This window comes from Blautia sp. XA-2221 (genome assembly GCF_028767025.1).
In the GTDB taxonomy this organism is placed as follows: domain Bacteria; phylum Bacillota; class Clostridia; order Lachnospirales; family Lachnospiraceae; genus Blautia_A.
The window spans coordinates 56,905-100,751 of record NZ_JAJQXX010000011.1; the positions used below are offsets into that span (position 1 = coordinate 56,905).

Annotated in this window: 36 protein-coding genes (1 of these 36 running past the window's edge); 6 read left to right on the forward strand and 30 right to left on the reverse strand. The window is 43.3% G+C overall.

Going from position 1 to position 43,847, the window contains the following annotated elements:
* The 3 genes in view from rapZ to LU279_RS10075 are tightly spaced (at most 20 nt apart) and all read right to left on the reverse strand, a layout consistent with a single transcriptional unit that may run on beyond the window.
* Positions 1–740, reverse strand: the 5' portion of a protein-coding gene (rapZ, locus tag LU279_RS10065; protein ID WP_274422379.1) for an RNase adapter RapZ. 142 nt of this gene lie to the left of the window's left edge; 740 of the gene's 882 nt are visible here — the first part of the coding sequence; the start codon lies at positions 738–740; its stop codon lies off the left edge, out of view.
* A gap of 3 nt (positions 741–743) precedes the next feature.
* Positions 744–1,664 carry a UDP-N-acetylmuramate dehydrogenase gene (gene murB / locus LU279_RS10070; RefSeq protein WP_330684642.1) on the reverse strand — a complete coding sequence of 307 codons (921 nt, stop codon included), beginning with the start codon at positions 1,662–1,664 and terminating at the stop codon, positions 744–746.
* A gap of 20 nt (positions 1,665–1,684) precedes the next feature.
* Positions 1,685–2,413: a tRNA threonylcarbamoyladenosine dehydratase gene (locus tag LU279_RS10075; RefSeq protein ID WP_274422380.1), complete on the reverse strand. Its 729-nt coding sequence runs from the start codon at positions 2,411–2,413 to the stop codon at positions 1,685–1,687.
* 150 nt (positions 2,414–2,563) lie between these two features.
* On the opposite strand from LU279_RS10075, the gene LU279_RS10080 reads away from it, so the two are divergent.
* Genes LU279_RS10080 through LU279_RS10100 form a run of 5 tightly spaced genes read left to right on the forward strand, consistent with a single transcriptional unit; the run spans position 2,564 to position 5,600 of the window.
* The gene (locus LU279_RS10080) at positions 2,564–2,980 is read left to right on the forward strand and encodes a stage V sporulation protein AB (RefSeq protein WP_274422381.1); all 417 of its coding nucleotides are present in this window, start codon (positions 2,564–2,566) and stop codon (positions 2,978–2,980) included.
* Between the two features lie 55 nt (positions 2,981–3,035).
* Positions 3,036–3,506 carry a SpoVA/SpoVAEb family sporulation membrane protein gene (locus LU279_RS10085; RefSeq protein WP_274422382.1) on the forward strand — a complete coding sequence of 157 codons (471 nt, stop codon included), beginning with the start codon at positions 3,036–3,038 and terminating at the stop codon, positions 3,504–3,506.
* On the forward strand, positions 3,503–4,573 hold the full coding sequence (locus tag LU279_RS10090; RefSeq protein ID WP_274422383.1) for a stage V sporulation protein AD: 1,071 nt from the start codon (positions 3,503–3,505) through the stop codon (positions 4,571–4,573). Before LU279_RS10085 ends, LU279_RS10090 begins: the two co-directional genes overlap by 4 nt.
* 15 nt (positions 4,574–4,588) lie before the next feature.
* Positions 4,589–4,945 (forward strand): stage V sporulation protein AE, encoded by a 357-nt coding sequence (spoVAE, locus tag LU279_RS10095; protein WP_274422384.1) that lies wholly within the window; start codon positions 4,589–4,591, stop codon positions 4,943–4,945.
* Positions 4,946–4,967: 22 nt separating this feature from the next.
* Complete coding sequence (locus tag LU279_RS10100) at positions 4,968–5,600, forward strand: stage V sporulation protein AA (RefSeq protein ID WP_274422385.1); 633 nt, start codon at positions 4,968–4,970, stop codon at positions 5,598–5,600.
* On the opposite strand, the gene LU279_RS10105 is transcribed toward LU279_RS10100, so the two are convergent.
* The 25 genes from LU279_RS10105 to chvE form a co-directional block, all read right to left on the reverse strand.
* Complete coding sequence (locus tag LU279_RS10105) at positions 5,585–6,307, reverse strand: SigB/SigF/SigG family RNA polymerase sigma factor (RefSeq protein WP_274422386.1); 723 nt, start codon at positions 6,305–6,307, stop codon at positions 5,585–5,587. The two genes, LU279_RS10100 and LU279_RS10105, sit on opposite strands and share 16 nt — an antisense overlap.
* A 9-nt stretch (positions 6,308–6,316) precedes the next feature.
* Entirely contained in the window at positions 6,317–6,742 is a 426-nt protein-coding gene (gene spoIIAB / locus LU279_RS10110; RefSeq protein WP_274422387.1) for an anti-sigma F factor, read from the reverse strand.
* A gap of 2 nt (positions 6,743–6,744) precedes the next feature.
* Entirely contained in the window at positions 6,745–7,071 is a 327-nt protein-coding gene (locus LU279_RS10115; RefSeq protein ID WP_274422388.1) for an anti-sigma factor antagonist, read from the reverse strand.
* 209 nt (positions 7,072–7,280) lie between these two features.
* Complete coding sequence (locus LU279_RS10120) at positions 7,281–8,642, reverse strand: tetratricopeptide repeat protein (RefSeq protein ID WP_274422389.1); 1,362 nt, start codon at positions 8,640–8,642, stop codon at positions 7,281–7,283.
* A 17-nt stretch (positions 8,643–8,659) separates the two neighbouring features.
* Positions 8,660–8,812, reverse strand: coding sequence for a hypothetical protein (locus LU279_RS10125; protein WP_274422390.1), 153 nt, complete (start codon positions 8,810–8,812; stop codon positions 8,660–8,662).
* Between the two features lie 116 nt (positions 8,813–8,928).
* Entirely contained in the window at positions 8,929–10,230 is a 1,302-nt protein-coding gene (locus tag LU279_RS10130) for a bifunctional folylpolyglutamate synthase/dihydrofolate synthase (RefSeq protein ID WP_274422391.1), read from the reverse strand.
* Positions 10,231–10,362: 132 nt separating this feature from the next.
* The gene (locus LU279_RS10135) at positions 10,363–12,384 is read right to left on the reverse strand and encodes a sulfatase-like hydrolase/transferase (RefSeq protein WP_274422392.1); all 2,022 of its coding nucleotides are present in this window, start codon (positions 12,382–12,384) and stop codon (positions 10,363–10,365) included.
* Between the two features lie 15 nt (positions 12,385–12,399).
* Positions 12,400–15,054, reverse strand: a complete 2,655-nt coding sequence (locus tag LU279_RS10140; protein ID WP_274422393.1) for a valine--tRNA ligase — start codon at positions 15,052–15,054, stop codon at positions 12,400–12,402.
* A gap of 155 nt (positions 15,055–15,209) precedes the next feature.
* Positions 15,210–15,449: a hypothetical protein gene (locus LU279_RS13630; RefSeq protein WP_442870153.1), complete on the reverse strand. Its 240-nt coding sequence runs from the start codon at positions 15,447–15,449 to the stop codon at positions 15,210–15,212.
* Between the two features lie 163 nt (positions 15,450–15,612).
* Positions 15,613–19,524, reverse strand: coding sequence for an FtsX-like permease family protein (locus tag LU279_RS10145; RefSeq protein ID WP_274422394.1), 3,912 nt, complete (start codon positions 19,522–19,524; stop codon positions 15,613–15,615).
* Between the two features lie 9 nt (positions 19,525–19,533).
* Positions 19,534–20,250 (reverse strand): ABC transporter ATP-binding protein, encoded by a 717-nt coding sequence (locus tag LU279_RS10150; RefSeq protein ID WP_330684643.1) that lies wholly within the window; start codon positions 20,248–20,250, stop codon positions 19,534–19,536.
* 240 nt (positions 20,251–20,490) lie between these two features.
* Positions 20,491–20,949 carry a hypothetical protein gene (locus LU279_RS10155; RefSeq protein ID WP_274422396.1) on the reverse strand — a complete coding sequence of 153 codons (459 nt, stop codon included), beginning with the start codon at positions 20,947–20,949 and terminating at the stop codon, positions 20,491–20,493.
* 61 nt (positions 20,950–21,010) lie between these two features.
* Positions 21,011–22,375, reverse strand: a complete 1,365-nt coding sequence (locus LU279_RS10160; protein ID WP_274422397.1) for an AAA family ATPase — start codon at positions 22,373–22,375, stop codon at positions 21,011–21,013.
* Between the two features lie 175 nt (positions 22,376–22,550).
* Entirely contained in the window at positions 22,551–23,405 is an 855-nt protein-coding gene (locus LU279_RS10165; protein ID WP_274422398.1) for a YitT family protein, read from the reverse strand.
* 161 nt (positions 23,406–23,566) lie between these two features.
* The gene (locus tag LU279_RS10170; RefSeq protein WP_274422399.1) at positions 23,567–24,292 is read right to left on the reverse strand and encodes a nitroreductase family protein; all 726 of its coding nucleotides are present in this window, start codon (positions 24,290–24,292) and stop codon (positions 23,567–23,569) included.
* Positions 24,293–24,517: 225 nt separating this feature from the next.
* Positions 24,518–24,709 carry a small, acid-soluble spore protein, alpha/beta type gene (locus LU279_RS10175; RefSeq protein WP_274422400.1) on the reverse strand — a complete coding sequence of 64 codons (192 nt, stop codon included), beginning with the start codon at positions 24,707–24,709 and terminating at the stop codon, positions 24,518–24,520.
* Between the two features lie 179 nt (positions 24,710–24,888).
* Positions 24,889–25,074 carry a PspC domain-containing protein gene (locus LU279_RS10180; protein ID WP_274422401.1) on the reverse strand — a complete coding sequence of 62 codons (186 nt, stop codon included), beginning with the start codon at positions 25,072–25,074 and terminating at the stop codon, positions 24,889–24,891.
* An 82-nt stretch (positions 25,075–25,156) separates the two neighbouring features.
* On the reverse strand, positions 25,157–26,035 hold the full coding sequence (locus LU279_RS10185; protein ID WP_274422402.1) for a DUF4097 family beta strand repeat-containing protein: 879 nt from the start codon (positions 26,033–26,035) through the stop codon (positions 25,157–25,159).
* The gene (locus tag LU279_RS10190; RefSeq protein ID WP_274422403.1) at positions 26,032–26,733 is read right to left on the reverse strand and encodes a DUF1700 domain-containing protein; all 702 of its coding nucleotides are present in this window, start codon (positions 26,731–26,733) and stop codon (positions 26,032–26,034) included. Before LU279_RS10190 ends, LU279_RS10185 begins: the two co-directional genes overlap by 4 nt.
* A complete protein-coding gene (locus tag LU279_RS10195; RefSeq protein WP_274422404.1) occupies positions 26,730–27,053 on the reverse strand; it encodes a PadR family transcriptional regulator in 324 nt (107 codons plus the stop codon). Before LU279_RS10195 ends, LU279_RS10190 begins: the two co-directional genes overlap by 4 nt.
* Before the next feature lie 191 nt (positions 27,054–27,244).
* Positions 27,245–28,741, reverse strand: a complete 1,497-nt coding sequence (gene araA / locus LU279_RS10200; RefSeq protein WP_274422405.1) for an L-arabinose isomerase — start codon at positions 28,739–28,741, stop codon at positions 27,245–27,247.
* Entirely contained in the window at positions 28,719–29,858 is a 1,140-nt protein-coding gene (locus LU279_RS10205) for a GntR family transcriptional regulator (RefSeq protein ID WP_274422406.1), read from the reverse strand. Before LU279_RS10205 ends, araA begins: the two co-directional genes overlap by 23 nt.
* A 13-nt stretch (positions 29,859–29,871) precedes the next feature.
* On the reverse strand, positions 29,872–31,050 hold the full coding sequence (mmsB, locus tag LU279_RS10210) for a multiple monosaccharide ABC transporter permease (protein ID WP_274422407.1): 1,179 nt from the start codon (positions 31,048–31,050) through the stop codon (positions 29,872–29,874).
* Positions 31,050–32,603 (reverse strand): multiple monosaccharide ABC transporter ATP-binding protein, encoded by a 1,554-nt coding sequence (gene mmsA, locus LU279_RS10215; protein ID WP_274422408.1) that lies wholly within the window; start codon positions 32,601–32,603, stop codon positions 31,050–31,052. Before mmsA ends, mmsB begins: the two co-directional genes overlap by 1 nt.
* An 89-nt stretch (positions 32,604–32,692) precedes the next feature.
* Positions 32,693–33,733 carry a multiple monosaccharide ABC transporter substrate-binding protein gene (chvE, locus tag LU279_RS10220; protein WP_442870156.1) on the reverse strand — a complete coding sequence of 347 codons (1,041 nt, stop codon included), beginning with the start codon at positions 33,731–33,733 and terminating at the stop codon, positions 32,693–32,695.
* Positions 33,734–34,343: 610 nt separating this feature from the next.
* On the opposite strand from chvE, the gene LU279_RS10225 reads away from it, so the two are divergent.
* Entirely contained in the window at positions 34,344–35,753 is a 1,410-nt protein-coding gene (locus LU279_RS10225; protein WP_274422410.1) for an RsmF rRNA methyltransferase first C-terminal domain-containing protein, read from the forward strand.
* 82 nt (positions 35,754–35,835) lie between these two features.
* Here the strand turns inward: LU279_RS10225 and addA are convergent, their stop codons facing one another.
* Positions 35,836–39,558, reverse strand: coding sequence for a helicase-exonuclease AddAB subunit AddA (gene addA, locus LU279_RS10230; protein WP_274422411.1), 3,723 nt, complete (start codon positions 39,556–39,558; stop codon positions 35,836–35,838).
* A gap of 1 nt (position 39,559) precedes the next feature.
* Positions 39,560–42,886 (reverse strand): helicase-exonuclease AddAB subunit AddB, encoded by a 3,327-nt coding sequence (addB, locus tag LU279_RS10235; protein ID WP_274422412.1) that lies wholly within the window; start codon positions 42,884–42,886, stop codon positions 39,560–39,562.
* Between the last annotated feature and the right edge of the window lie 961 nt (positions 42,887–43,847).

A 43,847-nucleotide genomic window follows, 5' to 3' on the forward strand; every position in this document is an offset into this window, starting at 1 on the left:
ATCACCAGACTGGTTTTTCCCTCTTTTGCATAATTGGGAATCAGAAATTTCACCATATCTTCCAGTTTATCTGCGAAATCAGCTGCCGCCTGACAATCCATTACATACTGAAAAACATCTTCATCCATCCCTGTATGAGGTCTGAGTTCATCAATATAATAAGGATTCGGAAGAAATCTCACATCAAAAACAAGATCCGCATCATCCGGTATTCCATATTTAAATCCAAAAGAAAGAACCGAGATCACCATATTGCTGAATTTTCCGTTGTCCACAAAAATTCTGTTGATCTCCTTTTTCAGCTCTCTGGTAAGAAGATGTGAGGTGTCTATGATATAGTCAGCTCTTTCTTTCAGGAATCTTATTTTTTCCCGCTCTCTGCGAATCCCTTCATCCACTCTTCCGTACCTTGCCAGGGGATGACTTCTTCGGGATTCTTTATAACGTTTTACCAGCATACGGTCATCTGCGTCAAGAAACAGGATCTCAAACTCATAGCCCGCCTCTCCAAGCTTTTCCAGAACCTTTTCCAGCGCTCCCAGGTCCCGTCCGCTTCTGGCATCAATTCCAATTGCCGCATTCTGCACGTCCTCCCCCTGCATTCCTGCCATCAAAGACACAAATTTGCTTAAAAGAGGGATCGGAAGATTATCCACACAAAAATAGCGGGCATCCTCCAGCATTTTCAGAGCGGTACTTTTGCCCGCTCCTGATAATCCGGTTACTATTACAAGACGCATTTCTTATCTCCCGTTAAAATCACCCAGGAACTTCACCTCAGGTTCCAGGGTAACTCCGAATTTTTCTCTTACCACCTGGATCACATGATCCATCAGGGCTCTCACATCTTCTGCTGTGGCTCCCCCGGCATTGATCACGAAGCCACAGTGCTTTTCTGAAACCTGCGCCCCGCCGATACGATATCCGCGCAGTCCGCTGTCCATGATCAGCTTTCCGGCAAAATATCCCTCAGGTCTTTTAAATGTGCTGCCTGCGCTCGGATAATCCAGAGGCTGTTTTTCTGTACGCCGTTCTGCCAGATCTTTCATTGTGGCACGGATTGCTTCCTCATCTCCCTTTTTCAGAGAAATCACTGCTTCAAGCACAAGGTATCCCGCTGTCTTAATGATGCTGGTGCGGTACCCCATTTCCAGTTTATCTGCAGGAATCGTAAGGATTTCTCCTTCTCTTGTCATAACGGTAACTTCTTTCAGAACATCTTTCAGTTCTCCGCCATAAGCTCCTGCGTTCATCACAGCAGCTCCGCCGATCGTTCCCGGAATACCTCCTGCAAATTCAAAGCCTGTAAGAGAAGCGTTTCTTGCCGCAACTGCAACAGAAGAGAGCAGCGCTCCTGCGCAGGCATGGATTTCTTCACCGTCCAGACGGATTTCTTCCATATTTCGGTCCATCTGAATGATCACACCTCTGTATCCGCTGTCACTGACCAGAAGATTGCTGCCGTTTCCCAGAACAAAAAACGGAAGCTTTTCTTCTTTGCACAGTCTCAGCACGCCTCTGATCTGCTCATAATTTTCCGGCATGGCAAACACATCCGCCGGTCCGCCGATCCTGAAAGTGGTATGCTGACTCATAGGCTCGTCAAAAAGCACTCTGTCGGTTCCGAGAATTTCGATAAATTTCTGTCTCATTTCTTCTTTCACAGGTTCTTTCCTCTATCTTTCTATTTTTTATTTAATCCTTTTCCATTTACTGTCAGGATATCTCTGACAACCTCTCCGGCGATCAACATGCCCGCCACACTTGGCACAAAAGAAATACTTCCGCCGACTATCTCCCCGTTTCTGGCCTCTGTCACTTTTTTCGGACAGCGTTCCCGGGAATACAGAACCTTTACTTTACGGATTCCTTTTTTGCGAAGCTCCGTACGCATTTTTTTTGCCGCCGGACATATGTTTCCTGTCCTGGAAATATCCGTGATCTCAAATCTGGAAGGATTCAGTTTTCCCTCTGTTGCCAGACAGGATATTACCGGCGTACGGCATAGTTTTGCCTGCTCGATCAAAAGAAGCTTGGATTCCATACAGTCAATGGCATCCACAATATAATCATAGCCTCTCAGATCAAACATGCCCAATGTATCCTGATTGTAAAAGGTTTCGTACGTATGGACCAGAATATTCTCGTCAATATCCCGGATCCGTTCCTTGGCAACCTGTACTTTTTTTCTGCCAATGGTAGAATGCAGAGCAAAAAGCTGCCGGTTAATATTTGTTGCAGATACTACATCGTGATCCACCAGCGTAAGGCTTCCCACGCCGCAGCGGGCAAGAGCCTCCACGGCATAAGACCCCACGCCGCCCAGACCAAACACTGCAATCTGCGCTCTTCCCAGACGATCCACGCCTGTCTGTCCCAGTAATAATTCCATTCGGGAATATACGTCGTACATACGTAAACCTCCTGCGTTATTGTTTATCTTTTTAATTATACTATCCACTGTAGAAAAAGTACAGGTTTTCATAGTTTTTTAAGAATTAATGTATAATTTTCATGTTTTTTTACATAATACACACTAAATTCCGCGAAAGGAGAACTTTTCATGTGGCAGCAGATATTTCTGGGTATCCTCGGACTTTGCTCCGGGATCATTATCGCCAGCGGTGTGGCAGGGCTTCTGATCGGTCTCTCTATTGTCCCCCGCTACGCTGGCATTACACATACCGCCGATCATATTTCTCTTTATGAAGATATGTGTTTTCTGGGAATCTTTCTTGGAAATCTTGTGTGTCTGTTCCGGCTCCCGCTGCCTCTGGGAACTCCTTTTTTAATTTTATTGGGTGTATTTTCCGGTATTTTCCTTGGAGGCTGGATTCTGGCTCTTGCGGAAGTCGCTGATATGTTTCCTGTTTTTACAAGAAGGATACGGCTGACACAGGGACTTCCCCTGATTATCCTGTTTATCGCCCTGGGAAAACTGACCGGTACACTTTTTTATTATTATTTTGGCTGGCAGTAAGTCCCATTATATTCATAAACATCTGAAAAGTCAAAAATTTGAAAGGAAAATATTTATGGTAAATTCTGAACAGTTAAAAAAACAAAAACAGTACGAAAAATATGTAAAACAGGTAACTCCCGTCCACAGCCTTCCACTGAATATGATAAAAGCATTTTTTACAGGAGGACTGATCTGTGTGTTCGGGCAGTTTCTTCTGAATACAGCGCAAAGTTTTGGGGCAGATAAAGAAGAAGCCGGAAGCTGGTGCTCTCTGATCCTGATTCTGATCAGTGTGATCCTTACCGGTCTGAATTTGTATTCCAAAATCGGAAAATTCGGCGGAGCCGGAGGTCTTGTACCCATTACAGGATTTGCCAATTCTGTTGCCGCCTCTGCCATCGAGTTCCAGACAGAAGGACAGATTTTTGGCATCGGCTGCAAGATCTTTACTATTGCAGGACCTGTGATCCTTTACGGAATCCTCAGTTCCTGGCTGGTTGGATGTGTTTATTATATCCTTAAACTTATGGAGGTGATCATATGACTGCCGGAAAACTGACAGGAACCGCCAGCATTTCTTTTGAACAGCCTGTATATATTGAAAGCGCAGCTGCTATTGCCGGAAAAAAGGAAGGAGACGGCCCTCTTGGAAATCTTTTTGACATGGTTTCTCAGGACCCTCTCTTCGGAACAAAAACCTGGGAGGCAGCAGAAAGCACTCTACAGAAGGAAACCGCAGGGCTTGCCATTGGAAAAGCAGGGCTGACTCCCTGCGATATCCGTATGGCCTTTGCCGGCGATCTGCTCGCTCAAACCATTGCCTCTTCTTTCGGAATTGCAGAAATGGGTATCCCTTTTTACGGACTGTACGGCGCCTGCTCCACCATGGGAGAAGCGCTGTCACTGGGAGCAATGACAGTTTCAGCCGGTTATGGAGAGCATATCCTCTGCGCTGCCTCCAGCCATTTTGCCACAGCAGAAAAAGAGTTTCGCTTTCCGCTGGGCTATGGAAGTCAGCGTCCCCTTTCCGCTACCTGGACTGTAACCGGAAGCGGCGCCTGCGTCATCGGCTCCAAGCCTCCTGTTTCTGAAGAACGTTCAGAATATTCGCCTCTTTGCAGCAGCTCCGGATGTGCAGTCATCACAGGAATTACCACAGGAAAAGTAATCGACTATGGTTTCCATGATTCTCTTAATATGGGCGGCTGTATGGCTCCTGCCGCCTGCGATACCATCTGGCAAAACCTTTATGATTTCGGCCGGACACCGCAGGATTATGACGCTGTTTTTACCGGAGATCTTGGGATGGTAGGCCAGCGCATCCTTCAGGATCTGCTTTCCGAAAAACACATTGATATCAGCAGAGTCCATCAGGACTGCGGACTCCTGATCTATGACAACACTTCTCAGGATACCCATTCCGGCGGAAGCGGCTGCGGCTGCGCTGCTTCTGTACTTGCAGCTTACATTCTCCCGGAAGTTGTACGGGGTACATGGAAAAGGATCCTGTTTGTACCAACAGGCGCCATGCTCTCCAAAGTCAGCTACAATGAAGGCGAAGCTGTTCCCGGCATTGCCCACGCTGTTGTCATTGAACACAAAGATCTTTAACAGGAGGAATATCTCATGGATTATTTTAACGCTTTCTGGGTAGGCGGTCTTATCTGCGCTCTTGTCCAGATCCTTCTTGACAAAACCAGGCTTCTTCCCGGAAGAGTCATGGTCATTCTTGTATGCTCCGGCGTTATCCTCAGCGCCATCGGCCTGTATCAGCCTCTTACAGATTATGCCGGGGCAGGCGCTACTGTACCTCTGACCGGTTTTGGACAGATATTATGGAAAGGCATGAAAAAAGCCATTGACCGGGACGGGCTTCTCGGACTTTTTACCGGAGGCTTTACTGCCTGCTCTGCAGGCGTTTCCGCTGCTCTGATCTTCTCCTGGATCGGAAGCCTTATTTTCCGCCCCAAAATGAAAGACTGATCTTTCGGAAAGGACTTCATCTATGAACGACACCTTATATCTTCAGCTTGATCAGAATATCGAAGTTCATCATCCTCATGTGTACCTTCAGGATATTGCCCGTCTGTCCTGTACAAACACAAAGCTTCTTAACCGCCTGAGAGTTCTGCCTGTCACCAACCTGGATCCTGCAAAGCCCGGCCGGTATGTGATGTCTGCCATGGATCTGGTAGATCTGATCCAGAAAAAAGAACCGGAACTTACCATTACCCATATAGGTGAACCGGATTTTATCCTCACCTACAAAAAAACAGGTTCTGTCCATCAGATCTTTCATATCGTCAAAATTGCTTTCGTCTGCCTGGCTTCCTTTTTTGGCGCAGCCTTCTCGATCATGACTTTTAACACAGATGCGGACGTAGGAAAACTTTTTAGACAGATTTATGAACAGGTAACAGGCAGCACTTCCAACGGCTTTACGATTCTTGAAATCACCTATTCTGTGGGACTTGGTCTGGGCGTTATATTTTTCTTTAACCATTTCAGCAAAGTAAAGATCACTTCCGATCCTTCTCCCATGCAGGTACAGATGCGGATCTACGAGGATCAGGTAAACTCCACTATCATTGAAGATATCAACCGGAAGCAGGCAGCGGAGCATCAGGATCCGTTATAAAACTCCCTCAGCTGCTTTATGATCCGTTTTTCCATTCTGGATACCTGAACCTGGGATATGCCCAGTATGCCTGCGATTTCTGTCTGGGTCATATCCTGAAAATACCGCATACAGATCAGTCTTCTTTCATCCTTTTCCAGTTTTCCAAGAACCTCCTCCAGAAGAATCCTGTTCAAAAGATTTTCCTGCCGATTCTCTTTTTCCTCCAGTCTGTCTGCCAGAGTGATCTCTTTTCCCTCTCCCTGGTACACTGTCTTATAAATGGATTCCACCGGAGCACCTGCTTCCATTGTCATGGCAAGCTCTTCCGGAGCCATGTTTACCGCACGGGCCAGTTCCTCCATGTCAGGCTCCCTTCCCAGAGTCCGCTCCAGTTCTGCCCTGGTCTGAAAAACTTTGCTGCAGTTTTCCTTTATGGATCTGCTGACTTTTAACATTCCGTCATCTCTTAAAAATCTCCGGATTTCTCCTGCGATCATGGGTACTGCATAAGTAGAAAATTTCACATCAAATCCTGTGTCAAACTTATCCACTGCCTTTAAAAGTCCGATGCTTCCGATCTGAAAAAGATCCTCCATCTCCACGCCCCGTCCCAGAAATCTTTTTGCCACACTGTAGATAAGTCCTGTATTCTCCTCAAAAATTGTATCTCTCGCCTCTTTATCCCCCTGGTGCGCAAGCCCGATCAGGGCAAGAGTATGCTCCATTCCCCCTCCTTATCTTCGGATTGTCTTTTTCATGTGGACAGACGTTCCTACGCCCACTTCAGAATCAACAGTCACCTCATCCATAAAAGCCTCCATAAACGTAAATCCCATTCCGGAACGCTCCTTTTCCGGTTTTGTTGTATACAACGGCTCCATGGCTTTTTTTACATCAGGGATTCCTGTTCCCTGATCTGTAATGTCCACAAAAATCTCTCTTCCTTTCAGCTTCAGATCCATGCGTATCTTATGTACCTCGCCCTCATACCCATGAATAATACAGTTTGTCACAGCTTCCGATACTGCTGTTTTAAGATCCGCAACCTCCTCCAGCGTGGGATTCAGCTGCGTACAGAAAGAAGCTGCTGCAATACGCGCCATCCCTTCATTTACCGGACGGCTGTCAAAAACAATTGTCATTTCATTGGTGTTTTCCATGGTCACTTCTCCTCTCCCTCAGTTTTCTGAATTTCTATATATTTGTGAACCCCTGACAAATGCAGAAGCTTGTCAATATGGGGATTCACCTTTACTGCGCAGATGCATCCCTGTCTCATTCCCAGAGCCCGGTAACGCCCCATTAGAAGTCCGATTCCGGAGCTGTCCATAAATCCTGTATTCTGAAAATCAAACAGCATGGTCCTAATATACACATGGCTCATAATCCGGTCTGATTCTCTGCGTATCTCATCTGACACCGGATGATCCACATCTCCCGGAAGATGCACAGTCAGGTTTGCTCCCTCCAGCTCAAACATTTCATTCATGATTATTTTCCCCCTTATTCTTCATTTTATTCCTTTTTTCCCCATTTTTTATCTGATGTTGATTCTATATTTCCCCGCTTTTCTGTTGTTTTTCAGAAGTCCGGCTACGATTTCGGCAAGTGTAGTCCGGCTTTGCTGGGCACACGCATGAAAAAAGGGATGTGCTTCTGCACATCCCCTGCTCCGAGGTTTCTCTCATGTTATCTGCCTTATTCATAATAGGAGCTGTCGTCATAGGTTCCTTCGTCATAATATCCGTCATCATAATAACCGGAATCATCAGAACTTCCCTCATCGTAGCTTCCTTCATCAGAATATCCGGAGTCGTCATATCCTGAATCGTCCGAACTTCCTTCTGTATTGCCGGAATCTCCGCTGCCTTCCCCTCCGGATGCGCCATCCGTCTGGGGCTGTTCCGGATCTCCGATTCCTGCTACGCCTGTAGCGTCCCGGATGGTAATATAGATTGACTTCAGCGATTCCGGAAGAACATCCACCTGCACATTCTTTATCGCTACAGCTGCTTCATCCAGATTCTGCTGCTGATAAAAAGTATACGCTGTAAGAAGCGACTCGTAGCTTTTGCTCTTTGCCTGCTCTTCCGTCAGCTGTTTAGATACCGTTTCCGCTGTATTATCAGATTTTTCTGCTTCACCCTGTACCTTGGTAAGCTCTGCTCCCTGTGTTGCCAGAGATTCGCTGTACTGAACGATCTGCTGATTTGCCTCCTGATAAATCCCCTGTTTTATGGCAGGAACTGCAAGAAGCCAGAACGCTATTGCGCCTGCTGCCATTCCGGACATGATCAGAAGGAACACCGGAAGTCTGGATTTCTCATGATAAACCGGTGTCTGTACCGTATATTCGCTTTCTGCCGGATCATACTCCATGTTTTTATTTTTATTATCCCTGAAAAAGCCTTTTTTCTGCTTTTCCAGTCTGGTTGTCACGCCAGTCTGTTCATCTACCTCTCTTAAAAATCTAAGAGTTGTCGTATTTGTCTTGTCAATTTTCGCCGCTTTTCTGAGCGTTCTCCTTGCCTTGCTCCACTCTCCGTTTTTTATCTGGATCAGAGCCAGAAGATGATATCCCTTGATCAGCTTGGGATTCTGAGAAAGAATCCTGCGAAGCTGAATGGAGGCCATATCCTCATGGCCTTCTCTGCACAGAAGAAGCGCGTGGTTATATTTCCGGATGGTGTCATTGATAGCCTTCAGTTTATTGCTGTTTGCCTGAAGTCTGCCAATATATTCAGATGCAAGGTTTCTTGTAGGCTGAAGATTTTTGCTGATCACCCATTCACTGAGCGCAGCAACTACCTCGCCTGTTTCAAAATACACAAGTCCCAGAAGATTTCTTGCTCTGATATTTCTTTTATCATAAATAAGGCTCTGTTTCAGACAGGCAATTGCCCCTGACAGGTCACGGATGCTTGCCTTTTCCAGCCCCTGATTATAAAAGCTCTTGGAAAGATAATCCACTTTTTTCTGAATCAGTACATTGTACCCGCAGCTTGGACAATAATCAAGATCCATATCTGTAAGAAATGCACCGCAATTCACACAATTCATCTGTAGAATTCTCCTTATTATTTTACGCGCCTGTTACTCTTGGCCTCTCTTAATACTTCCTGAAGCACATCAAGAATATCAGTGAGCTCTCTGTCGTAAATCGCATCTTCTGCTTCCCGAACGTCAAGACACGGCTCAAACTTCTTCAGTTCTTCCTCATAATCTATCACTTAGCTTCCTCCTTATTGCTCGATGTTCTCTGAGCATACAGGTACACCCTTGGGTGTTTCCTCCTTACTGCTCGATGTTCTCTGAGCATGTTGGTACACTCCTGAGTGTTTCCTCCTTACTGCTCGATGTTTTTCCGGATGATTGCTTTAATCTCTCCCACCAGGTACAGAGATCCTACGCAGAAAAGCATTCCGTCCTCTTCTCTGTATTCAAGAGCTTTTCTGAATGCCGTTTCCACATCCTCACAGCTTTCCGCACAAAGGCATCCCTCTTTCCGGAAAATATCCGCCAGCTGTTCTGCCGGAACCTTTCTGTATCCTCCTACCTGTGTCACGATCACATGCTGGAACCGGATCCGTCCTGCGACAGTCCGGATCATATCTGTATAGTCCTTATCATCTACAGCAGAAAACAACAGCGTCAGAGGGTAATCCTCCTGAAAATGTTCTGCTGTCTCCACAAACTTTTCTACTCCGTCCTCGTTGTGAGCGCCGTCCACGATCACTCCCGGAAGCACCGTTTCCATACGTCCCTGCCAGCGTGTTTCCCGGATGCCCCGAAGAACAGCATCTTTCGGAAGCTTTACCACATCCTGGAGAACCTCTGCGGTTTTTAGCGCCAGAGCCGCATTCATCACCTGATACTCGGCAATAAACGGAATGGAAAATTCTGTGTTTCCATAATACTCATTCTCCATACAAAAATCAATGCCCGCACTGGTATTTCGCAGAATTTCCATATTTTCCTTTTTTACCTCATAATATGGACTGCCCATTGCCTCTGCCTGCTTCCGGATCACCTGTGCTGCCTCCATGTTATTGCCGTCATAGATCACAGGTACTCCCGGAACAATGATCCCTGCCTTTTCTCCTGCAATTGCCTGTATGGTATTTCCCAGATACTGCGTATGATCAAAGCTGATGGATGTGATCACGCAGGCAACGGGATCCTCCACTGCCGTTGTGGCATCCAGACGTCCTCCAAGGCCGGTTTCCAGCATTACATAATCCAAACCTGCCTCAGCAAAGATCACCATTCCCATAAGAAACAGCATTTCAAAATATGTCGGATGATAGTTTCCCTCTGCAACAAGCTCATCTGCAAGAGCCTTTACTTTTTTAAACGCGCTCAGAAAAGACTGATCGTCAATGTTCTTCTCATTGATCTGAAAACGTTCATTGATCTCAACCAGATGAGGAGATGTAAAAAGTCCGCAGGAATATCCTGCTTCTCTGAAAATGGAGGTCAGAAAAGCGCAGGTACTTCCTTTTCCGTTAGTTCCCGCCACATGAATGACTTTGAACTTTTTTTCAGGATTTCCCAGGCGCTCCAGACACTCTTTTGTATGGGAGAGTTTGTTTTTTGTTGTAAACTTTGGAGTTTCTTCAATATAAGCAACCGCTTCTTCGTAATTCATAAAAAAATTCACCACTTCATCTAATGTTTTCGCAGCGGCATCAGAGGCTGTCTCTGATATACCGCTACGATATCATTATATATGAGTGGTGAAATATGTCCAGTACCAATCGTAATCTTTTATTCGGCAGAATCAGTTATCTTCCGTCGGCAGTTTCCATTTATTTTCATCGAACAGCATATAGCAGGAACGGTCATAGCTCTTGCTCAGAGCCTTTCGTGTTGAGCTGTTGCTTCTCTGAACCACGGAAAGCCTGTCGAAATCTTCCAGTTCTGTACCGGAGATCATCAGTGTCGTGGGATTTACATAAATGGTATCGTGCCATTCTCCATTCAGTTTTACCTGACTGGACGGCGTAAAATTAGTTCCCGTGATCCGATAAGTATGATCCCAGGCTGATACCAGTGAAACTCCGTCTAAAGTCACATCATAAAGTCCGAGGCGCATCTTTGTCCTCTTAAACGGATTTTCTCCTTCATAGGAATGTTTCTTTCCATAAAGCAGATCGTACTGAAGAGTTTCCAGATCCACCTGGTAATTCTTTGTATTTCTTCTTGCCTGATGATAACGGAATACGGTTCCCTCATGAATACCAACACGGTCCAGTACCTCTGCTGCCATCTGATAAGCTGCAAGATTCACATCTTTTTTCTCAAGGCCAAAGTTGTCCCACATAACATACTGTGTCTGGAAAAGATATTTATTGTCAACATCCTCCACAGTCAGCCCCATAGTAGGAAGGTGATCCCCATACATAACAAGAACCACATCTTCCGGATAATCCTCCAGTCTGTCTGTAAGCTCTTTGACAAACTCATCCATCTCATGGATCTGATTTACATAGTACTCCCACTGATTATTCTTTGAAGCAGTAGGGGAACCTGTCACAGTGATCTCATGCTCTTCAAGCTCCGGTTCCTCAGGGTAAGCTCCGTGTCCCTGAACAGAGATGGTATAAACATAATCCGGCTGATCCTCTGTAGAATCCAGACATTTAATAATCTCGTCTGTGAGAACCCGGTCTCTTGTCCAACCTAGAGGATTTTTATCCTCCTCCTCAGGCATGTACTCTGCAGAGGTGAAGGTGTCAAATCCAAGATTCGGGAAAATACTTCTTCTTCCGTAAAAATTCGCTTCATTATTATGTATGGCATGACTGGAATATCCCAGTTCTCCCAGAACATACGGAGCGCTTTCACAGGTTGTCTCCTTGAGAATGCTCTTGTAAGGATATTCTCCGGGACCGAAATACCGGAGACTCATACCTGTAATGGATTCAAACTCTGTATTTGCAGTACCTGCGCCTACAGACGGTACTTTATAATATCCTGAAGTATACTCCTTCATAAGCTTACGGAAAGTAGGGATCGGATCTTCGGATATCTCCAGATAATTTACAAGTTCCGGATCAAAGAAAGATTCCAGCTGCAGAAAAATAATGTTAGGGTATTCTCCCTCTCTGCTTTCCGGCAGATTCTCTTCTGTGTTTTCGATCCTTTTGATTTCTTTTTCCGAATAATCTCTTGGGCAGCTGATTCCTGTATCAAAAATCGTAACCCCAAGACAGTAAGGATATCCGTAATCCTCATAGGCAAAGGCTATGTTTCCGAAATAATTGGACAGAACTCTTTTTTCCAGAGCAAGCTGAGTCACTCCGGCAAAAAGTACAAAGCCTGCAAGCACCAGCGGAATATTCCAGCGGTATTTCAGCTTGCCTTTAAACTTCGGCCCTTTGACAATCAGCGCCAGAAGTGTCAGTGCAAAAAGTCCCAGTACGATCAGCGCTACGACCACACCCCATTTAGGGAGATATTTTTCCAAAAGAGCCATTCCGTCTGTCAGAAGGTGAAGGTCCGGTCCGGTAAACGGTGTGACACGGGTAGCCAGGATCACACCGTTTATAATTCCAAGAAGAAGCCAGAACATCACCAGCATCACACGGATAAAGCATCTTCTTCTGAACAGGTATACGATCAGAGAAGATGTAAAGATCAGCGCCGCATTGTAGGCAAACACCAGCGGTCTGCCTGTCATAAAATCCCATGCCTCAGTAAAGGAATGTCTGCTGATAGCCTCGATCAGATAGTAGCCTACTGCGCTGACCAGAGCATGAAGCAGCAGAGAAATCCTGTTACATATATCATACCATTTCATCTTAACGCTCCTTTATCACTTTTGCATCTGTGAAAGCTGTACGTTTACCTTTTCCATCATTTCTTCGTATTTCTGAAGTTTTTCTTTTTCTGCATCTACCTTTGCAGCAGGCGCTTTATTTACAAAGTTCGGGTTATTCAGCATACCCTGGCAGCGGGCGATCTCTTTTGTAAGACGCTCCTGTTCTTTTGTAAGACGCTCGATTTCTTTCTCTCTGTCAACCAGATCTTCCAGTGGAAGATAAACAACTGCGTCAGAAACCACTACGGAAACTGCGTCCTCGCCAATTCCCTCCTTTGTTTCCTGAACCTGGATCTCTTTTGAGAAAGCAAGGTTTACAAAGGATTTTTTGCAGGCTTCATAACGGGCGCAGGTATCTGCATCTCTTCCTACAATATAAAGGCTTGTTTTACGGTTTACCGGAACGTTCATCTCTGTACGTGTATTACGGATGCCTCTTACTGCCTCTTTAAAGCCCTCTACTGCCTTTTCTGCTTCCGGGAAGCTTCTCTCTTCTGTGTATACCGGCCACTGGGAGATCATAATGGAATCTTCCTCCGGAAGAAGAGTACAGTAGATTTCCTCTGTGATAAACGGCATAAACGGATGAAGCAGCTTCAGACCTTCTGTAAGAACTGTGCGAAGTGTCCACAGAGCCTCTCCGGCTGCCTTGGGATCTTCCTCTGCCTTCCACAGACGAACTTTTGCCATCTCGATATACCAGTCGCAAAGCTCATCCCACAGGAAGTCATAAACCTTCTGAACTGCAATACCAAGCTCATATTTTTCCATGTTTTCTGTTACTTCACGGACAACGGTATTCAGTCTGGAAAGGATCCACTGATCCTCCATGCACAGCTCCTTCAGGTTCTCAGGAGCAGCGACTGTTCTGCCTTCCAGGTTCATCATGATAAATCTGGATGCATTCCAGATCTTATTTGCAAAATTACGGCTGGATTCTACTCTCTCCCAGTAGAAACGCATGTCATTTCCAGGAGCATTTCCGGTGATCAGTGTCAGACGAAGAGCATCTGCGCCGTATTTGTCGATCACTTCAAGAGGATCGATTCCGTTTCCAAGAGATTTACTCATTTTTCTTCCCTGGGAATCTCTTACAAGACCGTGGATCAGAACATGATGGAAAGGAGCCTTTCCAGTCTGCTCCATAGCGGAAAATACCATACGGATAACCCAGAAGAAAATAATATCATAGCCTGTTACAAGCACATCTGTAGGATAGAAGTATTCCATTTCCTCAGTGTTGTCCGGCCATCCAAGAGTGGAGAACGGCCACAGTGCGGAGCTGAACCAGGTATCCAGAGTATCCTCATCCTGATGAAGATGAGTGCATCCGCATTTCGGGCATTTTTCCGGCATCTCACGGGCAACAACAACCTCGCCGCACTCTTCACAGTAGTAAGCCGGGATTCTGTGTCCCCACCACAGCTGACGGGAAATACACCAGTCGCGGATATTTTCCAGCCAGTGAAGATAGGTTTTGCCAAAGCTTGCAGGAACAAATTCCAGCTCGCCCTCATTGAGAACGTCAATAGCAGCCTTCGCCATCTCATCCATGCGTACAAACCACTGCGGTTTGATCATGGGCTCTACAGTAGTTCCGCAGCGGTCATGAGTTCCGACATTGTGAGAATGTGGAACGACTTTAACAAGAAGTCCCTGCTCTTCCAGATCTGCCACCATAGCCTTACGCGCCTCATAGCGGTCCATTCCGGCATATTTACCCCCAAGGGAATTGATGGTAGCGTCGTCATTCATGATATTGATCTCAGGAAGATTGTGACGTTTTCCAACCTCAAAGTCGTTAGGATCATGTGCAGGTGTGATCTTCACACAGCCGGTTCCGAATTCCTTATCAACATACTCGTCTGCCACAACCGGGATCTCACGGTCTGTAAGAGGCAGCTTCAGCATTTTACCAACCAGATCTTTATATCTGTCATCATCAGGATTTACCGCAACTGCAGTATCACCCAGAAGTGTTTCCGGACGGGTGGTGGCAATCTCCACAAAACGTCCTTCTTCTCCAACGATCGGATAATTAATGTGCCAGAAAAATCCGTCCTGATCCTCATGTTCTACCTCTGCGTCAGAAATAGAAGTCTGGCATACCGGACACCAGTTGATGATCCTGGAGCCTTTATAGATATAGCCTTTTTCATAAAGCTTGATAAACACTTCCTGAACTGCCTTTGAGCAGCCTTCATCCATGGTAAAGCGTTCTCTTTCCCAGTCTGCGGATGCGCCAAGCTTTTTCAGCTGATTGATGATCTTTCCGCCGTACTCTTCCTTCCATGCCCAGGCATGTTTTAAAAATTCCTCACGGCCGATCTCGTGCTTGTCAATTCCTTCTTTTTTCAGCTTGTCAATAACCTTAACCTCTGTAGCGATTGCCGCATGGTCTGTTCCCGGCTGCCACAGCGCCTCATAGCCCTGCATTCTCTTAAAACGGATCAGAATATCCTGCATGGTTTCATCCAGCGCATGTCCCATGTGAAGCTGACCGGTAACATTGGGCGGCGGCATAACAATGGTAAAAGGTTTCTTATCCGGATTTACTTTTGCATGAAAGTAACCATTGTCCATCCATTTTTTGTACAGACGCTCTTCCAGTCCTTTCGGATCATACGTCTTTGCAAGTTCTTTGCTCATAATAAACCTCCTGTGTATGTTTTCTGTGATAGTGAGGGGAAGATCTCTATCATTTACTAAGAAAGTCAGTACAGAATGTACCTGCTTTTATAATAAATAAAGAAGCCCCTCACACCTAAGTGTGAAGGGCGAATCTTGTCGCGGTACCACCTTCATTATGCAGGAAACAGACAGATTGTCACTTTTATTCCTCTGCACATCTCATTTTCCTTTAACGCAGGATCTACGTGAAAGCCTGCTGCCGGTTTCTGTGCGTTCCCTCCGGCCATCAGCCTCCCGGCTCCAAAGCTACCTTCTGCTGCATCTTTCTGAGAATATCTTCCAGCCAGCGGATATTCCTCTCTGTCAGGGTATTCAGCATACTCCTCTTCTTCCTCGCCTTTGTTATGGTACATACTATAATTACATTTTTTGCGGTTGTCAAGCAGGAACTCAGAAATTTTACAGATATTTCAGTAACTGTATTACTGTCTGCTCCATTCGCAGGAACCTGGTGAAAATACATATTCAGGCATCTCTGGTGATGACATTTTGCGCTGTATATCGCAGGACCGCCTTTTATTCTACGGATTTCAAAGATTCCACCATATTGATCTTTGTGAGTTTCCTGTGCATAAACCAGTTTACAACAACTGAAAAAATACAGGTTATTACCGCACAGTACAAAAAGCTTACAGGACGGATGTCCCGTCCAAACATTACTGCATCTACTTCCACAGTCAGAATAATATATCTGTGAAGCAGAACTCCAAATCCTGAGCCAAAGATGATTCCTGCAATAGTCAGAAGAATATTTTCTCTCAGCACATACTGGGAAACCTCTTTGTCATAAAAGCCCAGAACCTTCAACGTTGCCAGCTCCCTCTGTCTCTCCGTAATATTAATATTATTCAGATTATACAGCACTACAAACGCAAGCATTCCTGCTGAAACGATCAGTACCACAATAACAATTCCCAAGGTACTGAGCATACGTTCCACCTGAGCAGCCATACTGGAGGTATAGCTGATACTAAGGGCTCCCGGCTGTTCAATGATCTTTTGTCCTATTTTTTCTGCCTGATCCAGATATTCATCCTTTACAGAAAATACAATGTCCTGATAATCCGGTTTTTCCCCAAAAGTCTGTTCATATACCTTTGGCGTCATGTAAATGTAATGTCCCATGTAGTTTTCTGTAATTACCGCTACCTTTGCATGAAACTCCTCATTCTCCCGCTTCAGAGTAATGGTGTCGCCCACCTGAAGTTCCAGAAGCTTTGCTGTCTTTTCGCTGATAACCGCGCCTTCATCCGTCAGTTCATAGCTCTCTCCTGTAAGACGATTTCTCAGTGTCACATCCTCACGGAAGGTTTCCAGATTTTCCGGCACATAGAGATAAACGCTGATATTTGACTTTCCGTCCGGCGCTGTGATCTTGCTGAACTGGATATTTGTAAATCTTTCCAGTTTTTCGTTTTTGTCCAGATACTCCTTCAGTTTCTTTCTGTCCTCATCAGAGGCATCCTCATCTGTAATAATAGTTCCGTCATAATGCTGCAGCTCTGAATACTGTTTTACCACAATATCAGAAATGGAATCTCGTATGCCAAAACCTACCAGCATCAGCGCCATGCTTCCGGATATACCGAATATTGTCATAAACAGACGTTTCTTGTAACGGAAAAGATTTCTGAGGCTTGACTTCCAGGTAAAGTTCAGATGTTTCCACAAAATTGTGATTTTTTCTACCAGAACTCTTTTGCCTTCTTTTGGCGCCGGTGGACGCATCAGAGAAGCAGGCGTTTCAGAAAGTACCCGATAACAGGAAACAACAGTGGCTCCCACCGTACAGATAAGTGCGGCAATCGAAGCTGTCATGGCAAATTTCAACTCATAATGGATCTGAAGGCTGTCTCCCACATTGTGGTACATAATTCCATACGCTTTGATAATGATATAAGGAAGAATTTTTTCTCCGATCAGTACGCCTGCCACACTTCCTCCCACAGTGGCAAGAAATGCATAATTCAGATATTTGGACGCAATAGAAAACTTTCCGTATCCTAAAGCTTTCAGCGTTCCGATCTGTGTTCTCTGTTCCTCTACCATTCGAGTCATGGTAGTAAGACTGATCAGCGCCGCCACAAGGAAAAAGATTACCGGAAAAACTTCTCCTATACTTTTGATCCTGTCTGCATTATCTCCATAATCAGAATATTCCGGAAGATCGTTTCGGTCTGTAATGATCCATTCAGGTTCTTCAATCTCTGAAATTTCCTTTCTGGCATCTTCTATCTTCTGCTCACCTTCCGCAATTTCTTCTTCCGCTTCTTTTTTGCCGTCCTCATATTCTTTCCAGCCATCTTTAAGCTTTTGCTTTGCTTCCTTTAAATCCTTTTCCGCATCAGCAAGCTTTTGCCGGTTTTCCCTGATCTCAGCTTCTCCATCTGTTATTTTTTTCTGGCTGTCCTCAAGCTCCTGTTGGCCGGAATTCAATTTCTGCTCGTTTACCTCGATTTCCTTTTGAGCAGAGTTCAGCTTTTGCCTGTTTGCATCAATTTCTGCCTGGCTACTGTTTAAAATTGCCAGACTTTCCTGAAGCTTCTTTTCATTCACAAGCAGCTTCTTTTCATTTGCAGCAATCTGTTTTTTTGCCGGTTCCAGCTTGGCCTCTTCCTGCTTTAGCGTTTCTCTGCCTGAATCAATAGCCTTCTGAGCTTCTTTTAAAGACTCTATCGTTTTTGTCAGCTCTGCTTTTTTCGTTTCTGCCTGAGTGATTCCCTTCCGGACAGCAGCAAGACCTGCTTCCAGCTCCGGCTTTTTTGCCGCTGTTGCAGTACAGGTATCTAACGTTGCTTGCACCTGACCTGCCACGTCATTGGCTGCGTTCAGCTCTCCCTGCGCTGCTTCTACATTCCCCTGCGCTGTTTCCAGATTTCCTCTTGCTGTTTCCACAGCATTCTGATAAAAAGCAAGTTCCTCTTCCGTGATCTCTCCGGCTTCAAATCTCCGGACAGCATCTTCCAGAGCTGCCTGGGCTGTATCAAAAACGGACTGGGCTTCACTGACTTCTGACTGAGCAGCGTCAAACGCAGCCTGTTTTTCTGCTGCAGTACGCTGAGCAGCTTCCAGAGCCTGCGTCAGTTCCGGAATCTGCGCCTCGGCTTCTTCTGCCTGTCTGATTCCTTCCTCAAGCCGGGGAATCTGATCCTGAAGCTGTGCGATCTGAGCATCAATGGCTTTCATTCCGCTTTCTGCCTGAGCAAGTCCGGCATCCAGCTGATTCTGTTTTTCATCCAGCTCTGCCCTGGTCCGGTCTATTTTTTTCTGGCCGTCTTCCAGCTGTTTTTTTGCATTATTTAACTGAGCACGGCCTTCCTCAAGCTGTTTTTTTCCACTGTTATACTGACTCCAGCCGGCAGAAAGCTTTTCCTGGGCTGCATTTAACTGATTCCAGCCATCTGCCGCCTGCTGTTTTGCTGCTGCAAGCTGATCTTTTCCGTCAGCCAGCGTGGTTTTTGCAGAAGCGATCCGATTCTTTCCGTCAGAAATTTCCTGTTCTGCATCTGAAAGCTGTTTTTTACCGTCTTCATATTTCTTTTTTCCGTCTGAATATTCTTTTTCACCGTTTTCAAGCTCGTCCCGGGCATCTGAAAGCTCTTCATCCGCTTGCTTTTTGCCGTCTGAAAGCTCTTTCTCTGCATCCGCCAGCTCTTCCTTGACTTCAGACATCACATCATCATATCTGAGCTGGCAGCGCTCTGACTGGATTCCCTCCACCTTATCCTGAAGTTTCTCAATAAGACGGTCATAGGCCTCTGTATAACTGGTTACCTGATCCACACCCTGAGCGCTTATATAGATCTGTGTAAAAATATCCTGATCAAAATCCTCAGGCAGCACATAGGCAAACCCGTTTACCTCGCCGGAGCCAAGCGTTGTATTTCCTCTGTTAAAGGATATGTAAAGAGGAGATCGTCCCAGGCCGACTACCGTATATGTTTTCTTTTTCAGAAAAGGATCGTCTGTATCCTCTCTTAATTCAATCTGATCTCCGATCTGATATCCCTGGGCTTCTGCAAATTCCACATCCAGAAAACATTCTCCGCTTTTTTCCGGAATATGTCCCTCTGTTACGGTAAGGCCATTTACCTTCTCATTGACAGCTTCTACATGGAGAACTTTCTGCGTTTCTTCCTCCCCGCACAGCACATCTGTTGACCAGGCTCCCTCAGCCCATTCTACTCCCTCAACCTTACGGATGGCCTCTACATCTTCTTCTGTCAGTCCCAGAGTTCCCATCACCCTGAGATCCATCATTTTGCTCTCTGTATAGTAAGCATCCCCGGAAAGCCTCATATCAGGGGAGCTTGCCTGAATTCCGGAATAAAACGCAACTCCAAGGGCAACAATACAGAAAATAGAAATAAAACGCGCCTTGGTTTTTCTTATTTCTACCCAGAAATCTTTATGCAGTGCCTTCTTCATCACGCTCACCTACCATTCGATTTCTTCTACCGGAGTAGGAGCATCATTTTGTACCATAGAAGATACTTTTCCGTTTTTAATTCTGATCACCCTGTCTGCCATAGGAGTAAGAGCAGAGTTATGAGTGATCACAATTACTGTCATTCCTCTTTCCCGGCACATATCCTGCAAAAGCTTCAGGATTGCCTTTCCGGTCTGATAATCCAGAGCGCCTGTAGGCTCGTCACAGAGAAGAAGCTTCGGATTCTTGGCAAGAGCCCTGGCTATTGACACTCTCTGCTGCTCACCTCCTGAAAGCTGCGCCGGGAAATTCCCCAGTCTGTCCTTCAGCCCCACATCCTCCAGAACTGTTGCTGCATCCAGAGGTTCTTTGCATATCTGAAGAGCCAGCTCTACGTTTTCCAGTGCTGTAAGATTTGGCACCAGATTGTAAAACTGAAATACAAAACCAATATCCTCTCTCCGATATCCGGTAAGCTGTTTGCTGGAATATTTCGCAATATCCACACCATCTACCAGCACGTGCCCGGAGGTTGCCTTATCCATACCTCCCAGGATATTCAGCACAGTTGTTTTTCCTGCGCCGCTTGGACCTACAACCACCACAAACTCACCCTTATTGATCTCAAAACTGATGTGATCCACTGCCACGATCTTTACTTCCCCGGAGCCATAAACCTTTGACACATTTTCAAGCTTTACATATGCATGATCCTGACGCTCCATTCTCATCGCCTGCTTTCTGTTGTATGATAAAAAAGAAACCCCTGCCTGAGAGATTTCTTTTTGTTTATATTCAGTATAACAGTTTTAAAATACTTCTTCAATCAACAGAGGTTCAAAAAGATATAAAAATTGTATAAACTCAGGCGGTATGTAATCCTTGTTTGTGCATACTGTTTTTTACTGATCTGTCCCAAAATATTTATCCGGATGTTTATAAATATTATATATGTACACTGAAAATTATTTTCGGGTCAGATATCTGTCAAGGATTTTCATAACATTGCTGGTATTCATTCGATATGTATTTACCGCCAGCTTATCTGGATTGACATTTCGAATTAATTTTTTTGCCTTAAACTTTCCGGCTTCTTTACTCTTTTGTCCGGCATCGACCTTTTTTCCCAAGTACGCACATTCCACATCTTTACAAAACCAGACAAACTCATAGTCTTTGTCCTTACAATACTGGCTTGCCTCTGCCAAAAAATCTGCATCCGCCTGTTTCCTATCATAATCATCACAGTCAAAACAGTAAATAACTTTAGACCGGTTTGTCTTAGATGTGGAAGCGTACTGAGAAATTAGTTTTAAAATTTCTTTTTCTTTATTTTTATATTTTCCTCTTCCATTCATGTATACCGGACTGAATTTAAACTGTGACTGATCATATTGATAAAAATAATCTATTGTATCTTTCATATAAATCCAGTCTGATTTACTTTTTTGTCTGCCTCGACAGCAAAAATCAGTTGGAGTCCCATTATTCATCCTCCTCACTGTATCCAAAAACACCTATAAAATCAATAGAATCTACATTAAATGGAGATCCCTCAATCATACCATTTCTATAAAGTCTGGAAGGTGAATAATTACCGTTCGTTGTCCAGGGATAAATTTTATGGTCCACAGACAAAAAATCAATAGATTTTTTATGCTGCTTTAAAATATCCATAGGACCTACATTATGGGTGGTAAAACAAAGCTGTCCTGCTCCATACTGCATCAGATATTCCAGCAAAGCACATAAGTATACATCATGAAGATTCGAATCAAATTCGTCAATAAAGACGATCCCACCTTGCACCATTTCTTTGATATATGCAAATAGTTTAATAAGCTTTTTAATACCCGTACTTTCAAATTCCGCATGAATTCTATAGGAATCATATACCATAATCAAACTACATATGAATGCGTCATGGTATTCCTTTTTATCTATTTCAATGCCCTGTAAATCTGATTTAAAAATACGAAGAAATTCATATAAGCTATCTACTGTTCTTTGAAAATCTTCGTACATAGATTTTAATACAACATTTCTGGTTACTGCAATCACATTAAGGCATTCTCCGTCCATCTCCAGAAAATGGCTGAACAGAGAATCTTTACCTAAGTTACTACTTTCCAATTCTTCTGAATATCCACATGATCTTTGCATCAGATAATCTCTATGATCATCTGACTGATCTAAATATACATGCAGTTTTCTTCCGAATATTAATAGCGTAAATATGCTTTTAAACAAATCATTTATATATGTTCCCTTTTCTGAAATAATAATTTTGTCATAAAACAAAGCACACATAGATGTGTTTATCAACAGGTTTGTTGTCTTTTTCCGCAGCATTTCGGCAAGCATATCATTTTCACTTTCCCGAATGGAAATAATTTCTCCATTTTTGACTTCAAAAACTGTTTCCATAAAATCATTTTTAGAAAGTGCTTTCTTTGAAGTTAAACATTCATAGGCTATTGTATATTTCCCGGTTTTATCCTTCAACAGCTTTATTTCATATCGAAAAATCATAAACAGTTCTTTAAAATTCACCAGATACTCAGCACCCATAAACAGTTCTTCTGTTTTCTTATTGATTATTTCCTCTAAATTCCCCTGTACAATGGGATTATTCAAATACTCTGGATTAATCAGAAGATTCCTTAAAATATCTACGGAGGTAACAATCGCAGATTTCCCCGAACCATTTATACCGTAAATTCCTTTGACATTGTAATCCTGTGTATCAGGATTTTTAGAAATTGTTTTTTTATAAAAAGATAAAGAAATCAACTGATCCAATGTTTTTATTCCCTTAACAGAATAATTAAGTAAATATATATCCTTCATTTTTCTGTACCTCCTGTGTGACTATAATATATCATATAAAAAAAAGAAAAATAAATACATTATGTATTTATTTTTCTTTATCTTTTGTGACTCTATTTTATTAAACTATACCTGATATTATACCACTGTTTTAGCCGCTTAATTCCTTCCCTCCAACGTCACAATCACCAATCCTCTACACCTTCGGGCGATATCTGAGATCGGACACCGTATACACAGTAATAAATGCCTCAGGATCTTTATGGTTCATATAATCCATAAGCTTCTGGTACTCACCTTTATCAACAATTGTGATAATTTCATTGCGTTTTTTCATATTGTATGCGCCTACAGCCTCATAAATCGTTGCCCCACTGTGCAGATTATGAAGAATAAAATCTCTGAGTTCTTTTTCATGTTTGGTGATAATACAGACTCTCCGTTTGATATTATGTCCAAAAATAAAGTGGTCCAGAAGAAGCCCGTTAAAATAGGTTCCAAGAACACTGAGCACAACAGACTTTTTATCATACACAAGCACTGCGGAAAGAGCTATACACATTCCTGAAAGCGATATTGCCTTTCCAAGCTCCATGTGCAGATATTTATTCATAATCTTTGCCACAATGTCCAGCCCCCCGGAGGACGCGTTCCGGTTAAAAAGAATACTGGATCCTGCACTTACAACCAGAATGTAACAGACTACATCCAGCTCCTGACTTCCTGTTATAGACTGATAAGACGGAAATGCTTTTTCATATATTCCCAGAAAGACAGGAAGCATAATGCTTGTATATATGGTTTTTACTCCAAATTCTTTTCCACAGGTCAGAAATCCGATAATCAGAAGCAGTACATTCATAATCATTGTGATTGCGGAAAGAGGCAGCGGTACAAAATTAGACAGTATAATTCCCAGGCCGGAAATACTGCTTATTGATGTTTTGCTTGGTACCAGAAAAAAGTAAACTGCTGCTGATATCACTGCCATAGCTCCTGTCAGAATTACAATTTCTTTCAAAAGCTCCGTATAATTTATTTTCTGTTTCATGATAAAATCTCACTTTCTGTCAGGTTTTGTCTCTTATTGATTTTCTGAAATAATACTGTGCGATTATCTGATCATCCCAAAACCATTTTGTTTTTTATGAATAAATAATATTTATAAACGCTTCATCATCTAAGCGTGTCCTGTTATTTCTCCGGTTTGTTTTAAAGAAACTGCTTCAGATATTCTTCCACTGACCTAGTCATTTCTTTTGAAAAGTCAGAATTATATTTACGTTCACAAAAAGCAGCGGTCCAGTCCTCAAAGTTTTTCTGTCCGCAGCGGTTTTCAAACATATTTCGGAGTTCTTTCCCATCCATGCCGCGGTATGTATTTTCGTGTACAATATGCCTCTGGTCAAACCGTACCGGTTTCGGTCTGTGTTTCTGCTGTTCTACAGGCCATCCAAACACCAGCATCGCCGCCGGAAAAACATATTCCGGAAGCTTTAGTAGTCTGCGCTGTTCTTCGCAATTTTCCATAATATCTCCAATATAGCAGGAACCAATACCAAAGCTTTCGGCCGCTACTACTGCATTTTGCGCTGCAATGGCCGCATCTGTTACTGCCAGCATAAGATCCCCGACTCCAGGTTTTCGAGGTGTACACCCCGCTTCCAGATAAGTGTCATACCATTTCTTACAATCTGCGCAAAATACCAGAACCATCGGAGCTTTTGCAATAAACGGCTGATGATCACAGGTTTCTGACAACGCTGACTTCAGATTTTTGTCTGTTATATCCAGAATCGTATAAAGCTGCTGACAGCCTGCACTGGGAGCCTGTGCGGCGGCCTCCAGAATTGTTCTCTTCATCTCCTCAGGAATCGTTTTTTCTTCATAGACCCGCATCGATTTTCGTTTGTACAAGCTTTCAATAATTTCGTTCATTTCCTTCCCTTTCAAGAATAAACCTTTTTTCTTTCTCTGAGCATCTGGCAGCAATAAAAAAGAACATTATTTATTCTTATGTTTTCACATTTTTCTTTTTCCAGAATATCACAGAACAGGCTTACTTACAATGAAAAAAGGATTCCCGATTTCCAGGAATCCTCTTTGCTCTTCCTGTTCACTGCGTTTCCAAGCATCGGCTGTGAACAGTCATCCTCTGTATTCTTATTTTTCTTGTTTTTTTCTGCGAGTCATCAGTCCGCCAATGCGCCCTGTTTCCTTTGCCGAAAGGCTTTTCCAGCCATTTTCCAGAACCTGATCCAAAAGTCCCAGCTCTCCGGCAATCTCGTATTTCAACTTTTCCTCTTCAGAAAGTTCTCCCTTCAGATAGCTTTTCACTTCTTTATCTTTATTCAATGTCCTCACACTCCTTATCTGTATTCATCAGGAGTATTGACATTTTCAGGAAAATTTATACGGAAACGTTCTCAAATATCCCTTTCGGCGTCATAGACATATTGGTAAGCTTTTTCAAATAAATCACAGTATCCTGCATTATAATAAGCACCTTCCGGAAAGGGATTTTTCCATATTATTCAGCCTTTCGGAATAATGATCGCAGCTATGATATACGCCCATATGCCTGCGCCGCCAAAACAGGTGAGAATCACCCATGCCAGACGTACCAAGGTAGGATCAATATCAAAATATTCCGCAATGCCGCCGCAGACTCCGCAGAGCATACAGTTTACTGAAGATTTATAAAGACGTTTATTACTCATGTTTCTACTTCCTTTCTGTCAGGCTCCGATGTATCAGAGCCTCTGAAAATCAACTGTCACTTCATAGCATCTGTTCCGGGGATCAGTCAGTAAAGCCTACTTCCATGGTTCCCATACCGCACTCTAACTGCATTTTACGGGCAGCTCCATCATTGTCTACTATTTTGCTTGCTCCCAGACCGCTAAATTCCTCGTCCTCAAGACTGAGTGTTCCTGCGCCACAGGAAAGACGGTAATTATAATCATCTTTTTTACCTGCTGCTTCAAGTTCCATGGTTCCAATTCCACATTCTGCCTCAATATATTCCGCATCAAGATCTGTAAGAGACAGTGTTCCTACTCCAACCTCAATATCAGCCTCTCTGGCTGAAACCGCACCATAGTTTTCCAGGGTTCCCGCTCCTACGGATGCGCTGAATTCTCCTGCGTTCAGATCACTGTCCAAAGTTGCTGTTCCTTCCCCCACATCAATATTTACCTCTGTAAATTTCATTCCGACAGGATAACAAACCACTACCTGTCTTTCTTCAGGCTTTGTTTTTCCTTCACTTTCAATTTTAAGTTCCGTACCTTCTGTGCTGACTGTTACTTCCTCTGTACAGTCTCCTGAAATACGGACTTTTACATTTTTACCGTCATATTCCTCCAGGATCAGCTCATCATAATCAAGCTCGATATCCATAGAAGAAATATTTTCCAGCTCATATATTCCTTCTTTTGCTGACGGATCTATATCTTCACTTTCCCAATCGTCATCATCCCATATATCGTCGTCCCAGTCGTCATCATTCAGGTTTTCTGCCACTCTTACCATGCGGTTCACAACCTTCTGAACAGAACTTCCCTCATATCTCATATCGTCCATGGTTGCTCCCATGGCAACTCCGCCTACCGTAAGCCCTAATCCTACAACTCCAATAACTGCTGCCATGCCTAAAACAATTTTTGAAAATTTTCTCATGCCTGATTACCTCCTTTTTCTCTGTGGATCAATCTGCTGCAAAAGTCTGTGAATTTGTTCAACAGTCTAGGTAAAAGTTTACTGATCACCCAGATAATAAATACCAGTCCCACAAGACCTATGGCTGTAGCAATGCTTCCCAGTCCGACCGTAAAAAGTCCAACCGGTGTTGCAGTGAAACAAAGTCCGATTCCGGCAATCACTGTAACAATTCCACCGATCAGCAGTCCAATTACTCCGGCGCCGATTCCAAATGCCAGGATAAACGGAAGCAGGATGATTGTTACAACAAATCCAACCACACCACCTATAGCACCTGACAAAAACGGTGAAAGGAACACCAGAAGGATCAGTACCAGAATCATCATTCCACTGCCCCGCTTCTCCTTTGGCTGATATCCTCTGTCTTTTCTGTTGGAAGTTCTTTCTTCCGGAACCTGTCCCGGCTCCTCTGTTCTTTCATCATAATAGCCTTTTTCCGTGTAAGTTCCGGCTGTATCACTGTTTTCTCTCAAATCAGCCTTAATGATAGCCGCTACTTTCCCAGGGCTTCCAAGCTTCTGGATTACAGAAGCCTCTTCTGCTTCTCCTGCTTCATCAAAATAACTTTCGTAATAATCAAGAGCCTCTTTTCTCTCATCCTCTGAAATATCAGAGAGGAGCTTTTCCAGCTGGTCCATAAATTCTTTTCTGTTCATAATTCAATTCCCCCCTCAAACAGCCTGGAAATTTTTGAAGAATAGTTTTTCCATTCCACCTTATATAAATTCAACTGCGCAGATCCTTTTTCTGTCAATTTATAGTATCTGCGGTTACGACCTTCATATGCCATATCGTAGGTCTCCAGACATTCATCCTTCTGCAGCCTTCTCAGCACCGGATAAAGTGTGGATTCCGAAACATCCAGAACACTGCGCACATCCTGGGTGATCTTATACCCATAAGTTCCGTCCTTTTCTTGCGATACGATTGCCAGAACAATGGCATCCAGAAGGGCTGCACCTGTATTAAATACCATGGGCTCACTCCTTTTTGTTTCTGTATAATATTATACTAAACATTAATATTGTTTTGTTAACAATACTATATATCATATAATATAGTTTTGTCAATAGTATATTAAAAAATTAACAGACTTTCAATATTCCGGCACACAAAAAGCTCCCTGTGCAGTCGCACCAGGAGCTTTTGTCTAATCTTTAATTAATTTTATCTATAGTAAACAGAATTCCATTTCAATTCATTTTTGAAGTTGCGAATGGTTGTATCGTTATCAATATACACTGCCTCAATACCCATTGCGCTGGCCCAGTCTCCCATCTGTTCTGCAGTAAGATCATAGGAAAATGCAGTATGATGAGCTCCACCTGCCAGGATCCATGCTTCAGCACCTGTAGTAAGATTCGGTCTCGGCGTCCAGAATGCAGATGCTACCGGAAGTTCAGGCATAGATTTTTCTGTATGTTTACAATCCACTTCATTAATAATAAGACGGAATCGATTTCCAAGATCCACAAGAGAAGTGGCAATGGCAGGACCTTCTTTTGCCTCAAATACCAGACGTGCAGGATCTTCACGATTTCCCATGGAAAGAGGTTTCACACGGATGCTGACAGGTCCCTCTGCAATGGTGGGGCAGACCTCAAGCATATGTGACTGTAAAATTCCCTCTTTTCCGGGAACAAGGTTATATGTATAATCTTCCATAAAGGAAGTTCCTTTGGCATCAGGAACATTTTGAGTCATAATCTTCATAAGACGAACCATAGCAGCGGTTTTCCAATCTCCTTCTGCGCCAAATCCATAGCCTTTTTCCATCAATCGCTGAATTGCAAGTCCGGGAAGTTGCTGCAGACATCCCAGATCTCCAAAATGCGTGACGATAGCCTGATAATTTTTTTCTTCCAGAAATCGTTCAAATCCAAGCTCGATCTGAGCCTGTACCGCAACATGTTTCCTGAATTCTTTTTCGTCTCTTCCCTCTGTGACTACCCGGTATTTATCATAATATTCTTCTACCAGAACATCTGTATCCGATTTTGAAACAGCCTGTACCGCTTCTGCAATTTCATTTACAGGATAAGCGTCAATCTCCCATCCAAATTTAATCTGGGCTTCAACCTTATCGCCTTCTGTTACCGCAACATTTCTCATATTATCTGCAATTCTCATAACTCGGATATGGCTGCTTTCCATGATTCCCACAGCAGTCCGCATCCATGATGCAATACGTTCCTGTACCCTAATGTTGCTCCAGTGTCCAACTATAATCTTCCGTTCAATTCCCATTCTGGTAACAATATGACCGTATTCACGATCACCGTGAGCCGACTGATTTTCATTCATAAAATCCATATCAATGGTTTCATACGGAATTTCTTCGTTGAACTGTGTGTGCAGATGAAGCAACGGCTTTCTGTATTCCTGAAGTCCCAGAATCCAGGATTTTGCCGGAGAAAAAGTATGCATCCAGGTAATTACACCTGCACATTCCTCGTCTGCATTCGCTTCATTAAAAGTCCTGCGAATCACTTCGTTTGTAATCATGGTAGGTTTCCACACCACTTCATAAGGAAGAATACCAGAGTCATTTAATTTTGCTACAATAACTTTGGAATGTTCTGCCACCTTTTTCAGACATTCATCTCCGTAAAGGTCCTGTGAGCCTGTGGCAAACCAAAATTTATATTTTTTCTGTGCTTTCATTTTCATATCCTCCTGTATTATTTTTCTTCTGTTCCGTATATTGACATACGGACATGCGATCTTTCAGAAAAACGGGAAACTCATATGTCACATCGCAACCCGGTTCTCGGATCATCCGAAGGATTGCTTCCGCAGCATAATTTCCCAAATCTTCAATGTGATGTCCTACACTTGTCAGGGGAACCGGATTCAATTTCGCCAGTTCGGAATTATCAATACCTATTATGGATATATCTTCCGGAATTCTTTTTCCTGTTTTTAAGAAACGTCTGGTTAATTCATAAGCCACTTCATCATTATAGCAGACGCACGCAGTACATCCTGAAAGACGATATTGAATTTTTTCCATAATCCGGGAAAAATCTTTCATTTCCAGTGTATCAACCCACGTCACTCTGCTTTCGTTCACTTCAATACCCGCATGTCCCAAAGCTTTAAGATAGCCAAGATAACGCCTTCGACCCTGACCGTCATCGGCTTTAAAAATACCTCCGATTCTGGTATGTCCCTTTTCAATCAGATATTCCGTGGCTGTTCTGCCTGCCTGTACATCATTCATACTGATATGCGGAATATCTAAATTTTCATAAAAGCTATTAAAAAACAGAATTGGAATTCCCCGTGATAAAAGTCTGCGATAAAATTTCAGATTTGGATTCGGAAGGCCACTCATAACCGGTTCTGCAATCAGAGGATCCCGACTGCCTTCATCCAACATACGTTCCAAAAGTCTCCTCTCTGTTTCAATACGGTTACCCGTAAACATGATACGTGCACTGTAACCTTCCTTTTCCAGTCGTTCTACCATCGACTGCAAGATTCTTGGAAAAATATATCCATCCACATAAGTAGTAAGAATATCCACTGTATGGGACAGCATCTTCTTTTCTTCCTGCTCTGCCTGCTCATCCCGCACAAAGGTTCCGCTTCCCTGAATACGAGTCAGTATCCCCTGCTGTTCCAGAAGTCCAAGTGCATGGCGCACCGTCTGACGACTAATGCCAAAAACACGGCTGATATCATTTTCTGACTCAATCTGATCTCCTCGGTTCAACTCTCCGGACGCTATTCTGTTTTGAATCCATTCCGTCACCTGACGGTACTTAGCAATACCCATATCTTATACCAGATTAACTCTTTTTCTTTTTTGTTGTTACATCAAGTACAACTGCTCCCAGAAGCACTGCGCCTTTCACAACCTTCTGAAGATCTGTTGACATACCACACATAGACATACCATTATTCAAAACACCCATTACCAGAGCGCCAACAACAGCACCAATAATTGTACCAACTCCACCAGATGCAGCGGCACCTCCGATATAGCAGGAAGCAATGGCGTCCATTTCAATGCCATCTCCCATCTTAGGATTTGCACCGCCCTGACGTGCAGACAATACGATTCCTGCAAGGGCTGCAAGAACACCCATATTTACATATACCCAGAAAAATACATGTCTTGTATTAATACCTGAAAGTCTTGCCGCCTTAGCATTTCCTCCCATTGCATAAATCTGACGACCTGCTACAGTTCTACTGGTAATAAAATGATAAACAGCAACTACAATACCAAGAACAATCAGCTGAATCGGAATACCGTTATACTGTCCCAGTTTTATAAAGAAAAACCACACAATCAGAAGAATCACAGCATCTTTTAATGCCATCTGCCACGGAATAATATTAGCAAATCCATATTTGTTATTTGTTTTAATTGTTTTCAGTTCTGCCAAGATTAGACATACCGTGACAACAGCAGCAACGCCTACACATACCAAATCCAGTGTTCCTCCTGCAAATTCAACCTTAACTGTAGGAAGAAATCCTGTTCCGATGAATGCATAATCCTGAGGCAGAGGACCTACTGTAAGAGATTTTAAAAGCGTATATGTAAGTCCGCGTCCCATAAGCATGGTAGCCAGTGTTACTACAAATGGTGGGATGTCCAAATATGCAATAAAAAATCCTGAAAAGACACCAACTCCAAGTCCAATGGCAATAGCTACAAGCCATGCAAGGGCTACCGGCCACTGCTGCTCTACAACAAGCTTTGCCGCACATGCAGCACCAAGAGCTACTACAGAACCGACTCCCAGGTCAATATATCCAGTCAGTACGCACAGCAGCATACCGGTTGCAAGGATAATAATGTAACCATTCTGCATAATCAGGTTGTTAATATTGGTTGGTGTCGCATTTGCTCCGCCTGTAAGTACATAAAAAATAGCAAAAATTACAACAAGTGCTACAACCATTCCAAGGGATTTCAAATCCAGATTCACATATTTTTTCTTAGTATCTGTTCCCATTATTCTTCTCCTTTCGCATTACCGTCCATAATGCACTTCATAATACTTTCCTGGCTAAGTTCAGCATGACTGAGTTCTCCCGCTATACGACCTTCATTAATAATGTACGCACGGTCACAGGTTCCTATTATTTCCTGCATTTCAGATGAAATTACAATCACCGCCTTACCGGCGCGGGCCATATCATTAATAGCGCAGTAAATTTCATATTTTGCACCAACATCAATACCTCGGGTCGGCTCATCCAATATCAGAACATCTGGCTGCGTCATCATCCATTTTGCCAAAACAACTTTCTGCTGATTTCCTCCTGACAAAGATCCAACCGTCTGATGAATAGATGTTGCTTTGACGTTGATTTTTTTCTTATATTCCTCTGCTTCCAGATTTTCCTTCTGTTCATTGACAATGGCTCCATTAGAATAGTAATTGCGTAATGCAGCCATTGTCATGTTTGTTTTGATATCATCAATCAATACCAACCCGTAAGTTTTTCTATCCTCCGAAGTATAGGCAATCTTATTATTAATCGCATCTTTCACTGTTCTTGTGCTGACCTTTTTTCCGTGCATATAAACTTCTCCGGAAATTTTCTGACCATAGGAATGGCCGAATAAGCTCATAGCAAATTCTGTACGCCCTGCTCCCATCAGTCCTGCAAGTCCCACTACCTCACCTGCCCGTACTTTAATATTGATATTTTTAAGAATCTGCATCTCCGGAATCTCTGGATGATATGCATTCCAGTTTTTCACCTCCAGAACCACGTCACCAATAGAGCAATTATCACGAACCGGATAACGGTTATTCATCTCACGTCCTACCATTCCTTTAATGATTCTGTCCTCTGTCCACTCATCCACTCCTTTTTTCAGAGTTTCAATCGTTTTTCCATCTCGAATGATCGTAATAGAATCTGCAACATAACTGATTTCATTCAGCTTATGAGAAATAATAATGCAGGTAACACCTTTTTTCTTCAACTCCAGCATAATTTCCAGAAGCTGTGCAGATTCCTCATCATTAAGGGCCGCTGTAGGCTCGTCCAGTATCAAAAGATCGACATTTTTTGCCATTGCCTTGGCAATCTCAATTAGCTGCTGTTTTCCTACTCCCAGTGTATTTACAGGGGCATTCAGGTTTTCATTTTCAAGACCAACATGAGCCAGTGCCTCCTTTGCTTCTCCTCTGGTCTTTGTCCAATCAATAACCCCTTTCATAGAAACACGTTCATTTCCCATAAAAACATTTTCCGCTATAGATAAATATGGGCTTAGTGCAAGCTCTTGATGAATAATAACAATTCCCTTGTTCTCACTGTCCTTAATCTTGTGGAACTTACAGGTCTCTCCTTTATAAATAATGTCTCCCTCGTATGAACCATAAGGATATACGCCGGAAAGAACATTCATCAGGGTTGATTTGCCGGCTCCGTTTTCACCACATAACGCATGAATTTCTCCCTTCTTGACTTGAAGGTTTACATCGTCCAGCGCTTTTACACCAGAAAATGCTTTTGTTATGTGCTTCATTTCCAAAATAACTTCTGACATGTCTTTCCATCTCTCCTTTACTGCTTTTTATGAAAAGAGACGGCGGATTCTTCCGCCGCCTCTTTTAGTTTCACATTCAGCTTAACTCATTATTTTAACTGATCTTCTGTATAGTATCCGCCATCGATCAGAACTTCTTTATAGTTGGACTGATCTACTGCAACCGGTGTACACATATATGTCGGAACTACCATTTTTCCATTATCATACTGCTCAGTATCATTGATTTCCGGCTCTTCACCTTTCAGCACTGCATCTACCATGGTAACTGCTTTTTCAGCAAGGAGACGGGTATCTTTGTAAATAGACATGGTCTGTGTTCCGTCAATAATATTTTTGGTAGCCATAACTTCCGCATCCTGTCCTGTAATCAGAGGCCAGTTTTCTTCTGTATATCCGGCTCCAAGAAGAGCAGCTTTGATTCCATATGCAAATCCGTCAAATGCAGAACATGCAATATCAAGGTCTTCATCTGCATAGTTTGCTGTTAAAATGTTCTCACAGTTTGCCTGTGCTGTTTCCTGAGACCATCTGAGGATACATGTATCTTCAAAAGATGTTCTTCCTGATTTACATACAAGCGTTCCATCATCCAAATACTCCTGAAGAACTTCCATAATACCGTTGTACAGGAAGAGTGCATTGTTGTCATCCGGTGATCCCATAAAAAATTCAATTGTGTAGGAATCTCCTGCTTCACGGGCTGCATCCAGCTTCTTAGTATCTTTAATATAATTACCAATAACAGTACCAACGCCTTTATTGTCAAAGGTTGCATAATAAGACACCGCATCTGTATCCATAAGAAGACGGTCATAGGCAATAATAGGAATACCTGCTTCTTTTGCCTGTGCCTCAGCATTTACAAGCACTCCGGAGTCAATTGCTGCAATAACAAGACAGTCAACGCCCTTACCTACATAGTTCTCAAGCTGAGATACCTGCATTGCTGTATCATCTTCTGCATACTGAAGTTCTACCTTGTACCCTTTTTCTTCGAGCTGTTTTTTCATATTAGCGCCATCGTTGATCCATCTTTCAGATGACTGAGTTGGCATTAAAATACCAACTGTTTTCTGCTCTTCTGCTGACACTGTGGTAGCGGAAGCCGCTCCCATGGAACATACCATTGCTGCTGCAAGTGCTGTACTGACTAACTTTCTGTTCATTTCATTTCCTCCCTGTTCATTCTTGTACAAGTCATCCGTTACTTGTACAGTTTTTGTGTTACATTTCGTACAAACGCATTGTTTTTTTGTGTGTTTTGTACGTTTATATGTTACTTATTACGTTTAACTGTGAGCACATTGTATACCCCACCCGGTATATTTGTCAAGTATTTTATATATGCATCTGCATTTTATGTGCATTTTGCACATAAATCTGTATGTACATTTAGTGCTTTTGCCAGTCACTTATATGTACATATTCAAATCTATCCCAAAACTAAAAGCTATCATAAAGATGCCAAATACCGTCTCTAAAAATAATTTAGAATATATTGTAACCAGATTACAGGAAACAAAATGTACAATCATCAAAAACTATATGACTGCGCTCTGATAGCTAAACTCTCGCTCATTACCATGATAACTGTAATCCTCACTTGATTTTTAAAATACTAAAATTATTATCAGGAATACAGGTGTCAAATTCCACCATGTATGATATGATTAAATAACTGTTCGCAATAACATGATTAAACTACAAAATGACAGGATCCACACCAGGAGGTTATCTATGGGAGATTTATCCAAAATTGAAGTTCTTCCTCAGGCCTTTCTTTCCCGGATGAAGGAAATGCTTGGAGACGAATATGAAGAATTTTTAGAAAGCTATAAAAAGCCCCGTACCTACGGGCTTCGTGTCAATACATCAAAAATCACCTGTGAAGAATTTGAGAAGCTTGTTCCGTTTCCCGTAACACGGATTCCATGGACAGAAAACGGATATTTTTATTCTGAGGACATCCGGCCTTCCAGATGCCCTTTATATCAGGCAGGACTTTATTATCTTCAGGAACCCAGCGCCATGACTCCGGCAGCCTGTCTTCCGGTAAATCCCGGAGAGTCTGTTCTTGATCTCTGTGCGGCTCCCGGCGGCAAGGCAACTGCTCTCGGCGCTGCTCTGAACGGGCAGGGACTTCTGATCGCCAATGATATCAGTTCTTCAAGAGCCAGAGCGCTGCTTCGCAATCTGGAGCTTTTTGGCATTTCCAACAGCTTTGTTACAAACGAAACGCCAGCCCGGCTTACAGAGCAGTTCCCGGGATTTTTTCACAAAATTCTTCTGGATGCGCCCTGCTCCGGAGAAGGAATGTTCCGAAAAGATGAAGCTCTGGCAAAAGACTGGACCCCTGAGAAATCTCACCAACTGGCCGGAATACAAAGGGAACTGATTCTTCAGTCTGCAGATATGCTCCGTCCCGGCGGACTTCTTCTTTATTCTACCTGTACCTTTGCCCCGGAAGAGGATGAGGGAACCATTTCTTATCTTCTGGAGCAAAGAGAGGATATGGAGCTTCTGGAACTTCCTGCATATGAGGGATTTTCTCCGGGAGTACCGGAATGGGGAAATGGAAATGAAGATCTCAGAAAATGTGTACGCATTTTCCCACATAAAATGAACGGTGAGGGACATTTCCTGGCTCTTATAAAAAAACAGGGACAGCCGGATATGGTTCAGCAGACTTCTTCTGCCCGCCAGGATGCCAATACCAGAAAGTGGCTGGAACTTTTTCTTGAGGAAATCGGTTTACAGACTCTGGGCGGAAAGGCATTTGACTGGAATCGGGTAGAAACCAGAGGCGACAAAGTTTATTATCTTCCTCCGGTCAACACCAGTTTCCGCAGACTTACCTTTCTCCGCAACGGTCTGTATCTGGGCGATCTGAAAAAGAACCGCTTTGAGCCGTCCCAGCCTTTCGCTCTGGCTCTTTATAAAAATGATGTAAAAGCCGTGATTTCTCTCTCTCTGGATGATTCCCGTCTGACCCGGTATTTAAAGGGGGAAACTCTTCTCATTGAAGAGGGAGAAGCCCATGGCAAAAAAGGCTGGCATCTTCTCTGCGCAGAAGGCTACCCTCTTGGCTTCGGCAAACTAGTAAATGGTACTCTTAAAAATAAATATCCCGCAGGCTGGAGAGTCTGATTAAAAAAATCCCCGGACAGTACATATTGTCTGAGGATTTTTCCGTAATGTTCATAACTGATTGCCTGATTTTATTCTGTTGTTAGGAAATGGAAGGCAGATCTTTTACCGGAATTTCCTTTTGAAGGGCAAAGGAATAAATAATCTTTTCTTTTACTTTTTTCTTCAAAAGTCTTTCCAGAGCCTGAGCATAATCGTCAAGCTGCATACGGTAACGTTCTTCCAGTTTCTGCTCTTCACCTGGAAGAATCCGGTCTGTCTTGTAATCCACCAGGACCAGTTCGCCATCTTCTTCAAAATATGCATCAATGATACCCTGTACAAGAATTTTTTCTCCTCCTGTCCAGGAGTCATTAAGCTCTGAGGCCTGCACAGATATCACAAAGGGCTGCTCACGGAAAAGTTTTTGTTCCTGAGCCGCTTTTTTCATTCTCTGTCCCAGATCTGAGCGCACAAAGCTCAGAATATCTTTTATATAAATGCAGCCTGCTTCTTCCGGACTCATTTTTCCCATTTCTTCCAAATGACTGATCTGTTTTTTAATTCCTTCAAAGGAATTGTCTCCTGTATAATCCAGACATTCCATAACCTGGTGATAGGCAGTTCCCTTTGCCGCTCCCCGGACAGTCTGCTCTTCTGCTGCAAACCGTGGAACCAATGGTACAAATTCTTTCTGAAAAAATACAGTTTCTTCCTGCTCTTCATCCTGCCAGCTTCTTTTTTTCAGTTCAGATACACTTACCTTTACAGGCATTTCTGCCAGATAATCACATGGATACTGAAACTCGAACCGTTCTTCCAGTTCCTGCCGTATTTCCTGATCATATATTTTTTCACAGTCCCAGTTTTTCATCACCTGCTCACGGATCTGAAAATCTGTCATATCTACAATCTGCTCCTGAATAAGATCTGCTGCCGTAACTTTTCTTATTTTAAATTCTGCATTCTCATCTCGGCACTCCTGTTGGCTTCCGGCAGGAATGCCATAATCCAGATAAAGTTTTCTCATTGCGCTGTGACCTGCAAGAGCCGGAAGTATAACATCCCAGAAATCTCTTGCCCCGGAACGGATTCCCCCGGGCAGCAATGTTTCCTCTCTGTTTTTCCCATAGGAAATCCGCGCCAGAGTTTCCTCCAGTTTCTCTACAGTTCCTGTAATATAAAGCTTTTCTTTGGCACGGGTAAGGGCAACATAGAGAACCCTTAACTCTTCACCCAGACTTTCTCTTTTCAGCTCTCTGCGGATAATCTGTTTGTGAAGCGTAGGTGCGATCAGTCTTTTTTCCGGAAGAATTGCATCAGCTCCAAGCCCCAGATCCGGATGGATCAGAAGCCGGGCATTGATATCCTGGAAATTAAACTGTTTTCCCATTCCTGCTGCAAACACAACAGGAAATTCCAGCCCTTTGCTTTTATGGATTGTCATAATCTGGACAGCTCCGCTGCCGGCGTCCGTCACATTTACTTCGCCAAAATCCACCTCATATTTCTGAAGGCTCTCAATATATCTGACAAAATTAAACAGTCCCCGGTAGCTGGTTTTTTCATAATCCATTGCTTTTTCCACCAGCATCCGAAGGTTGGCGCCTCTCTGTTCCCCTCCGGGAAGCGCTCTTACATAGGTTTCATAGCCTGTTACTTTCAGAATATGCAGGATCAGCTGATGAACCGGTGTATAAGCTGCCATATCACGAATTTTCTGAAGCTGACTGTAAAACTTTTTCAGTTTGTCCCTGAGAATCTGTTTTTCCTGTTCCTCCCGGTTCTCTGACTCCGCTTCTTCACTGGGTTCTTTTTCTATAAAAGCACAAAGACTTTCATACAAAAGGCCTTCCTGATTTTCCAGACGGAGCAGCGACAGTTCCTGGGCAGTACAACCCACCAGTGGAGAATACAATACTCCGGTCAGGGGAATGTCCTGCAGCGGATTGTCACAAACTCTCAGATAGTTCAAAAGGGTCACTACTTCCTGAGCAGAAAAATATCCGGTTCTGGACGCTGTATACGCCGGAATTCCGTTTGATTCCAATACCTCCCGGAAGGTATCCGCCCATCCGTAGGCTGAACGGAGCAGTATCACAATATCTCCATATTCCAAAGGTCTGTATGTTCCGGTTTCTTTGTCGAGAACCTGCTCTCTGCCTGTAATTCTCTTTATTTCCGCTGCAATGGCAAGCGCTTCTAACTCCTGAGGTGTCTGACCGGAATCTTCGTCCTGAAGTTCTTCACTGTCCTTTTCCACCAGAAGCACTTCTGTTTTCAGAAATTCTCCACCCGCAGGAAAATCCGCTCCGGGATAAAGGGCGTTGTTGTCATCATAGGTAATGCCTCCCAGATCTTCTCCCATGATCCTGCGAAAAATATAATTCACACTTTCCAGAACCTGCGCACGGCTTCGAAAATTTTTGTGAAGCTCAATTTTCTGTTCCCTGCTGTCCTCTGTGGAGTAGGTCTTATATTTTTCCATAAAAAGCTCAGGCCTTGCCAGTCGGAAACGATAAATACTCTGCTTCACATCTCCTACCATAAAGATATTTTTTCTGTTCTGAGCCCATCCGGAAACCATGGTGGTGATCATCTCCTGAACAAGGTTACTGTCCTGATACTCATCAACCATGACCTCTTCATATTTTTCAGAAAGCTCTCTGGCTGCCTGGCTTGGTTTTCCGTCCTCATCCATGAGAATGTTTAGGGCAAAATGCTCCATATCCGTAAAATCCAGAATGTTTTTTTCCCGTTTTTTCTGAGAAAATTTTTCCTGAAATGTACAGGTAAGCTTTACAAGACTGTCCACCGGGCTTCTGCAGCAGCGGAGAAGTTCCAGAAGCTCCTCCTCTTTCCAGCAAAAATATCTGGCGGAAAGCTCTTTGATAATGTTTTTTTCTTCTTCTCTGAACGTTTTTACCTGAGTTTTTTTATCCTCGTCCTGCTCAGATATTTTTTTTGCAGAAAGCCGCGCAAAAGAAGGCTTTTGCAAAAGCTCCGCTACTTTGTCATAATCCTTTTGTTCTGCTGCCTGCTTAATCTGTCCGATAAGCAGAAGGTCACTGTCCAGAGCAGCCTCATACTGCCAGGGTCCCTGCGGTGATACACAGACTGCTCTTGCCTGCTGTGCAAGCCGTTCTGCTTCTTTCAGCTGCTCTCCGGTTTCTTCCCACAAAAGAGTTATCCACCGGGCTTTCCGCAACTCCTCCTTATTGTCCACCCTGTAAACTTCTAAACACTGACGGAGCCATTTTTCCGGAAACGGATGGCTGACAGAGGCTTCATAAACCTTTTGTATCAGTTCTTTCAGCCCCTCATCTGTTTTGCCAGAGGCATAACATTCCACCAGTTCCAGAAATTCTTCATCTCTCTGTTCGTAAGCTTCTTCCAAAAGCTCTTCAAGGACCTCTTCTCTTAAAAGCTTCAGCTCACCTTCATCTGCTGTCCGATAGCCCGGATCCAGCCCGATCATGTGAAAATAATTTTTGATGATATAAGAGCAAAAGCTGTCAATGGTCGTGATCTGAGCTGTGTGTATCAAGGTCATCTGTTTCTGAAGATGCTCGTTGTCCGGTTCCTCAAAAAGCGCCTGTTCCAAAGCTGCGGAAATACGCTCTTTCATTTCCCCTGCTGCTGCTCTTGTAAAAGTCATGATCAGAAGCCGGTCAATATCCACTGGATGTTCCTTGTCCAAAATCTTACTGAGAATCCGCTGTACAAGCACTGCGGTTTTACCAGAACCTGCTGCTGCAGAAACCAGAATATTTCTGTTTCTCAGGGAAATTACCTGCTGCTGTTCTTCTGTCCATGTCACTGCCATATCAGCGTTCCTCCTCTTCCAGATGATTCCATATTTCCTGATCCGAAAACTGTTTCAGCCGTCTGTACTCATAACCGGGAATTTTCCGGTCAAATCCGCAGACGCCCTGATAAGAGCAGTAGGTGCAGGCAGTTCTTTTTCCCAGCTCATAGGGCGATACCTCCGTGTCACCGGAAAGAATCTCACCACGGATGTCGGAAATTTTTCTTTTTACATATTCATTCAGAAGCCGGAACTGCTCTCTTGTTGCAACAGACGAGCCTTTTCGGAAAGAACCGTCCTTATTATAGGTTACTGGCAGAGAAACCAGGCTTCTGTCCATTTTCTGGATCACATCAGAATTTGCAGCCACAAGTCCGTTCATTTTTAATTCTTTCAGAAGTCCCGGCTGGATGCTGTCCATATCAGCCTGGATATTTTCCTGGATCATAGGATCTTTTACATTATAATAAAAAATCCCTGCCGGCTGGATATCACAGTCCGGGTGCTTTCTCTGCTCTGCATCCAGCGCTGCATCCATGTACACCACCAGCTGAAGCTGAAGACCGTGGTACAGACCGACTAGATCAAAAGAGGTATTTCCTGACTTATAATCTATGATTTTTACATACACTTTTTTATCTTCTTTCAGAACATCAAGACGGTCGATCCTTCCCCCTCCTATGGAAACCTCAAAGCCTTCCGGCAGAAACTCTCCCTGGCGCAGCTGCTCCTGAAGCGCCCATACAGTCCTTTTCAGAATACGGGAGGTCCTCTCTATCATATATTGGTTTCTGGCGCTGCTTTTTAATATTGTGTTGCCATAATCCGCAGCCACCTGATTCAGACATTCTTCTACAATACTGTCTCTTTCCTCTTCATCAAGTTCACTCCACCTCAGTCCTTTTCGCTGAAGTTCTGCGGCAAATTTCTCCAGAGCCTGATGGATCACATTTCCCATATCCATTGCACGAAATTCATATTCCGCCCGCTCTGTAACCTCAAGTCCATACCTTAAAAAATGAGCAAACGCACAGGCTGCAAAACGTTCCAGCCTGGTGGCGCTGTTCGGTGATACATCCCCGTAGAGAGCCTTTGCAATGCTGGCGCTGATTCTGTCTGCAGGCTTTCTCATAAATGCCGCGTCTGTCAGTTTTTTTGTAAGTTCCTGATACTCCGGGCTTCTCAGATACCAGCTGTACAGCTCCTGAAACAAAGGTTCCTCATATTTATCTGTATCGCTGCCAAGAATTTCCAGAAGATAATCCATACCAGTGGAAGGTGTTTCCAGAAGCTCTATAAGACTTTCAGGCTCCTCTGCCCTCTCCGGATGCAGTTCCGGATAAAGCCGTCTGACTGTATGGATCAGATAAGCCGGACTTACTGCTTCCCCCTTCATGTTTGAGTTTGCAAAAGAAAGACAAAGATGCTCTGACGGCTTGGTAAGGTTCAGATACAAATAAAACCGCTGAATATTCATCAGTTCCTTTGGTCCGGGAGCCAGCTCCACTCCCTGATCTGCAAAAAATTCTCTGTCCAGCTCTGTGAGGATTCCCCCTGACTCTGTGTTCTTCGGGATATTTCCTTCATTTACCCCCACAAAAAATAAAGCGCGAACATCCTTCAGACGGGTTCTCTCCATATCTCCCACAAGGACCTGATCCAGTCCGGGAGGGATCAAAGCGACCTTCGCCTGACTCATTCCTGTTTCCAGGATCTGCCGGAATTCTTCCGGGGAGACTGTTTCCTCTCCCAGAATTTCTGTCATTTTGTCAAGAAGCTCTATGACAATCCCGTAAATCTGAGCATATTCCTTTTCCATTGCCCGGTCGCCCTTCCGGAAAAATACTTCTTCCTGCTCATAAAGCTTTTCCTGAATACGGCTCCTTACAATAAAGTCGTAAAGAAATTTGCAGTATTCTTTTACGGTTTTCTTTTTTCCGGAAAATCCACAGGCAAGCGCCTCTGTTTCCCGGACAAAACGCTCACGGATCTCATTCAGTTCCAGAATAGACTCCTCTTTCATTCCCCGATAGATCCGAATCCATTTTTCCTTCCATTTTTTGAAACCCCGTATTCCAAGCGCCACCACATAATTTTCCAGCCGGTCAGCCTCCTGTCGTGTGATATCTGACATTCCGCAGCGCAAATACCGGAACACACTTTCATAGGAAAATCCCTGAGCTGCCATTTCCAGGGCTGCCCTTACATACTCTACAAAAGGATTCATGAGAATAGAATGTTTTTCATCAATAAAGCATGGAATTCCACTATTGTCAAAAGCCTGTCTGGACAGATTTCCATATTCCTCCAGATTACCTGTGATCACAGCGATTTCTCCAAACCTGTATCCCTCTTTTCGCACAAGACGAAGAATCCTTCTTGCAGTTTCTTCCATTTCTTTTAGCGGAGTTCCCGCAGAAAAAATGCTGATTTCCTTTTGTTCCTGTTTATAAACCTGCCTGTGATACCGGAACAGATTTTTTTCCATAAAAGACAGGGCAGGTGAATGAGCAAACCGCGATTTTTCACCGGCTTTTATCCACACAGGTTCCTCTGTTTCTTTTGTAAGTTCACAAAGTCCCCGTATCATTTTGTGACTCATATAAAAAAGCTGATGGGACTTTTCTTTTCCCATAAAGGGTTCCTGAACATCCATAGTCACAGTCACTAAAACTTTGCTACATACGGTCAGAAGCTCTTTTACCACCTTCATCTGCACAGGAGTAAAACCGGTAAATCCATCCAGAACAAGCACACTTCCACGAAGTTTCTCAGAAAAAACAATCTCTTTTGCCAGAACCTCCAACACTTCTTCCTGTGTCATGTAATGTTCTCTCAGATAATCCCGAAATGCCTGATAAAGAACTGTCACATCCTGAAGCTTCATCTGAAGAAGAGTTCTGTCAGAAGCGTCCTCCTTCATTCTTTCCAGCTCCTGCTCTCCTACCTCATACTGCATAAATTCAGAAATCAGAGATTTTACCTCATCCAGATAACCAGGTTTTTTCATCTGATTTTTCAGATAAACCAGATCCTTCTGATGCTTCTGAACCAGCTTCTGAAGAACCATATTTTTTCCTGTTTCTTCCAGTATCTTTCTGGTATCTCCGCCCACCTCTTCAAAAACACGGAAGGCAAGGCGTTCAAAACTAAGTACATCAATGTTCAGAATTCCTCCGTCCGGATGCATTTCTACCAGTGTTTTCTGAGTCTGCATGGTAAACTGTTCCGGAACGATCACATAAAAAAGCTGTTCCGGATGCTCTCTGGCCTCCTGGATCACGCTCTGAAAAACTGTATATGACTTTCCTGATCCGGAATTTCCAATAATAAACTGAAGCGGCATAATTTCCTCCATCTGAAAGCTTTCACTGCACATATTTCCCTTGCTGCTATACAACTGTTTAGAAAAATGTAAAAATGTTTTTTCGCATCATATCTAAATCCTTTTTTGTATTTTAGCACATATGTTCGATAATTGCAATCAAACCAGAATAACTTATTTACTGCCTTAAATGAAAAAATAGCTTAAACCAAAAAGTAACTTAAACCAAAAAGTAGCTTAAACCAAAAAGTAGCTTAAACCAAAAAGTAGCTTAAACCAAAAAGTGGCTTAAACCAAAAAGTGGCTTAAACCAAAAAGTAACTACCATATTCTTAATCTGTAGTGAAATTTACTCTTGCCCCGAAATTTGCTTCAATTACTTCAATAAAATTTATGCTGACAGTTTAAAAGACACCGCCTTTTTGCCGAAATAACATGGGTTCGCTCCTTAGTCCTTAAATACGTTAAAACATTTAATCATCCTGGTTTAAATGACGTGATTACTTTGATATAAATAAGATTACTTTGATATATAGGAAGCATTTTAAGTACAAAAAACCAGTACCCTTGCCTGGTACTGGCTTCATTTTCACCGGACATTCCCTTCCGGTTTCTGTTCGTAAATGACGTAGATAGAAGTTTCTGCAAATAAAAAATAGCTCATTTCCTATAAAAAAAGTAGCCTCACCGGCTACTTACATTGCACTTTCAAAACTACATACATGTTGACATTGGAATCATTTTAACCTTGCTTATGCTTTCAACGACTCGCCTGGTCATTTCGTGACTTCCGTCACTCAATGTCATTTGCCTCGCAAATGTCTGTCACAGTCTGGCAACTTCCCTCTGTGAGTAAACTCACTCCGTTCTGCTCCCTTCCTGTTCCAGCCGCTCGTCTCAGCTTCTTGGTCAAGCCCTCGACCTATTAGTAGCAGTCAGCTCCATACGTTACCGCACTTCCACCTCTGCCCTATCTACCTCG

Coding starts and splice junctions, on each gene's coding strand:
- LU279_RS10100 (WP_274422385.1), top strand. CDS start 4,968: ATGAACGACACCTTATATCTTCAGCTTGATCAGAATATCGAAGTTCAT.
- LU279_RS10155 (WP_274422396.1), bottom strand. CDS start 20,949: ATGAAAGATACAATAGATTATTTTTATCAATATGATCAGTCACAGTTT.
- LU279_RS10135 (WP_274422392.1), bottom strand. CDS start 12,384: ATGAAATGGTATGATATATGTAACAGGATTTCTCTGCTGCTTCATGCT.
- spoVAE (WP_274422384.1), top strand. CDS start 4,589: ATGGATTATTTTAACGCTTTCTGGGTAGGCGGTCTTATCTGCGCTCTT.
- LU279_RS10140 (WP_274422393.1), bottom strand. CDS start 15,054: ATGAGCAAAGAACTTGCAAAGACGTATGATCCGAAAGGACTGGAAGAG.
- LU279_RS10130 (WP_274422391.1), bottom strand. CDS start 10,230: ATGAATTACGAAGAAGCGGTTGCTTATATTGAAGAAACTCCAAAGTTT.
- addB (WP_274422412.1), bottom strand. CDS start 42,886: ATGCCGCTTCAGTTTATTATTGGAAATTCCGGATCAGGAAAGTCATAT.
- LU279_RS10185 (WP_274422402.1), bottom strand. CDS start 26,035: ATGAGAAAATTTTCAAAAATTGTTTTAGGCATGGCAGCAGTTATTGGA.
- LU279_RS10105 (WP_274422386.1), bottom strand. CDS start 6,307: ATGGAGCATACTCTTGCCCTGATCGGGCTTGCGCACCAGGGGGATAAA.
- LU279_RS13630 (WP_442870153.1), bottom strand. CDS start 15,449: ATGTACCATAACAAAGGCGAGGAAGAAGAGGAGTATGCTGAATACCCT.
- LU279_RS10160 (WP_274422397.1), bottom strand. CDS start 22,375: ATGAAGGATATATATTTACTTAATTATTCTGTTAAGGGAATAAAAACA.
- LU279_RS10080 (WP_274422381.1), top strand. CDS start 2,564: ATGTGGCAGCAGATATTTCTGGGTATCCTCGGACTTTGCTCCGGGATC.
- chvE (WP_442870156.1), bottom strand. CDS start 33,733: ATGGTATGTTCCATGGGAGCGGCTTCCGCTACCACAGTGTCAGCAGAA.
- LU279_RS10205 (WP_274422406.1), bottom strand. CDS start 29,858: ATGGGTATTGCTAAGTACCGTCAGGTGACGGAATGGATTCAAAACAGA.
- LU279_RS10145 (WP_274422394.1), bottom strand. CDS start 19,524: ATGAAGAAGGCACTGCATAAAGATTTCTGGGTAGAAATAAGAAAAACC.
- addA (WP_274422411.1), bottom strand. CDS start 39,558: ATGGCAGTGACATGGACAGAAGAACAGCAGCAGGTAATTTCCCTGAGA.
- araA (WP_274422405.1), bottom strand. CDS start 28,741: ATGAAAGCACAGAAAAAATATAAATTTTGGTTTGCCACAGGCTCACAG.
- LU279_RS10180 (WP_274422401.1), bottom strand. CDS start 25,074: ATGAGTAATAAACGTCTTTATAAATCTTCAGTAAACTGTATGCTCTGC.
- LU279_RS10075 (WP_274422380.1), bottom strand. CDS start 2,413: ATGTACGACGTATATTCCCGAATGGAATTATTACTGGGACAGACAGGC.
- LU279_RS10195 (WP_274422404.1), bottom strand. CDS start 27,053: ATGGTATTTAATACAGGTGCAGCCCTTCTGGATGCCATTGTTCTGGCA.
- LU279_RS10190 (WP_274422403.1), bottom strand. CDS start 26,733: ATGAACAGAAAAGAATTTATGGACCAGCTGGAAAAGCTCCTCTCTGAT.
- LU279_RS10120 (WP_274422389.1), bottom strand. CDS start 8,642: ATGAATTGTGTGAATTGCGGTGCATTTCTTACAGATATGGATCTTGAT.
- LU279_RS10150 (WP_330684643.1), bottom strand. CDS start 20,250: ATGGAGCGTCAGGATCATGCATATGTAAAGCTTGAAAATGTGTCAAAG.
- mmsA (WP_274422408.1), bottom strand. CDS start 32,603: ATGTCAGAAGTTATTTTGGAAATGAAGCACATAACAAAAGCATTTTCT.
- LU279_RS10090 (WP_274422383.1), top strand. CDS start 3,503: ATGACTGCCGGAAAACTGACAGGAACCGCCAGCATTTCTTTTGAACAG.
- LU279_RS10115 (WP_274422388.1), bottom strand. CDS start 7,071: ATGAATGAAATGTTTGAGCTGGAGGGAGCAAACCTGACTGTGCATCTT.
- LU279_RS10170 (WP_274422399.1), bottom strand. CDS start 24,292: ATGAACGAAATTATTGAAAGCTTGTACAAACGAAAATCGATGCGGGTC.
- mmsB (WP_274422407.1), bottom strand. CDS start 31,050: ATGGGAACAGATACTAAGAAAAAATATGTGAATCTGGATTTGAAATCC.
- LU279_RS10085 (WP_274422382.1), top strand. CDS start 3,036: ATGGTAAATTCTGAACAGTTAAAAAAACAAAAACAGTACGAAAAATAT.
- LU279_RS10165 (WP_274422398.1), bottom strand. CDS start 23,405: ATGAAACAGAAAATAAATTATACGGAGCTTTTGAAAGAAATTGTAATT.
- spoIIAB (WP_274422387.1), bottom strand. CDS start 6,742: ATGGAAAACACCAATGAAATGACAATTGTTTTTGACAGCCGTCCGGTA.
- LU279_RS10225 (WP_274422410.1), top strand. CDS start 34,344: ATGGGAGATTTATCCAAAATTGAAGTTCTTCCTCAGGCCTTTCTTTCC.